The 56,542-nt window shown below is 70.4% G+C and carries 49 protein-coding genes, 1 tRNA gene and 6 pseudogenes (1 of these 56 cut by a window edge); 34 read left to right on the top strand and 22 right to left on the bottom strand.

The window, feature by feature from the left end; translation table 11 throughout:
- From OG338_RS29785 to OG338_RS29775, 3 genes are all read left to right on the top strand, one after another.
- On the top strand, window positions 1-431 hold the 3' portion of the coding sequence (locus OG338_RS29785; protein WP_331741612.1) for a hypothetical protein. 400 nt of this gene lie to the left of the window's left edge; only the last 431 of its 831 coding nucleotides appear in the window; its start codon lies off the left edge, out of view; the stop codon is at window positions 429-431.
- Between the two features lie 97 nt (window positions 432-528).
- On the top strand, window positions 529-1,986 hold the full coding sequence (locus tag OG338_RS29780; protein ID WP_331741610.1) for an MFS transporter: 1,458 nt from the start codon (window positions 529-531) through the stop codon (window positions 1,984-1,986).
- 122 nt (window positions 1,987-2,108) lie between these two features.
- The gene (locus OG338_RS29775) at window positions 2,109-2,963 is read left to right on the top strand and encodes an alpha/beta hydrolase (RefSeq protein WP_331741607.1); all 855 of its coding nucleotides are present in this window, start codon (window positions 2,109-2,111) and stop codon (window positions 2,961-2,963) included.
- A 72-nt stretch (window positions 2,964-3,035) separates the two neighbouring features.
- Here the strand turns inward: OG338_RS29775 and OG338_RS29770 are convergent, their stop codons facing one another.
- Together OG338_RS29770 and OG338_RS29765 are read right to left on the bottom strand one after the other, a co-directional pair.
- Window positions 3,036-3,485: an SgcJ/EcaC family oxidoreductase gene (locus OG338_RS29770; protein WP_331741603.1), complete on the bottom strand. Its 450-nt coding sequence runs from the start codon at window positions 3,483-3,485 to the stop codon at window positions 3,036-3,038.
- A 13-nt stretch (window positions 3,486-3,498) separates the two neighbouring features.
- Window positions 3,499-4,680 carry an acyl-CoA dehydrogenase family protein gene (locus OG338_RS29765; RefSeq protein WP_331741600.1) on the bottom strand — a complete coding sequence of 394 codons (1,182 nt, stop codon included), beginning with the start codon at window positions 4,678-4,680 and terminating at the stop codon, window positions 3,499-3,501.
- 215 nt (window positions 4,681-4,895) lie between these two features.
- Here OG338_RS29765 and OG338_RS29760 point away from each other — a divergent pair, with 215 nt between their 5' ends.
- Complete coding sequence (locus OG338_RS29760; RefSeq protein ID WP_331741597.1) at window positions 4,896-6,278, top strand: FAD-dependent monooxygenase; 1,383 nt, start codon at window positions 4,896-4,898, stop codon at window positions 6,276-6,278.
- A gap of 134 nt (window positions 6,279-6,412) precedes the next feature.
- Here the strand turns inward: OG338_RS29760 and OG338_RS29755 are convergent, their stop codons facing one another.
- Entirely contained in the window at window positions 6,413-7,009 is a 597-nt protein-coding gene (locus OG338_RS29755) for a TetR/AcrR family transcriptional regulator (protein WP_331741594.1), read from the bottom strand.
- 433 nt (window positions 7,010-7,442) lie between these two features.
- Here OG338_RS29755 and OG338_RS29750 point away from each other — a divergent pair, with 433 nt between their 5' ends.
- On the top strand, window positions 7,443-8,669 hold the full coding sequence (locus OG338_RS29750; RefSeq protein WP_331741592.1) for a transposase: 1,227 nt from the start codon (window positions 7,443-7,445) through the stop codon (window positions 8,667-8,669).
- A gap of 61 nt (window positions 8,670-8,730) precedes the next feature.
- On the opposite strand, the gene OG338_RS29745 is transcribed toward OG338_RS29750, so the two are convergent.
- Window positions 8,731-9,603, bottom strand: a complete 873-nt coding sequence (locus OG338_RS29745; RefSeq protein WP_405940571.1) for a hypothetical protein — start codon at window positions 9,601-9,603, stop codon at window positions 8,731-8,733.
- 227 nt (window positions 9,604-9,830) lie between these two features.
- Window positions 9,831-10,580 carry a 2OG-Fe dioxygenase family protein gene (locus OG338_RS29740; RefSeq protein ID WP_331741589.1) on the bottom strand — a complete coding sequence of 250 codons (750 nt, stop codon included), beginning with the start codon at window positions 10,578-10,580 and terminating at the stop codon, window positions 9,831-9,833.
- A gap of 180 nt (window positions 10,581-10,760) precedes the next feature.
- Between OG338_RS29740 and OG338_RS29735 the strand changes: the two genes are divergently transcribed.
- The 7 genes and pseudogenes from OG338_RS29735 to OG338_RS29705 all read left to right on the top strand — a co-directional run bounded on the left by OG338_RS29735 (window position 10,761) and on the right by OG338_RS29705 (window position 18,229).
- On the top strand, window positions 10,761-11,078 hold the full coding sequence (locus OG338_RS29735) for an acyl carrier protein (protein WP_393769181.1): 318 nt from the start codon (window positions 10,761-10,763) through the stop codon (window positions 11,076-11,078).
- 78 nt (window positions 11,079-11,156) lie between these two features.
- A pseudogene (locus OG338_RS29730) lies at window positions 11,157-12,887 on the top strand (beta-ketoacyl synthase N-terminal-like domain-containing protein); the annotation flags it as partial.
- Between the two features lie 63 nt (window positions 12,888-12,950).
- A pseudogene (locus OG338_RS29725) lies at window positions 12,951-14,819 on the top strand (acyltransferase domain-containing protein); the annotation flags it as partial.
- Window positions 14,820-14,909: 90 nt separating this feature from the next.
- Window positions 14,910-15,308 carry an acyl carrier protein gene (locus tag OG338_RS29720; protein ID WP_405940583.1) on the top strand — a complete coding sequence of 133 codons (399 nt, stop codon included), beginning with the start codon at window positions 14,910-14,912 and terminating at the stop codon, window positions 15,306-15,308.
- 92 nt (window positions 15,309-15,400) lie between these two features.
- The gene (locus OG338_RS29715) at window positions 15,401-16,975 is read left to right on the top strand and encodes a long-chain-fatty-acid--CoA ligase (protein ID WP_331741583.1); all 1,575 of its coding nucleotides are present in this window, start codon (window positions 15,401-15,403) and stop codon (window positions 16,973-16,975) included.
- A gap of 3 nt (window positions 16,976-16,978) precedes the next feature.
- Window positions 16,979-17,728: an alpha/beta fold hydrolase gene (locus OG338_RS29710; RefSeq protein ID WP_331741580.1), complete on the top strand. Its 750-nt coding sequence runs from the start codon at window positions 16,979-16,981 to the stop codon at window positions 17,726-17,728.
- Window positions 17,729-17,746: 18 nt separating this feature from the next.
- A complete protein-coding gene (locus OG338_RS29705) occupies window positions 17,747-18,229 on the top strand; it encodes a nuclear transport factor 2 family protein (RefSeq protein WP_331741577.1) in 483 nt (160 codons plus the stop codon).
- Between the two features lie 65 nt (window positions 18,230-18,294).
- Here OG338_RS29705 and OG338_RS29700 read toward each other — a convergent pair whose 3' ends face one another.
- On the bottom strand, window positions 18,295-18,894 hold the full coding sequence (locus OG338_RS29700) for a TetR/AcrR family transcriptional regulator (RefSeq protein WP_331741573.1): 600 nt from the start codon (window positions 18,892-18,894) through the stop codon (window positions 18,295-18,297).
- A gap of 164 nt (window positions 18,895-19,058) precedes the next feature.
- Here OG338_RS29700 and OG338_RS29695 point away from each other — a divergent pair, with 164 nt between their 5' ends.
- Together OG338_RS29695 and OG338_RS29690 are read left to right on the top strand one after the other, a co-directional pair.
- Complete coding sequence (locus OG338_RS29695; protein ID WP_331741571.1) at window positions 19,059-20,495, top strand: MFS transporter; 1,437 nt, start codon at window positions 19,059-19,061, stop codon at window positions 20,493-20,495.
- 381 nt (window positions 20,496-20,876) lie between these two features.
- Window positions 20,877-21,692, top strand: coding sequence for an AfsR/SARP family transcriptional regulator (locus OG338_RS29690; RefSeq protein ID WP_331741569.1), 816 nt, complete (start codon window positions 20,877-20,879; stop codon window positions 21,690-21,692).
- Between the two features lie 31 nt (window positions 21,693-21,723).
- Here the strand turns inward: OG338_RS29690 and cysD are convergent, their stop codons facing one another.
- Complete coding sequence (gene cysD, locus OG338_RS29685; protein ID WP_331741567.1) at window positions 21,724-22,656, bottom strand: sulfate adenylyltransferase subunit CysD; 933 nt, start codon at window positions 22,654-22,656, stop codon at window positions 21,724-21,726.
- Window positions 22,657-23,022: 366 nt separating this feature from the next.
- Here cysD and OG338_RS29680 point away from each other — a divergent pair, with 366 nt between their 5' ends.
- Together OG338_RS29680 and OG338_RS29675 are read left to right on the top strand one after the other, a co-directional pair.
- On the top strand, window positions 23,023-24,765 hold the full coding sequence (locus OG338_RS29680; RefSeq protein WP_405940570.1) for a hypothetical protein: 1,743 nt from the start codon (window positions 23,023-23,025) through the stop codon (window positions 24,763-24,765).
- Window positions 24,765-26,078, top strand: a complete 1,314-nt coding sequence (locus OG338_RS29675) for a hypothetical protein (RefSeq protein ID WP_331741563.1) — start codon at window positions 24,765-24,767, stop codon at window positions 26,076-26,078. Before OG338_RS29680 ends, OG338_RS29675 begins: the two co-directional genes overlap by 1 nt.
- Before the next feature lie 70 nt (window positions 26,079-26,148).
- Here OG338_RS29675 and OG338_RS29670 read toward each other — a convergent pair whose 3' ends face one another.
- Window positions 26,149-27,567, bottom strand: a complete 1,419-nt coding sequence (locus OG338_RS29670) for an aminotransferase class V-fold PLP-dependent enzyme (RefSeq protein ID WP_331741561.1) — start codon at window positions 27,565-27,567, stop codon at window positions 26,149-26,151.
- A 138-nt stretch (window positions 27,568-27,705) separates the two neighbouring features.
- On the opposite strand from OG338_RS29670, the gene OG338_RS29665 reads away from it, so the two are divergent.
- A complete protein-coding gene (locus OG338_RS29665; RefSeq protein ID WP_393769200.1) occupies window positions 27,706-28,065 on the top strand; it encodes a nuclear transport factor 2 family protein in 360 nt (119 codons plus the stop codon).
- A 92-nt stretch (window positions 28,066-28,157) separates the two neighbouring features.
- On the opposite strand, the gene OG338_RS29660 is transcribed toward OG338_RS29665, so the two are convergent.
- Window positions 28,158-28,538 (bottom strand): hypothetical protein, encoded by a 381-nt coding sequence (locus OG338_RS29660; RefSeq protein WP_331741557.1) that lies wholly within the window; start codon window positions 28,536-28,538, stop codon window positions 28,158-28,160.
- 176 nt (window positions 28,539-28,714) lie between these two features.
- Here OG338_RS29660 and OG338_RS29655 point away from each other — a divergent pair.
- Window positions 28,715-28,802, top strand: a tRNA-Thr gene (locus OG338_RS29655).
- A gap of 231 nt (window positions 28,803-29,033) precedes the next feature.
- The gene (locus OG338_RS29650; RefSeq protein WP_331741555.1) at window positions 29,034-30,065 is read left to right on the top strand and encodes an iron-containing redox enzyme family protein; all 1,032 of its coding nucleotides are present in this window, start codon (window positions 29,034-29,036) and stop codon (window positions 30,063-30,065) included.
- Between the two features lie 81 nt (window positions 30,066-30,146).
- Here OG338_RS29650 and OG338_RS29645 read toward each other — a convergent pair whose 3' ends face one another.
- The gene (locus OG338_RS29645; RefSeq protein ID WP_331741553.1) at window positions 30,147-30,296 is read right to left on the bottom strand and encodes a hypothetical protein; all 150 of its coding nucleotides are present in this window, start codon (window positions 30,294-30,296) and stop codon (window positions 30,147-30,149) included.
- A 55-nt stretch (window positions 30,297-30,351) separates the two neighbouring features.
- A complete protein-coding gene (locus OG338_RS29640; RefSeq protein ID WP_331741550.1) occupies window positions 30,352-31,365 on the bottom strand; it encodes a DUF2156 domain-containing protein in 1,014 nt (337 codons plus the stop codon).
- Window positions 31,366-31,631: 266 nt separating this feature from the next.
- Between OG338_RS29640 and OG338_RS29635 the strand changes: the two genes are divergently transcribed.
- The 4 genes from OG338_RS29635 to OG338_RS29620 are packed head-to-tail and all read left to right on the top strand — an operon-like array spanning window position 31,632 to window position 34,930.
- Complete coding sequence (locus OG338_RS29635; protein ID WP_331742009.1) at window positions 31,632-32,771, top strand: acyl-CoA dehydrogenase family protein; 1,140 nt, start codon at window positions 31,632-31,634, stop codon at window positions 32,769-32,771.
- A gap of 28 nt (window positions 32,772-32,799) precedes the next feature.
- Window positions 32,800-33,315: a hypothetical protein gene (locus OG338_RS29630; protein WP_331741548.1), complete on the top strand. Its 516-nt coding sequence runs from the start codon at window positions 32,800-32,802 to the stop codon at window positions 33,313-33,315.
- A gap of 17 nt (window positions 33,316-33,332) precedes the next feature.
- Window positions 33,333-33,932: a flavin reductase family protein gene (locus tag OG338_RS29625; protein ID WP_405940582.1), complete on the top strand. Its 600-nt coding sequence runs from the start codon at window positions 33,333-33,335 to the stop codon at window positions 33,930-33,932.
- A complete protein-coding gene (locus OG338_RS29620; protein ID WP_331741544.1) occupies window positions 33,929-34,930 on the top strand; it encodes a VlmB-like protein in 1,002 nt (333 codons plus the stop codon). Before OG338_RS29625 ends, OG338_RS29620 begins: the two co-directional genes overlap by 4 nt.
- A gap of 108 nt (window positions 34,931-35,038) precedes the next feature.
- Here OG338_RS29620 and OG338_RS29615 read toward each other — a convergent pair whose 3' ends face one another.
- Entirely contained in the window at window positions 35,039-35,485 is a 447-nt protein-coding gene (locus OG338_RS29615) for a MarR family transcriptional regulator (protein ID WP_331741542.1), read from the bottom strand.
- A gap of 5 nt (window positions 35,486-35,490) precedes the next feature.
- On the opposite strand from OG338_RS29615, the gene OG338_RS29610 reads away from it, so the two are divergent.
- The 5 genes from OG338_RS29610 to OG338_RS29590 all read left to right on the top strand — a co-directional run bounded on the left by OG338_RS29610 (window position 35,491) and on the right by OG338_RS29590 (window position 38,589).
- Window positions 35,491-36,177, top strand: a complete 687-nt coding sequence (locus OG338_RS29610; RefSeq protein ID WP_331741540.1) for an SgcJ/EcaC family oxidoreductase — start codon at window positions 35,491-35,493, stop codon at window positions 36,175-36,177.
- Window positions 36,178-36,215: 38 nt separating this feature from the next.
- Window positions 36,216-36,665 (top strand): SgcJ/EcaC family oxidoreductase, encoded by a 450-nt coding sequence (locus OG338_RS29605; RefSeq protein ID WP_331741537.1) that lies wholly within the window; start codon window positions 36,216-36,218, stop codon window positions 36,663-36,665.
- A 3-nt stretch (window positions 36,666-36,668) separates the two neighbouring features.
- Window positions 36,669-37,469, top strand: coding sequence for an SDR family NAD(P)-dependent oxidoreductase (locus OG338_RS29600; RefSeq protein ID WP_331741535.1), 801 nt, complete (start codon window positions 36,669-36,671; stop codon window positions 37,467-37,469).
- 109 nt (window positions 37,470-37,578) lie between these two features.
- Window positions 37,579-38,235: a MerR family transcriptional regulator gene (locus tag OG338_RS29595; protein WP_405940569.1), complete on the top strand. Its 657-nt coding sequence runs from the start codon at window positions 37,579-37,581 to the stop codon at window positions 38,233-38,235.
- A gap of 129 nt (window positions 38,236-38,364) precedes the next feature.
- The gene (locus OG338_RS29590; protein WP_331741530.1) at window positions 38,365-38,589 is read left to right on the top strand and encodes a hypothetical protein; all 225 of its coding nucleotides are present in this window, start codon (window positions 38,365-38,367) and stop codon (window positions 38,587-38,589) included.
- Here OG338_RS29590 and OG338_RS29585 read toward each other — a convergent pair.
- Both OG338_RS29585 and OG338_RS29580 read right to left on the bottom strand, forming a co-directional pair.
- Complete coding sequence (locus OG338_RS29585) at window positions 38,586-39,257, bottom strand: response regulator transcription factor (protein ID WP_331741528.1); 672 nt, start codon at window positions 39,255-39,257, stop codon at window positions 38,586-38,588. The two genes, OG338_RS29590 and OG338_RS29585, sit on opposite strands and share 4 nt — an antisense overlap.
- Window positions 39,245-40,408, bottom strand: a complete 1,164-nt coding sequence (locus tag OG338_RS29580; protein WP_331741526.1) for a sensor domain-containing protein — start codon at window positions 40,406-40,408, stop codon at window positions 39,245-39,247. Before OG338_RS29580 ends, OG338_RS29585 begins: the two co-directional genes overlap by 13 nt.
- A 169-nt stretch (window positions 40,409-40,577) precedes the next feature.
- On the opposite strand from OG338_RS29580, the gene OG338_RS29575 reads away from it, so the two are divergent.
- Window positions 40,578-41,363 carry an ABC transporter ATP-binding protein gene (locus OG338_RS29575; RefSeq protein WP_331741524.1) on the top strand — a complete coding sequence of 262 codons (786 nt, stop codon included), beginning with the start codon at window positions 40,578-40,580 and terminating at the stop codon, window positions 41,361-41,363.
- On the top strand, window positions 41,360-44,155 hold the full coding sequence (locus tag OG338_RS29570; protein WP_331741522.1) for an FtsX-like permease family protein: 2,796 nt from the start codon (window positions 41,360-41,362) through the stop codon (window positions 44,153-44,155). Before OG338_RS29575 ends, OG338_RS29570 begins: the two co-directional genes overlap by 4 nt.
- A 60-nt stretch (window positions 44,156-44,215) precedes the next feature.
- Here OG338_RS29570 and OG338_RS29565 read toward each other — a convergent pair whose 3' ends face one another.
- The 3 genes from OG338_RS29565 to OG338_RS29555 form a co-directional block, all read right to left on the bottom strand.
- Complete coding sequence (locus OG338_RS29565) at window positions 44,216-44,767, bottom strand: carboxymuconolactone decarboxylase family protein (RefSeq protein ID WP_331741520.1); 552 nt, start codon at window positions 44,765-44,767, stop codon at window positions 44,216-44,218.
- Between the two features lie 128 nt (window positions 44,768-44,895).
- On the bottom strand, window positions 44,896-46,113 hold the full coding sequence (locus OG338_RS29560) for a putative PEP-binding protein (RefSeq protein WP_331741518.1): 1,218 nt from the start codon (window positions 46,111-46,113) through the stop codon (window positions 44,896-44,898).
- Window positions 46,114-48,015 carry an FAD/NAD(P)-binding protein gene (locus tag OG338_RS29555; RefSeq protein ID WP_331741516.1) on the bottom strand — a complete coding sequence of 634 codons (1,902 nt, stop codon included), beginning with the start codon at window positions 48,013-48,015 and terminating at the stop codon, window positions 46,114-46,116.
- A gap of 265 nt (window positions 48,016-48,280) precedes the next feature.
- Here OG338_RS29555 and OG338_RS29550 point away from each other — a divergent pair, with 265 nt between their 5' ends.
- The 3 genes and pseudogenes from OG338_RS29550 to OG338_RS29540 form a co-directional block, all read left to right on the top strand.
- A complete protein-coding gene (locus OG338_RS29550; protein WP_331741514.1) occupies window positions 48,281-48,964 on the top strand; it encodes an alpha/beta hydrolase in 684 nt (227 codons plus the stop codon).
- A gap of 62 nt (window positions 48,965-49,026) precedes the next feature.
- Window positions 49,027-49,323, top strand: a pseudogene (locus tag OG338_RS29545) (DUF6879 family protein); the annotation flags it as partial.
- A 12-nt stretch (window positions 49,324-49,335) separates the two neighbouring features.
- Window positions 49,336-49,431, top strand: a pseudogene (locus OG338_RS29540) (transcriptional regulator); the annotation flags it as partial.
- Window positions 49,432-49,520: 89 nt separating this feature from the next.
- Here OG338_RS29540 and OG338_RS29535 read toward each other — a convergent pair.
- The 3 genes and pseudogenes from OG338_RS29535 to OG338_RS29525 form a co-directional block, all read right to left on the bottom strand.
- A complete protein-coding gene (locus OG338_RS29535; protein WP_331741512.1) occupies window positions 49,521-50,564 on the bottom strand; it encodes an SGNH/GDSL hydrolase family protein in 1,044 nt (347 codons plus the stop codon).
- Between the two features lie 174 nt (window positions 50,565-50,738).
- Window positions 50,739-51,264 (bottom strand): annotated as a pseudogene (locus OG338_RS29530) (Helicase associated domain protein); the annotation flags it as partial.
- A gap of 96 nt (window positions 51,265-51,360) precedes the next feature.
- Window positions 51,361-54,264 (bottom strand): NACHT domain-containing protein, encoded by a 2,904-nt coding sequence (locus OG338_RS29525; protein ID WP_331741510.1) that lies wholly within the window; start codon window positions 54,262-54,264, stop codon window positions 51,361-51,363.
- Window positions 54,265-54,387: 123 nt separating this feature from the next.
- On the opposite strand from OG338_RS29525, the gene OG338_RS29520 reads away from it, so the two are divergent.
- On the top strand, window positions 54,388-54,597 hold the full coding sequence (locus tag OG338_RS29520) for a hypothetical protein (protein ID WP_164494633.1): 210 nt from the start codon (window positions 54,388-54,390) through the stop codon (window positions 54,595-54,597).
- A 112-nt stretch (window positions 54,598-54,709) separates the two neighbouring features.
- Here the strand turns inward: OG338_RS29520 and OG338_RS29515 are convergent.
- Window positions 54,710-55,946 (bottom strand): annotated as a pseudogene (locus OG338_RS29515) (DEAD/DEAH box helicase family protein); the annotation flags it as partial.
- Window positions 55,943-56,419 (bottom strand): hypothetical protein, encoded by a 477-nt coding sequence (locus OG338_RS29510; protein ID WP_331741505.1) that lies wholly within the window; start codon window positions 56,417-56,419, stop codon window positions 55,943-55,945. The gene OG338_RS29510 and the pseudogene OG338_RS29515, both read right to left, overlap by 4 nt.
- Window positions 56,420-56,542: the final 123 nt, after the last annotated feature.

The following is a 56,542-nucleotide window of genomic DNA, read 5'->3' as shown; positions in this document are numbered from 1 at the left end:
AGTTCCAGGGGAAGCTGGGCACGGTCCGGCGGCCCGCTCCCGACCTGGACGGCGACCCGCTCGCCTGTGTCGCCGCCATGGAACAGCTCATGAGCGAGGACCTGGCGGCGGTGGCGAAGCGGCTCGGGCTCGGCAAGGCACCGCTGGCCTTCTCCGAACTGCTGGTGTCGTACCGGACCTGGCTGGCCTTTCTGCTGGCCTGCCGCAACGACCGGCCGGTGCCGGTGCCCCCCGGGGCGGTCGCGATCACGGCGCTGACCGACGAACCCGGCTTCGTACTGCCCGGGAGCGCCCCGGAACGGTGCCGGACCGTACTCGCACCGCCTGCGGACCGGCCCGACGCCGTGACCCCGGAGCTGGCCTCCGCCGTGCTTGCGGAAGTCGACAATCAGTCAGCTGAAAATCAGTCATCGGACTGGCGGGACTCGTGAACATCACCAAGTGGCGCCGAGTGCGCCGGTAGCGTTCGTCCTTGCTGTGAGCGCCCGGGACGGGCGCGCTCCTGAACGAACCGATAAGGACGTTGTCTTGACTAGTTTAAACAAGCCCGAAGCCGAGACCGCATCGATTTCCCGCCGCCGGATGTGGGCGATCCTGGCCCTGGTCATCGCCGTCGACGCGCTCGACGTGATCGACGGGACCGTCACGAACATCGCGGCGCCCACCATCGCCGCCGATCTCGACGGCGGAGTGAGCCTGATCAAGTGGCTGGGGCCGGCGTACATGCTCGCGATGGGCGTACTGCTCCTGGTCGGGGGACGGCTGGGTGACAAGTTCGGCCAGCGCAGGCTGTTCCTGATCGGCATCAGCGGGTTCACCCTGGCCTCGGCGCTGGCCGGGTTCGCCCCCGACCCGGTCCTGATCATCATCGCCCGGGTCGCCCAGGGCGCGTTCGGCGCTCTGCTCATCCCGCAGGGCATGGCGATCATGACGAAGGTGTTCAGCCCCGACATGATCGCCAAGGCGTTCGGCCTGTTCGGCCCGGTCCTCGGCGTCTCCGCCGTGCTCGGCCCGGTCCTCGCCGGAATCATTATTGACGCGAACATGTTCGATCTGGGCTGGCGCCCGATCTTCCTCCTCACGATCGTCCTCGGCCTCGCCGGGCTGATCGCGGCCATCCGGCTGCTGCCGCGCGACGACGGCGACCGGTCCACCGTCATCGACGGATGGGCCTCCGGCCTCCTCGGCTTCGCCATGCTCGGGATGATGTACGGCCTGATCGAGGGTTCGACCAACGGCTGGAAGACCGGCGCCGTGGCCTCGGTCGTCGTCGGCGTCCTGCTCTTCGCCGCATTCGCCTACCGCCAGCGCACCGCGGCCAGCCCGCTCATCGTGCCCTCGCTGCTGAAGAACCGGGGCTTCACCTCCGGGATGCTCGTGGGGCTCGTCTCGTACATCGCGGGCACCGGCCTGTTCTTCGTACTGTCGCTGTTCATGCAGGAGGGGCTGCACGCCAGCCCGCGGACGGCCGCGTTCAACATGGTGCCGCTCACCGCGGGGCTCATCATCGCCACGTTCGCCGCCATGGGCGGCCTGGTCACCAAGCTCGGCCGGGTACTGGTCTTCATCGGCCTGGGCGTCAGCATCATCGGCAGCGGCTGGCTCCTGCTCCTCGTCAACCACTCCGGTACGGACGTCAGCCTGTGGGCCCTCGCCCCGGCCTTCCTGGTCATCGGCATCGGCACCGGCCTGTGCTACACCACCATCCCGACCATCGCCCTAGGCGACGCGAAGCCGGAGGAGGCGGGGAGCGCGAGCGGTTCGCTGACCTCGATGCAGCAGCTCTCCACGGCGATCGGCTCGGCCGCCGTCTCGTCCGTCTTCTTCGGGTACGCGGCCTCCGGATACGCCCACGCGATGACGGTCACGCTGGTCGTCGTCCTGGCCGCCACCGCCCTCAGCATCCCGTTCGTCCCCCTGATGCCCCGTCAGGCACCGGCGGAGCCCTCGGAAGGGGGGCCGGCACCGGAGCCGGCGGCGGCATAGGCCGGGCGCGGTGTGCCGGCGGAGGGGAGACACTTCGCCGGCGGACCGGCTTCCCGCCCTGGAAAATCCTTACATTGATGGACAGCTGATGCCGTCGGCATCAGCTGTCCTGGAGGTTGACGATGCATTCGACAGTAGACACGTTCCAGACGCCCGACGGCGTCACGCTCGGCGTCGAGCACTTCGGTGACGAGGCGCAGCCCCTGGTACTGCTCGCGGGCGGTACCACCATGATGTCCTGGCCCGACGCCCTCTGCGAGGCGCTCGCGCTCGGCGGCCGGCATGTCGTCCGCTACGACCTGCGCGACGCGGGCGCGTCCACGACGGCCAACCCCGAGGCCCCCGCGTACAAGCTCCGGGACCTGGCCGCCGACGCGGCCGCGCTCGCCCGGGGGCTGGACGACCGCCCCGCGCATCTGGCCGGCGTCGGCGTCGGCGGGATGGTCGCCCAGGTGGCCGCCCTCGACCACCCCGAGGCGTTCTCGGCTCTGACGCTCGCCGGGACCCGGTCCGTCGCCCCCGGCCCGGTCGACGACGACCTGCCGGACCACGACCAGGCGGCGATGAAGGAACGTTTCCAGCTCCCGAAGCCCGACTGGTCCGACCGCGACTCGGTCGTGCGGTGGGCGGCCGCCGCGGCCGAGGTCTTCGGTGACGACGCCGACGAGGCGCGGACCACCGCCGGCCGGATCTTCGACCGCACCCAGGGCACGGCGCGCCCGGTCCAGATGGCCAACCAGATCGGGACCGTCTTCGCCCACCTGGACTGCAAGCCACGCTGGCGCGAGCGCCTGTCCGGACTCGCGGTGCCCACCCTCGTGGTGCACGGCCGCCGCAACCGGTTCTTCCCGGTCGGCTGCGGCGAGGCACTCGCGCGGGACATCCCGGGCGCGCGCCTGCTGGTGCTCGAAGACGCCGCGACCGCCATCCCGGCCGCGTCGGCCGACGAGATCGCCAAGGAGATGCTGAAGCTCTGATGCCGGCCGCTCCGATACCGGGGGCAGGGACCGGATCACCCGGTCCCTGCCCCCGGTTCACTGCGGAACGCGCTACGCGGCCCCGCCCGGAGCGGGCAGCTGCAACCGCGCGTGGCTGTTCTGGTACGCGGCGAGCCGCCACTCCCCGTCGCGCCTGACGACCACCCAGGACGCCCGGATCGACTGCTCGTCCGGCACCTCGGTGTGACCGGCCGGCAGCACCCCGCCCTCGGTGAGGAGGATGCCGGAGTCCGCGCCCAGCAGGCGCAGGTCGAGCGGACGCCCCGTCACCTGGGTGCCCTTGTACTGCCCGGCGAAGGACTCGGCCAGATAGGAGTGGATCGCGTCCCGGCCCTTGGCGAACATACCGGGCAGGATCATCGTGCCCTCCTCCACGAAGAGGTTCGCGAAGGACTCGGCGTCGTTGTAGGCCCAGGCGGCGATCACCTTCTGGGTCAGTGCGGCGATGGCCGCCATGTCCGCCTCGGTGGTGCCCGGCGCGGCGTTGGTGTCCGTGCTCATGTGCTCACTCCTGTCAGATGTAGGCGGTGTTCGGGTCGAGGCCGCACAGCACGCGTCCGTACAGCTCCGCGTTGGTGTTCGGGTGCATCAGCGCGTGCAGCGTGACCGCGTTCAGGTCCCTCACGTACCGCTGCATCGGCACGCTGGTGTAGATCGAGGAACCACCGCTGGCGGTACCGAGGATGTCCACCGCCTCCTTGGCCAGCCGGCCGGTCGCGCCGAGGTCGGCGCGGGCCCGCGCGCGCTCGGTGAGCTCCCAGGCCGAGCCCTCGGCGCACTTCGCGTCGAGCGTGGCCGACAGCCGGTGCGCGTGGAACTCCGCCTCATCGATCTTCATCGCCGCTTCGGCGATCTGCAGATGGGTGAGCGGTGCCTCGGACTGCTTCTCGTAACCGGTGTATGTGATCTTGCGGTCGGGCAGCCGCTTGACGAAGGCGTCCATCGCGCCGCGGGCCATCCCGACCAGCGGCCCCACCGCGGAGGCCGAGGCCACCGGGAGCAGCGGCGCCCGGTAGAGCGGCGAGTCGCCGTTCAGCTTGGACGCGGACTGGGCCTCCAGGACCGCGGGCAGCGGCAGGATGCGCTCGGCGGGGATGAACACGTCCTGCGCCACGGTGCTGACGCTGCCGGTGCCCTTCAGCCCCGAGGTGTACCAGTCGTCCACGATCAGCAGGTCGCTCATCGGGACCAGCGCGACGATCGGATAGGGCCGGCCCTCCGGCGGCACCAGGATCGCGATGATCTCCTGCCAGTGCGCGTGCTGCGAACCGCTCTGGAAGCCCCACTTCCCGTTCACCACGACGCCGCCCTTGGCGGGGGTGGCCGTCGCCGACGGGCTCAGCGTGCCGCACACCCGGGCGTCCGGGCGGGCGAACACCTCGTCCTGGACCTCGTCGGGGAACAGCCCGGCCATCCAGCCGGGAATCCAGTAGACCGAGGCCACCCAGGCCGTGGAACCGTCCGCGCGGCCCAGCTCCGTGGCGACGTCGACCATGGTCGCGCTGTCCGCCTCGAAACCGCCGTGGCGGGCCGGCATGCGCAGCTTGAAGACCCCGGCGTCGGCCAGCGCCTCGATCGACTCGTCGTGGACGCGCCGGTGTTCCTCGTTCCAGGCGGCGTGCCCGCGCAGCAGCGGCGCCAGCTCAGCCACCCGGCGAACGATTTCCTGCCGGGTCGGTACTTCGATGTCGGACACGGAACACCTCCTGGGAAGGGGGATCTGCGGGGCCGGAATCGCCCCGATGCTAGGAGCTCCGTGATCGCGGTGTCGTCTCCGAGATTGCCGGTGGCGGCCGCTGGCAACCCCGGAGATGCAGGCGCGTCCGGCACGGCGGAACGATGTGCCGGACGGCTGGCAACGTGACACATCCCCTTGGAGAATCCGTGAGTGACGCTACGAAATCCCGCGCGGTGGTACTGGGTGGCAGCATCGCGGGCCTGTTCGCGGCCAAGGTGCTCGCCGACGCCTACGACGAGGTGCAGATCGTCGACCGCGACGTGCTGCGCGATGTCGAGGAGGCGCGGCGCAGCTGCCCGCAGGGCAAGCACATCAACGGCCTGCTGGCCCGGGGCCAGCTGGTCATGGAGGAGTTCTACCCCGGGATCACCCAGGAGATCTTCGCCGACGGGGTGCCCACCGGCGACCTCTGCGGCAATGTGCGCTGGTACTTCAACGGCGTGCGCATCCAGCAGGACGAGGCGGGGCTGACCTGTGTGGCGGCCAGCCGTCCGATGCTGGAGAAGCACATCCGCCGGCGCACCGAGGCGCTGCCGAATGTGGTGTTCGTGGAGGAGCACGACATCCTCGGCCTGGCGACCACCCCGGACAAGGGCACCGTCGTCGGCGTACGCGTGCTGACACACGGTCAGGAGGACGAGCACACCATCGAGGCCGACCTGGTCGTGGACGCCACCGGCCGCGGCTCGCGCACCCCGGTGTGGCTCCAGGAGCTGGGCTACGGAACGGTCGAGGAGGAGAGCAAGAAGGTCGGCCTCGGCTACGTCACCCAGCACTACCGGCTCAAGGCAGACCCGTACGGCCAGGACCTGTCGATCAACCCGGTCGCCAACGCGAAGCTGCCGCGCGGGGCGATCTTCACCAAGACCGACGGCGGCCGCGTCGAGCTGACCGCGTACGGCATCCTCGGCGACCACCCGCCGACCGATCAGCAGGGCTTCTACGACTTCGTCAGGACGCTCGCCGCGCCGGAGATCTGGGAGACGCTTCAGCACGCCGAGCCGCTGGACGAGCCGGTCGCCTTCCGCTTCCCCACCACACTGCGCCGCCGCTACGAGAAGCTTCAGCGCTTCCCGAACGGCCTGGTCGTCGTCGGGGACGCGGTGACCTGCTTCAACCCGGTCTACGCGCAGGGCATGACGGTCGCCGCGCTGTCGGCGCTGATCCTGCGCGGCCATCTGCACACCGGGGCGGCGCCGCAGCCCCTGCTGTACTTCCAGGACCTGGCGAAGAACGTCGTGGACCAGGCGTGGGAGATGACCAACATCATGGACCTGAGCTTCCCCGGGGTAGAGGGCAGGCGTACGCCGCAGGTCAAGGCGGCGCAGAAGTTCCTTCGACTGGTGCAGATAGCCGCGACCCGCGACAAGAAGGTCGCCGCCGCGTACATGCGTACGGCGGGGCTGATCGACCGGCCCGAGTCGTTGCAGAAGCCCGCGTTCATCGCGCGGGTGCTGTGGAACGCGCTGCGGGGACCGGCCAAGAGTCCGGTGCCGCCCACCCTGGTGCCGATCAGTCCGGTGGAGACCTGGTCCACGCAGAAGGCGGCGGCCTAGACCGCCGACGCCGCGGCCTTCGCGCTGAGCGCTGTGTGTTCTCGAACCCGATTGCACTCAGCCGAAGGCCGCCTGCGCGTATGGCGGTTATCAGCCAGGGCGATCAGGTACGACGACCTGTCCGCCGGCGCCGTTCAGGCTGACCGGTCCGCTGACACGCCCGTCAGGGCCAGGTTCCAGACACGTTCGAGCTGCTTCACGATCCCTTCGTATCCATGCTCGGTCGCCGGTCTTGCGTGCAGGTGCGCCTCGGCTCCGTTGATCAGGTATTCCACCAGGGAGGAGACGTCCCCGGGCGGGGCGCTGTTGCGGAGCTGGTCGGCCGTGTGGGCCTCGGCCAGGAGGTTCTGGACGGCCGGCAGCCAGCTGCTCGGCCATGACGACGGGGTGGTCCGTTCCCGGGCGAGCCGGGCCGTGGCGCGGACCGAGGGCTCGGTCTCCAGGAGCCGGACGAGGTCGAGCGCGAGTTCGGCGACCCGGGTGAGCGGTGGCGCCGTCCGCACGATCACCTGCTCCACGACGGCCCTGATGAGATGGCCGCCCTCCTCCTGGATGGCATCCGCCATCTCTGCCTTTGTGACGAAATGAAAGCCCAGTGAACCCATGGATACGCCTGCGGTCTTGCTGATTCGAGCGAGCGAGGTACCGGCATAGCCGCTCTGGCCGAACTCGACGGCTGCGGCCCGGATGATGGCGGTGCGCGTCCGTAAAGCTCTGTCCTGTTTCACCATGGTCTCTCCAGATAGGTCCTTGTTGGTGGACGCTCAGAGGTGCTGGTTAGCGTCAACAGGTCTGCGGGCAGGCGAAGTTGCCCGCTTTTGCATCGGTACGCAGAAGTCGTGGCGTCATTACCGGATGTCCTCCAGCTCGCACACTTTTGCGAGTCACGTACTTCTGTGCGGTGCTTGGTGTGTACCGAGGTGGTGAAGTGGGAACAGTTGCCCCTGTGGAAAAAAAATGAGGGTGCCCCTCTTATTTTTACATCCCGGTAGCGGGGATCGATCAAGGCGGCATGGCGATTCGGTGTGTCGATGCTTGGTCGCGACTCGTGTTCGCCTGGTGCCCACGCATATCCCACGTGACACCGAAACTGCTGCACCCGACCACCGCAGCCGGCCTGATCCGGACCAGTAATGCTTGCTCTTGCAAGGATGGGGGAGATGCATGGAGACGCCCGCGACGACTCTCGCACAGGCATCACTGCCCGCGTTCGCCAGAGGGCTGTTCGATCACCTGCCGAGGGCCGACCAACGCCGTTGGGCGCACATTTATCTGGAGGGCCTGCTCAATACACCGGGAAAGAAGTCGGTACGGCGCATTGCCGAAACGGTCTCGGGATCTCCCACCGCCCCCCAGTCGCTCCAGCAGTTCGTCAACGCGAGCCCATGGGACTGGATGCCCGTCCGGGATCAGCTGGCCGGTTGGGTCGAACGGCGGCTGCCCCTGCGGTCGTTAGTGATCGACCAGGTCATCCTGCGCAAGCGCGGACAGCACTCCTGCGGGGTGCACCGCCGCTATCTGCCCTCCACCGGGCGCTCGGTGACCTGCCAGGTGGGGGTCGGCGCCTTTCTGGCGTCCGACGACTCCGCCGTCCCCGTGAACTGGAGCCTGCTGCTTCCCCGGGCCTGGACCGAGGACCCGATCCGGCGGGCGCGCACCCGGATACCGGACTCGGCGAGGGCCTGGCCCTTCGCGACGCATGCGCTGGAGCTCGCCGGCCAGGCCGCCACGGGCGCCCGGTCGAGGCTGCTGCCCGTGGTGGCCGACCTGGAGGGCTCGTCCGGGGCGGGCGGGCTGATCGGCCGGCTCGACGGGAGCGGGCGCGAGTTCGTCGTATCCGTCCCCGGGAAGCTCAGGATCGTCCCCGGTGGCGGTGGCCGGATGGCCCACTGCCCGGTCAACGCCTCGTTCCTCGGACCGGTCCTGCCGGCCTACAGCCTCCATGAGCGCGACCCCGGCTTCCAGGTCCGCACCGAAGAGGTGGCCCTGCCCGGCCACCTCGACGTGGGCACCGTGACCTCCTGCCTGGTGCGCGTGCCCGAACCGGGGCCCGGAGCGGCCCTGCGCACCTACCGGCTGCTCGTGGTGCGCAACAGCGCGAAGGGCCGCCCCGCACAGCTGTGGCTCACCAACATGCTGGAGACCTCCACCGAGGACGTACTCGGTCTGGCCGCGACGTTGCCCCTCGCGGCCACGGCGGTACGGGACATGGAGGAGCAGGTCGGCCTGCTCGACTTCGAGGGGCGGTCCTATCCCGGGTGGCACCACCATATGACCCTGGTGTCCGCGGCCTACGCGCACCGCCTGCTCAGCTCCGCCTCCCGGCGGCGGGGCATCCACCTGCTGCCGCGCGAGCGGATGCTCGTCGCCTACGCGGGGGCCGGCCCGTGATCGAGTACGGGGAGCGGCCCGGCCGGTGCACGCGCCGGCCGGGCCGCGTCCACGGGGCGGCTCAGGCCGCCCAGGGTGCGATCGGATACCAGATCAGGTCACGGGCCCCCAGGATTCGCAGGTCCCAGTACAGGAGCAGGAAGACGCCCGCCGTGATGAATCCCGCCGCCATGAGTGCCGCGGTCCGGTTCGGCGAAGCCGTCATCCACCGTTGCAGCCGGTCCCCGAGGAAGCCGGTCACCAGCAGGAACAGCACCGCCACGACCAGGATGTTCCCCAGGCTCTGGAAGACGAACGCCGCCGCCCCGTACAGCACGTTGTGGCTCTCGGCGGCGTCCCGGAACAACTGGCGGAAGAGCGGGAAGGGGCGTCCGACGAGAAAGGCCCCGATCAGTCCGCCCATGAACACCATGGGCGCGCCGGGATGCCGCGCCGACAGCTTCGCCAGCGGATCGCGTACGAAGCCCAGAGCGGCCAGGCCGAGATACGTCATCGTCGCACCGATGAGCCCGAAGACCACCATGGCCTGAATCAGCCGCCCGGAGAGCCCGTTGCCCTGGCTGCTCTGGTCGAACTGGGCCATGCCCGTCCCGGTGATCGCGACCACCGCACCGTACAGGGCGGACACCACGACCGCTCCGGCGGCGAGCTGCCCCAGCGGCCGGAGCCCGGCGGCCATCCGGCTGCGACGGGAGTCCGCCCGGCCCCCGGTCAGCGGGGCCAGCGCGCTGAACACCGCGATGTTGCACGCGGTGAAGGTGCCGGCGACGCCGGTGACCAGGGCGAAGAAGATGCCCGCCAGGGCGCTCGCGATCGGGGTGCCCTTGGCGGTGTGGCCCAGCAGTGTGTCCGCGACCGTGTCACCGATGGTCTGGTCGACGAACTTCGCCGACCACACCACCGTCAGACCGAAACCGAGAACGGCGCAGGCCATGGCGACCAGCGTCCGTCGGCGGGGCGCGTGACCGTTGTAGAAGAAGGACGGGGCGGGGTGTCCGGTGGACGCGGGTCTGTTTCGTTCGGAATCGACTGTGGCGGGTATCTGAGCCAAGGCGTGCCGCCTTCCCTGGGAAGAGTGGGGGATACGCGGCGAATGCTAAGGGCGCCTGGGCCGTGTGGCGGGCGGCGCCGGCGATTCAGCACGCAGGAAGAAGAGCGCCGTCAGATCTGTTCGATGCGCTGGAGTTCGGGGGAGTGCTTGTAGCCCATGATCAGTACGTCACGGGTGGCGGGCCGGCTGCCGTCCTCCGCCCGGGTGGGCCGTACGGCGTGGAGTATCTGCTCGTCCGACCAGAACATGGTGTCCATCTGCTCGGCGAGCGTGAACTCGGTGACCAGGTCCTTGCGCGGGGTGTAGACCTGCGACTCGCCGCCCCGGGTGTTGGCCCGTCCCATCAGGTGGATCACGCCGTAGTCGACCTCGTCGCGGTGCGGCCCCTCGGGCGTCGGCTCACCGATCTCGCCGGAGGAGCTGATGATGCGGAACTGGTGGCACTGCACATCCCAGGGCTCGTCCAGCCGGGCGTCGTCCTCGGCCAGCGGGAAGTGCGCGAAGTCGTCCCGCATCAGCCGGGTGAGCAGGGGGTTGGCGAGGGTGGCGGAGCTCAGCGGGGCCACCTCGCGCTGGATGCCGCCCGCGTAGTCGTTGGCGACCGGGGACTGGTAGTAGGGGCGGTGCGGGCGCAGCCGGATCTCGCCGGTACGGGGCAGGAAGTAGAAGCGGTCGTAGCGGCGCTCGCGGAAGCGCGCCCCGTTCATCAGGTACTGATCGCCCTCCAGCCGCTCCCACTCGTCGGCCAGGTCCTTCACCAGTGGCTGCAATTCCGAGGCGAGGACGAATTGTCCGGCCGGCACCAATGAGTAGCCGTTGGTGCGCAGTTCCTCCCGCGTGGTCCGCGTGATGCTGCCCATGTCGTCACCCTCCGATGCGGATCTTGAACGCACTCCTGTGCATGAGGTTCCCACGCCTGTCCTGACACTGAACTGACAGCTTCCTGAACAGGCCCGAACCCGGATTCGGTCAGGACCGTGTCAGCAGGTCGTCAAGTTCCCTATGTTCTAATCGCATTCAATGACAGAAAGGTGATTCTTGTGGCCCCGATCGCCGAACAGCTGAAGACGATTTCCCGTGCGGAGCGCTGGTCGGCCCTGGAGGCCGTCGTCACTTCGGAATTCCGAACTGTTCTCCTCATGGAGGAGGACGAGGAATTCCCGCTCGATGAAACCTTCTTCGAGCTGGGCATGACCTCGCTGATGCTCACCATCGTCAAGCAGCGCCTGGAGGACCTGCTGGGGGTGGGGATCAGCAGCACCGCGCTGTTCAACCGGCCAACCGTCGAGCAGCTGCTCCAGTACCTGGCCGCCGAGGTGCTGACCGGCCTCTTCGACGCACAGGACCTGGACCGCTGACCGAAATCCCAGAAAGCCCTGATCGGCAGAAAGGCGCGGGTTGTCGTCGTGTCGGAAGGACCCGGAGTGGACCAGGAAATGCGTCGGCAGTTCGAGGCGGCTCAGGAGACGCTGCGCCAGCAGCACAGAATTCTGGGACAGCTCCTTCTGGAGAAGCACGAACCGGTCGCGGTGGTCGGAGTCGGAATGCGGCTGCCCGGTGGCAACGGCTCGATCGATGAACTCGACGCCTTCCTGCGGGAAGGGCGTTCCGGGATTGGCCCATTGCCGGTCGACCGGTGGGCCGGAGACGTCGACGAATCCCTGATCACCGCGACCGCCGGCGGGTTTCTGGATTCGGTCGACAGATTCGACGCCCAGTTCTTCAACATACCGCCCAAGCAGGCCCCGTATATAGATCCCGCACAGCGGCTGTTGCTGGAGACCTCCTGGGAAGCCCTGGAGAACGCCGGCATCGACCCGGCCGTCCTGCGGCACGGCGACGGCGGTGTCTACGTGGGCGCGTCCCCGCTCGACTTCGCCCTGGAGCTGGAACAGCTCGCCGACGAGCAGCTCGACGGCACCCTCACCACCGGGGCCGGCGGCTACTCGATGTCGGGCCGGCTCTCCTACTTCCTGGGCTGGCGCGGCCCCAGCCTGACCACGGACACCGCCTGCGCCTCGTCCCTCACCGCTCTGCACCTCGCGGTCGAGGGCCTGCGCCGCCGTGAGTGCTCGATCGCGCTGTGCGCCGCCACGAACGCGCTGCACAACCCCCGGTCGTTCGTCATCCTCTCCCACGGGCAGTTCCTCGCCCCGGACGGCCACTGCAAGACCTTCGACGACAGCGCCGACGGCTACGCCCGCGCCGAGGGCTGCGGCGCCCTCGTGCTCAAGCGGCTCTCCGACGCGCTCATGGACGGGGACACCGTCCTGGCCCTGGTCCGCGGCACCGCGATCGGGCAGGACGGGGAGAGCGCCGGGCTGAGCGCGCCCAACGGCACCGCCCAGGAGTCGGTCATGCGCGCCGCCCTGGCCAACGCCCGCCTGGAGCCGGGCGACATCCAGTACGTGGAGGCGCACGGCACGGGCACCCCGCTGGGCGACCCCATCGAGATCGGCTCGATCAACGGGGTCTTCGGCGCCTCCCACACGCCCGAGGCCCCCCTGACCGTCGGGTCCCTTAAGGCCAACATCGGCCACATGGAACCCGCCGCTGGGCTGGGCGCCGTCATCAAGGTGATCGCCCAGATGCGGGCGGGCGTGTTCTACCCGCACCGCTGGCGTGACCTCTCCGGGCGCATCCCCTGGGACAGCTACCCGCTGGCCGTCCCGGACACGGTCCGGCCCTGGCAGGCACCCGTCCGCCGCGCCGCGGTCAACGGCTTCGGCGTCGCCGGCGCCATCGCGGTCGCCGTACTGGAGGAACCGCCCACCTCCCTGCCCGTGGAACTGACCGGACAGGACACGATCGACCAGGGCAGGACCGACCAGGGCAGGACCGACCAGGGCAGGACCGACCGGGACACGACCGGGCACGACACGACCGGGCACGACACGACCGCACAGGCCGACCGGGCGGCCGACGCCCGGAACGACGACCGCGCCGGGCACGTCTTCACGCTCTCCGCCAAGACGCCTCCGGCACTCCGCCTCCAGGCCGAACGCCACCTCCGCTTCCTCGCCGACCACCCGGACACCCGTCTCGCGGACCTGTGCCGCACCCGGGCCACCGGCCGCTCGCACTTCCGGCACCGGCACGCCGCCGCCGTGACCGGCACCGACCAGCTCGCCGACCGGCTGCGGGCCTGGGCCGAGCCGCAGGACCCCGGCGACGAGACCGGCACTCCGGCAGCCGGCGCCTACCGCAAGGTCGCCCTCCTCTTCACCGGCTCCGGCGCCCAGTACACCGGGATGGGCCGCTCCCTCTACGCCTCGTCCCCGCTGTTCCGACGCCATGTCGACGCGTGCGACGAGCTGTTCACCGCCCGGCTGGGCCGGTCCGTGGCCGCGATCATGTTCGGCGAGGCGCCCGACGCCGCCGAGATGCTCGCCCGTACCGCCTACACCCACGCCGCGCTGTTCACCCTGGAGTACTCCCTCGCCCAGCTGTGGCTGTCCTGGGGAGTCAGGCCCAGCGTGCTGATCGGGCACAGCGTCGGCGAGATCGTCGCCGCCACCGTGGCCGGGCTGTTCACCCTCGACGACGGCATCGCCTTCGTCACCGCCCGCGCCGCCCTCATCGAGTCGGTGCCCCGCCCCGGCGGCATGGCCGCGGTGTCGGCGCCCGCCCAGGAGGTCGCACCGCTGCTCGCGGCCTGGCCCGATCTGGCGGTCGCCGCCGACAACGCCCCCCAGCAGTGCGTGGTCTCCGGCGCCGCCGGCTCCCTCGACGCGGCCGTGACCGCACTGCGCGAGCGCGGCTGGAACGTCACCCCGCTGCGGGTCGCCGCCGCCTTCCACTCGCCCCTCATGGCCGAGGTCTCCGACGAGCTCGGCAAGACGCTGGCGGCCGTCGAATTCCACGAACCCCGGCTGCCGATCGTCTCCAACCTCACCGGCAGGATCGCCACCTACGCCGAACTCGCCACCCCCGACTACTGGATCCGGCACGTCAACGAGACCGTCGCGTTCGCCGAAGGGGTACGCACCATCGACGCCCGGGGCCGCCACGTCTTCCTGGAGGTCGGCCCCTCCAGCGCCCTCACCTCACTGGCCCGCCAGTGCGTGGATCCGGCCCGGCACCGCTGGCTGAGCTGCCTGAGCCCCAAGGACGAGACCGGCATCCGGCTCACCAACGCGCTGGCCGGGGCATACACGGCAGGACTCAACATCGCCTGGTCCCAGGTGTACGAGGGCCGCCCCGGCCGACGCATCGAGCTGCCCCCCTACGCCTTCGACAGTCGCCCCTACCGCCTGCCGGTCCGGCCCGGCAGGACCACCGCCGACGGCACCCACTCCCTGCTCGGCCGCCCCACCGCCGCCCCCGACGAGGCACCGGCCGGCGTGCGGACCTTCACCGCCCGCATCAGCGCCGGCCACCCCGGCTACCTCGCCGACCACACCGCCGCCGGCCGGGCCTTCCTCCCCGCCGCGGCCTACCTGGAACTGCTGCTGGCCCTCCAGGACGAACTCACCGGCGAGACCCGGCGCGCCCTGGAGGACATCCGCTTCCACGAGGCGCTTTTCCTCACCGACCGGCCCACCCTGCTGCTCACCCGGGCCACCGCGGCGGCGGACGGCTCCTTCACCGTCGAAGTCCGCAGCCGGCCGGCCGACGACACCGCGCCCCCGACGCTGCACGCGAGCGCCGTGATCGCCGCCCCCGCCACCACACCGGCCGCCGGCACCCTCACCGGGCCCGGACGCGAACTGCTGGACCGCCTCGCGCGGACCGGCACCGCAGGCCCGGCACCACGCAAGATCCTCACCGGCGAGGACGTACACGCCGCCTACGCCCGGGCGGGACTGGACTACGGGCCGCAGTTCAGCCGGGTGACCGAAGTCCGCGCCCACGGCGAGGACTTCGCCGTCACCACCCTCTCCAACTCCGGCACCTCCCGCGCCGAACACCTGCCCCCGCCCGTCCTCGACGCCGCCACCCACGGCCTGGCCGCGTTCGCCGACGACGGCCGGCCGTACATCGCCACCCGCATCGCCCGGCTGCGCGCCTTCAAGAAGCCCCGCGGCGAGCACCTGCGCTCACTCCTGCGCGTCCACCGGGACGACACCCGGCCCACGGCCTTCGACCTGGACGTCGTCCTCCTCGACGGCACCCCGGAGCACCGATCCGGCACCCCGGAGCATCACCCCGGCACCACCGACGGCCCGCACCCGGACGGCGAGCCCGTCATGGAACTCACCGGGATGACCTTCACCCTGCTCCCGTCCCGCCCCGCCCCGCCGGCCGGCCGCACCGGCGGAGCCCCCGTCCGCCCGGCGCCCGTCTCCGTAGACATCCGCGCCCTGGTGCACGCGGCTCCCGGCGAACGGCACACGGCACTCGTCGAGCTGCTGCGCACCCTCACCGCCGACGCGCTGTCGATCACCGACCGGCGCGAGGTGGACGCCTCCGCCACCTTCCTGGAACTGGGCGTCGACTCGCTGACGGCGATCGCGCTCAAGAACCGGCTCCAGGACCAGCTGGGCCTGGCACTGGACGCCACCGTCGTCTTCGACCACCCCTCGGTGAGCGAACTCGCCCGCCACCTCGCGGCCCTGCTGACCGCCGCCCGTCCCACCCCCGCCTGACCGGCGGGCCCACCGGCGGCCGTGCCCGCCGGCCGGCACCCGTACAGCGCATCTCCGCACCGCACCCGTATCCCACCGGACGAGGGGACCCGATGGACCTCAGCACCACGCCGACGCTCGCCGCGCGTGCCGCGCTGCACGCCCACTCCCGCCCCGACCAGCCCGCGGTCATCTGCGAGGACCGCACCCTCACCTACGCGCAGCTGCACCGCGAGAGCAACCGCACCGCCCACGCCCTGCTCGCCGCCGGCCTGGGCCCCGGCTCCCGGATCGGCTATCTGGGCCAGGAGTCCGAGCACTACTACGACCTCGCGCTCGGCTGCGCCAAGAGCGGCGCGGTCCTGGTCCCCATCAACTGGCGGCTCACCCCCACCGAGGTCGAACACGTCCTGCGCGACTCGCAGGCCGAACTGCTCTTCGTGGAAAGGGAGTTCAGGCCCACCGTCGACAAGGTGAGCCATGCCCTGCCGCAGCTGCGGCAGCTGGTCGACCTGGACAGCGACACCCATGTCGCGGGCGGCCTGCTCGCCTGGAAACAGGGCCTGCCCGACACCGACCTGCCGCCCGCCACCGGCTTCGACGACCCGGTCGCCCAGCTCTACACCAGCGGCACCACCGGCCTGCCCAAGGGCGTGGTCCTCGCGCAGCGCACGTTCTTCACCCTCATCGCCGACACCCGCCGCGCCGGCGTCGACTGGATCGACTGGCGCACCACCGACCGCGGCCTGAGCTGCTTCCCCGGCCTGCACACCGCGGGCTTCGGCTGGTTCATGCACTCCTTCAACGCCGGCGCGACCACCGTCATCATGCGCCGCTTCATCGCCGACGAGGCCGCACGCCTCATCGAGCGCCACGCCATCACCACCCTGTGGGCCGCGCCCGCGATGCTGCGCATGATGCTCGCCGAGCACGCCACCACCAAGGACACCTTCCGCACCCTGCGCAAAGTGGTGTACAGCGGCTCGCCCATCGACCGCGAGCTTCTGCTGACCTGCATCGACATCCTCGGATGCGAGCTGGCCCAGGGCTATTCGTCGGCCGAGGCCGGAAGCTTCCTGACCTGCCTGGCGCCCCAGGACCACACCCCCGGCAGCACCGTGCTGGCCTCCGCCGGCCGGGCGCTGCCCGGCAACGAGATCCGCATCCTGGACGACCGGGGGAACGTGCTGCCCCCCGGCAGCACCGGCCGCGTCACCGCCCGCACCCCGGCCCGGTTCCTGGGCTACTGGCAGCTGCCCGACGCCACCGCACAGGCCGTCACCGGCGACTGGCTCGCCATGGGCGACATGGGATACCTCGACGAGGACGGCTACCTCTACCTGGTCGACCGGGTCAACGACACCATCATCGTCGCGGGCCAGAACATCTACCCCACCGAGGTGGAGAACGCGCTGCGGGCGCACCCGGCCATCGAGGACGTGGCGGTGTACGGGGTCCCCGACCCGGACTGGGGCGAGGCGGTCAGGGCCGCGGTGGTGCTGCGGTCCGGCGCGACGGCCGTGCCCCGGGACTTCCTGCGGTTCCTGAACGGCCGCATCGCCGGCTTCAAGGTCCCCACCGGATACGAGACGGTCACCGAACTGCCCCGTAACCCCACCGGCAAGGTGCTGCGCCGGGTGCTGCGCGAACGCCACGCCGCCGGCGTACAGCCGCAGGCGGCGGGCTAGAGCGTGCACCGCTGGCTGCACCCGTCCGAGGCCGGGCCGGACGCGGACATCCGGCTGTTCCTGCTGCATCACAGCGGCGGCGCGGCCACCGCCTACCGCGACTGGCCCGCCCTGTTCCCCGGCTCGGTCACCTGCCAGGCCGTGCAGCTGCCGGGGCGCCAGGACCGCCGCGGCGAGGAGCCGTACACCCGGCTCGCGCCGCTCGTGGGGGACCTGGCCGGGGTGCTGGCCGCCGATCTGGACGAGCGCCCGTACGCGCTGTTCGGGCACTCCATGGGCGCGCTGCTCGCCTACCGGGTCACGGTCGAACTGGCCAGGACCGGCGTCCCCGCGCCGGCCCTGCTCGCCGTCTCCGGCTGGTCCCCGCAGGGCTTCCACGCCGGCGACCCGCAGACCGGTGACCCGTACCCCTTCGACCCGCTCGCCCTCACCACCCGGCTGAACTCACTCCCCGCCGGAGTCGCGGCCGATCCCCGGCTGCTGGACGAGGCCGTCCGCACCCTGCGCGCGGACGGGGCGGTGTGCGCCGACCACACCGACGACCACGCAACCGTCCCCTGCCCGCTGGTCGCCTACACCGGCCGCGACGACCCGCTGCTCGCCCCCGAGGCACTGCACGCCTGGGCCGGCCGCACCCCCGACTACCTGGGCTGCCGTACGTATCCCGGCGGCCACTTCTATCTGCACACCCACACCGGGGCCGTCACCGCCGACCTGGGGCAGCTGCTGCTGCGCCACGCGGAGCCCCGCTGACCCAGGGAGGACCGACCGATGCCACCCACACCCGCAGCCGTACCGGTGTCCACGCCCAACGCGCTGCTCGACGCCTATGTGGCGCTGTGGAACGAGACCGACCCCGAGCGCCGCCGCGCCGGGGTGGAGCGGCTCTACGAGCCCGACGCCACCTACCTCTTCTACCGCAAGGACCCGATCCGCGGCCATCAGGCGATCATCGACCAGCTCGCCTACACCCAGGAGATCTACGGCCCGATGGGCTACACCTTCCGCTCCTCGCACAACGCGGTCGGGCACCACAACGTGGTCCGCCTCAACTGGGTGATGGTCGCGGGCGCGACCGGGGAGATGGAGATGGCGGGCCAGGACGTCATCGTCCTCGGTGAGGACGGGCGGATCCGCTACGACTACCAGTTTCACGACCGGATGCCGACGTCGTTCGTCTACAACGACGGTTACGAGGAACACGGCGTCGCTGTCCGCGACGCACGCCCCGAGCGGGTGACCCAGGCGCGGTGACGGGCCCGAGTGCTCCGGTCCCGCGGCGTCCCAGCGCCGCGGGGCCGGTCTGCTGACGGGGTACGTCAGGCGGACACCGCGCCCACCGGGGCGGGGCAGTACTGACGAAGCACCAGTTCCGCGGTGGGCATCGCCATCCGGGCCGGGCCGTCGGCCCCCAGCACCTCGCCGTTGTTGAGCAGTCCGCCGATGACGAGCATCAGCGCGTCGGCCATGTCCTCGGCGTCACTCGCTCCCGCGAGGATGCCCAGGTCGCGCAGCCAGTCGCGCAGCCGGCGCAGGTGGCGCACCGACTCCACCCGCCCCGGGTACTGCGGATCGCGGAACTCCGAGGAGGTGTTGTAGTAGATGCAGCCGTAGTACTCCGGTGACTGGACGCTCTCGTAGAAGAAGCCCAGCAGTGCCAGGATCTGGCCGGCCGGGTCGCCCTGATGGGGGCTGGTCACCTCTGCGGCGGCCTTCCACCACTCCTCGTCGCTGTCCCGGATCCAGGCAGCGACCAGTTCGTCCTTGCTGGCGAATTCGCGGTACAGCAGGCTCTTGCCGACCCCGGTCTCGTCGATGAGCTGCTGCATGCCCACCGCCCGCACCCCCTGCCGGCTGAACAGTCTGGACGCGGCGGTGAGGATTCTGCGCCTCGTCCCCGGTGCCGGTTTTCGCGCCATCGTTGCGTTCTCCTTCCCCTAGCCCGCATCCCTACCAGCATACGTTTGACAGGGGATCTCAGGGGCGCTAAAAATGGACCGATCAGTCCGGGACTGGTCGGTCCATTACTCATGCCGCTCCCGAAGCCGTCCCCTCGACGCCGTTCCGATCGGAGTCTGTGATCATGACCGAGACCTCCACTTCCGCTTCACCACCCGTGCCGGGGGAGGGCGAGGCGGCCGCGGCCGCACCGGCGGTCAAGAGCCTTCCGCTGCTCCTTCTCGTCGTGTGCGCGGTCCAGTTCCTCGACGCGATGGACATCGCGAGCATGGGGCCGGCGCTGCCGCTGGTCCAGGACGACCTGGGGATGTCGGCGTCCTCCCTGCAATGGGTCGTCTCCGCCTACGCCCTGGGCTTCGGCGGCTTCCTGCTGCTGGGCGGCCGGCTGGCCGACCTCTTCAACCGCAAGAAGCTGCTGATCGGCTGGCTGATGGTGTTCGTCGTCGCCAGCTGCCTGGGCGGCCTGGCCGAGAACGGCCCCGTGCTCGTCATCGCGCGCCTGCTCAAGGGAGTCAGCGCCGGTATCACCGCACCGGCCGCCATGGCCATCCTGCTCAACGCCTTCCGCGACGAGCAGGCCCGTAACCGCGCGCTCGGCACCTTCCTCGCCGTGGCCTCCGCCGGTTACTCCCTCGGCCTGCTGCTGGGCGGCCTCATGGCGGGCGTCGACTGGCGCCTCATCCTCTTCCTGCCCGCCGCGGTCGGCCTGCTGGTCGCCCTGCTCGCCTGGTCCGTCGTGCCCGGACAGCAGGCCGGCGGACGCCGCGGCAAGCTCGATGTCTTCGGCTCGGTCACCGTCACCGCGGGCGCCGTCGCCCTCGTCTACGGGCTGAGCCGGGCCGCGAGCCACGGCTGGGGCGACGCCCTGACGATCGGCGCGCTGGTCGCGGCCGCCATCCTGTTCCCGCTGTTCCTGGTCATCGAGCGCAGCCACCCCGAGCCGCTGGTCCCGCTGGCCATCTTCACCCGCCCGCAGCTCTCCCGCGCCAACCTGTGCATGCTCTTCTTCGGCGCCTACGTCTCCTTCCAGTTCGTCCTGACGCTCTACTACCAGGACGAGCTCGGCTGGTCGCCGCTGGAGGCCGGTCTCGCCTTCCTCCTCGGCGGTGTGCTCACGGCCGGCACCGCCCGCTACGGCGCCGCCCTGGTCACCAAGTACGGTGCCTGGCCGGTGGCCACCGGCGGCCTGATCATGCTGAGCATCGGCTACCTGGGCTGGTCGCTGCTGATCGGCAACGTCGACCCGCTGGTCACGCTCATCGCCCAGCAGCTGCTCGGCGGCCTCGGCTTCGCCGCCGTCTACCCGGCGCTGAACATCGCCGCGGTCGGCAGTGCCGGACCGGATGAGCAGGGCCTGGCCTCGGGTCTGTTCAACGCCGGCGCGCAGATCGGCAACGGCGTGGTCATCGCCATCACCGCCACCGTGTTCTCGCTGGCCTCCAGCACCGGGCTCGCGCCTTACCGGGCCGGCCTGTGGACGGTCACCGCGATCACCCTGGTGGTCACGCTCGTCGCCCTCCTGGGCGCCGCGCGCTACCGGCAGAAGACAGCCGCCGCGTAGAAAACCGGCCGGGGCCTCGTGCCCCGGCCCCCCTGTACGGCTGCGCAGTACACGGCGGCGAACTATTTGCTCCCCCGCATCCGCCATCCGTGTACTGTGCAGCCTTTGGGCTGGGCATGGTACCCGCCGAATTTGCAGGTGTCTGGATTTTCTTCTTTTTTGACTTGAGATTTGATGTATTTCACGCTTGAGGTTTCATTGACAGACCGAAAACAGTCGAAGTAAGATCCAGACTGATCGGTCCAGATGTTATCAGTGTCTGATAGTTTACTATCCGACATTTCAAGGGGAAGCGCAGGTGCGACCCGCGCACGGTGCCCCTTGATGCGCCAGAAGCCAGCACGACGACACGTACCTTTCCATTTACGGGGGAGAAGCTCTGTGTTGCTGTTTTCGGTACTGGGTTGCGTCGAAATCAAGAAGAACCGCTCCGCCGTGCGGCTGGGCGGCGCCATGCAGCAGACCTTGCTGGCCACCCTCCTGGTCTCCGGCGGAGACCTGGTGACCGTCGACTCCCTTATCGCCGAACTCTGGGGCACCACCCCGCCGGCCAAGGTGGAGAACGCACTCCAGGCGCAGGTCAGCAGGATCCGGCGCACTCTCGCCGCCCTCGAACCCGGCCGCGACACCTCTCGCGTGGTGACCAGCACCTCGGGCTATCTGTTCACCGTCGGCCGCTGGGAGCTCGACGCGACGTTATTCCTCGACGCCGTCGAAGCCATCCACGCCCGAGCGGGCCACGGGACCCACGCCTACCGGGAAAAGGACATCACCGAACTCCGTGACGCCCTTTCGCATTGGCGTGGACCAATGTTCGGCGGCCTGGCCGGCGGGCTCATCTGCCAGACCGCCGCCGCGCGCTACCTCGAAGCGCGTACGTCCGCACTGACCCTGCTGTACGACCTCGAACTCCGCGCCGGTGGGCACGAGCGAATTCTCCCGGAATTGGCGGAGCTGTACTTCCGCAACCCCGTGCACGAACAGTTCTGCATGCTCCTCATGCGCGCGCTGTACCGCTGCGGCCGCCAGCTCGACGCCCTCGGCGTCTACCGCCAGTGCCGCCGCAACCTCATCGAGTCGCAGGGCGTCGAACCCTCCCCGGCCCTCAGCCAGTACGAGCAGGCCATCCTCACCCACGACTCCCGGCTCCTCCAGGACGAGCCCTACTGGCCGGTCCCGGACCTGGTCGCCCCTTAGGGACAGCTGAGGCCGGGCGGCGCGGGCGTGGTCAGAAGTACCCTTCGCGCTTGCGGTCTTCCATCGCGGCCTCGGACATCTTGTCGTCGGCGCGGGTCGCGCCTCGTTCGGTGAGGCGGGAGGCGGCGATCTCGGTGATCACGGCGTCGAGTGTGGTGGCGTCGGAGTCGACGGCGCCGGTGCAGGACATGTCGCCGACGGTGCGGTAGCGGACCTGGCGGGTCTCGGTGGCCTCGTGTTCCCCGGGCCCGCCCCAGTCGCCCGCGGTGAGCCACATGCCGTTGCGGTTGAAGACCTCGCGTTCGTGGGCGAAGTAGATCTCGGGGAGGTCGATGCCCTCGTGCTGGATGTACTGCCAGACGTCGAGTTCGGTCCAGTTGGAGATGGGGAAGACGCGGACGTGTTCGCCGGGGGCGTGGCGGCCGTTGTAGAGCTGCCAGAGTTCGGGGCGCTGGCGGCGGGGGTCCCATTGGGAGAACTCGTCGCGCAGGGAGAAGACGCGTTCCTTGGCGCGGGCCTTCTCCTCGTCGCGGCGGCCGCCGCCGAAGACGGCGTCGAAGCGGTGCTGCTGGATGGCTTCGGTCAGGGGCACGGTCTGGAGGGGGTTGCGGGTGCCGTCGGGGCGTTCGCGGAGCTTGCCGGCGTCGATGTAGTCCTGGACGGAGGCGATGTGGAGCCGCAGTCCGTGTTCGGCGACCACGCGGTCGCGGTAGGCGAGGACCTCGGGGAAGTTGTGGCCGGTGTCCACGTGCAGCAGGGTGAAGGGCACCGGTGCGGGTGCGAACGCCTTGAGCGCCAGGTGCAGCATCAGGATCGAGTCCTTGCCGCCCGAGAACAGGATCACCGGCCGCTCGAACTCACCCGCCACCTCACGGAAGATGTGCACCGCCTCGGACTCCAACGAGTCCAAGTGGCTCAGCACGCGCGAGCGCGCGGTGTTCCGCACCCTGGCGAAGACCGTCATGCGGCCCCTTTTCGGTGAGCGGCGCGTACGGCACCGCGACGGATTCCGGCAGGCTCTGCCGGCAGAAATGCAGAAGAAAGCGAAGTGAATTTCTGCGACACCTGTCAGAAAGAATACGGAAGGTGCGCCTATGCGGTGCTGACAGGTGGCTGATGGGCGGCCGGTGAGGGTCCGAAGACCGGCCCTGAGCTGCGTAATCAGACCCTTTGTCGGGGTTCCGGCCGGCCGTCAGGACCCGGTAAGAGGCGTGTCAGCGGAGAGTCAGCCGGGTGATGCGATAGTGCGGCGGGGATATTTGCCCGCCATCGGCAGCAGGCAATTCCCCTCCCTTTCCATTCCGTTCCTTTTCGAGGGGCTTGAGCAGAGATGATCCTTCAAGGACTCCGGCGGAGCAGGCCGGTCCGGCGCATGATGCCGTTCCTGCTGACGGTGGGCATGGCCACCGCTCTGCTGAACGGCACCGGCGCCGCCGCGTACAGCCCCGTCGAAAAAACCTCGGCGGTCCAGGGCAGCGACGGCGTCACCTACACGGCCACCAACCACCTGGCGAAGGCGGCGAGGGGCAAGGGCCGCGAGTGGCTGATCGCCTGGGCCGGACCGGCCCAGCAGCCCGCCCCCGACTTCCTGACCGTCATCGACGCCACCCCCGGCTCGTCGACGTACGGGAAGGTGGCCAACACCGTCACCGTCGGCCCGAACAAGGCCAACGAGCCGCACCACGTGCAGTACGTCTGGCACAAGGGCGACCGCATCTACGTCGGCGGCATCATGGCCGACACCACCTTCGTCTTCGACGCCAAGGCCCTGCCCGAGCTGAAGATCGTCGGCGTCAACACGGCCGCCGACACGCCCTGCGGCACCCTTCCCGACGCCTACCAGGTGCTCAGCGACGGCACCGCGTACGCCAGCTACATGGGCGGCCCGAACGTCACCGGGCCCTGTACCTACACCAACGGTGAGGTACGCGTCGGCAACGGCGCCGGCGGTTCCCCGGGCGAGATCGTCCGCATCGGCAAGGACGGCAAGACCCTCGCCGAGATCCCGGCCGCCACCGAGCACGGCGAGAACCCGCAGCAGTGCGGCAACGTCCCCGCGCTCCCCAAGGCCAGCTGCGCCAACCCGCACGGCATCGCCGTCCGCGAGGACCTGAACGTCATGGTGGCCAGCGACTTCGCCGAGGCCCGCAACTTCATGACGCCCGACTCCCCGCTGGTGGAGAACCTGGCCCGGCAGACGGTCCGCGTCTTCGACATCTCCGACCGCAACAACCCGAAGCTGACCTCGGTCAGCAAGGTCGCCGACGGCCCGCGCGGAGCCCTGGAATCGCGTCCCTTCTTCCGCGAGTCCCGCGTGGTGATGGAGACCGCCCTGACGAACCGGCCCGGCCACAAGGGCGCCTTCGTCTCCTCCATGGCCGGTGGCGCGGTCTTCTACACGCCCGACATCACCGCCCCCGCCCCCAAGTGGCGGGAGGTCTTCGACGACACCGCCGCCTACCGGGCCATGAACCCCGGCTCCAAGGTCAACGGCGGCGGGGACAACTCCAGCTGGCTGGCCGTCAGCCCCGACGACCGGTTCCTCTTCCACACCGTCATGGGCCAGTCCACGCCGTACGGAAAGCCGCTCGACAAGGCCACCACGGGCATGATGTACGTCCTCGACATCCAGAAGCTGCTGGCCGCCGGACCCGGTACGAAGTGCTCCGTCGACCGGCTCGCCGAGGCGTACCGCGGCGCGTTCGAGCGGGACTGCCCGAGCCTGGTGGACACCATCCCGATCCGTGACACCACCGACGGCGGCCCGCACTGGGGCGCCATGGACAACTTCAAGCGGACCGCGAACGGTACGTACCGCGAGACCACCGACGTACGCCGCATCGCCACCGCCAACTACTTCGTCGCCGGCTCCTTCGGCGGCGGCGGCGACCACCGGGTGTGCATGTTCAACCTGGACCGCCGCGGCCGGGTGAGCCTGGACCGGTCCTTCCGCGACGAGCGCACCCACCAGCCGTGCGTCAGCTTCAACCGCACCTCCTGGCCGCACGGCGACTACGGCAACAGCCAGCCGCACGGCGTGCTGTTCGTCGTCAGTGACGACGTCCTGCGGTGATGTACGCGATTCTCCCGGCGGCGGCCGTCCTGGCCGCCGCCCTCGCGCTCGGCACCCTGCTGCTGTGGCGCCGGCTGCTGCGCGGCCGGACCGCCATGGCGGCGTACTTCGGCGCGACGGTGGCCGTCACCGTCCTGGCCGCTACCGCCGCGGCCACCCAGCCCCAGCAGACCGGCCGGGACATCCCGGCCGGCACCCCGGTGCTGACCTCACTGAGCGTCGGCCAGAAACAGGTGCCCGTCCTCGTGGTCCCGGGCCGCCCGGGCGCCAACCTCGTCGCGATGAGCGCCGAGGACGGCGCCGCCGGGCCCGCCGCCGACCGGCTCACCCCCGGCCGCTCACGCCCCGGCTCCACCCTGACCTGGACCGTGGTCGACCTGCCGGCCGGCCGCAGCACCCTGTGGGTCTCCACCGGCGGGGCCACCGCGGGCCTCCCGGTCGACACCGGCAAGGCGGCGGCACGCGCCGAATCCGGCCCGACGGCCACGGTGAGCGGACCCGACGGTCCCGAGTGCGCGCACTACGCACTCGGCCGCGCCCTCGCCGCCGACACGGGGGCGGCCGAGCGGACCGGCACCGGAACGGCCGAGCGGACCGGCACCCCGGCGGCCGGGCAGACCGGTACCGACCACTCCGGCACACACCCCGCCTCCACCCTGGGCAAGGACGCGGCCCTGCCCACCGTGCCCCTCACCAGCTGCCCCTCCGACACCCTCACCAAGGCCGACGCGGCCGCGCTCCGCGCCACCGTCGACTACCTGGCCGGCCGCGGCCACCACGCGCTGGCCCTGACCGCCGACTCCTCCCCACGCGGCCGGGCCGCCGCAGCGGAGGTCCGCGCGGCCGCCGCCCGGGCCGGACTGACCGTGGCCGGACCGGACACCCGGAACCTGCCGCTCGTCGTCGTCGCCGGCTGGAAGGGCGCCGACTCCGCCGTACGAGCCGTCGCCTCCGGCAAGACCCGCGCCGAAGGCACGTACCTCGCCCCCTGGCTGCTCAATGCCCCGCTGCTCCAGCCCAGCGCCGGCCAGCTCCTGCCGCTGAGCTACGTCCCCCGGTCCCCGGAGGCCGAGGACTACCTGGCCGCCCTGGGCACCTGGCTGCCCGGGGAGACCCCCAGCGGCACGAGCTACACGGCCTGGCGGGCCGCCCGCGGCACGCCCGTCTCCGCTCTCCGGCTGTACGCGGCCGCCACCGTGTTCGTCCCCGGCTCCGGCGGTGCCGGCGGAGCCCATCACGGCGGCACCGGCCCCGACTGGCTGCCCAGCGGGATGATCGTCCCGGCCACCGGCCCGCTCGGCCCGACCCGCTGAACCCACCGCACGAGCCCCCCTCCCCGGCACATCGGGGAGGGGGGCTCGTGCGGTGGCGTGCCCGCCCGGGTCAGGCGGCGGACACGGCCGCGCGCTCCTCGGCGACCTCGGACAGCGCCGCGCGGATCACCGCCACGCTGCGGTCCACGTCCTCCTCGCCCGTGCGCCAGTTGACCACCGACACCCGCATCGCGGCACGGCCCTGCCACACCGTCCCGCCGAACCAGCAGACCCCGCTCGACTGAATCCGCGCGATCACCGCCCGCGTCACCTCGTCGTCGTCACCGAAGCGCACCAGCAACTGGTTGAGCACCACGTCGTTCAGCAGCTCGACCCCGTCCAGGCCCGCCAGCTGCCCGGCGAACCGGTGGGTCAGCGCACAGCAGCGCTCCACCATCCCGGCGACGCCCGAACGCCCCAGCGTCCGCAGCGCCGCCCAGACGGGCAGGCTGCGGGCGCGCCGGGAGAAGTCCGGCACCCACTCGATCGCGTCCCGCTCGCCCTCGGTGGCCGGAGGCAGGTAGCCCGCCCGCTCGTTGAGCATGGCGGCGCGGTGTGCCTCGGGGTGGGCGATGACGACGATGCCGCAGTCGTACGGCACGTTCAGCCACTTGTGGGCGTCCAGGGCCCAGGAGTCGGCGCGCTCCACGCCCGCCACCAGGGGCCGCAGCGCCGGGCTGGCCGCCGACCACAGCCCGAAGGCGCCGTCCACGTGCACCCAGGCGCCGTGGCGGTGCGCGATGTCGCACACCTCGCCGACCGGGTCGATCGCGCCGGTGTTGACGTCGCCGACCTGCGCGCAGACGATGACCGGCCCGTCCAGCCCCGCCAGGACGCGCTCCAGTTCGGCGGCGATCATCCGGCCCTTGTCGTCCACCGGCACATTGCGGATCCGCCCGGTGCCGAACCCGAGATACCGGGCGGCCAGGTCGATCGTCATGTGGTGCTGCGCGCCGGCCACGATGTGCACCTGCGGCGCCCCCGTCAGGCCGTCGCGCTCCACGTCCCAGCCGGCGTCCGCCAGCAGCTTGTGGCGGGCGGCGGCGAGCGAGGTCAGATGGGCCATCGTGCAGCCCGTCGGGAAACCGACCGAGGCGTCCTGGGGCAGGCCCAGCAGGTCCAGTACCCAGGTCGCCGCCACATGTTCGGCCACCATCACGGCGGGGGAGAGGTTGTAGAGGCTGGCCGTCTGGTCCCAGGCCGCGACCAGCCAGTCGGCGGCGATCGCCACGGGCAGGGTGCCGCCGGTGACATATCCGAAGTAGCGGGGGCCCGAGGCGGTGGGGATTCCGCCCTCGGCCGCGGCCCTTCCCAGCAGTTCGACGGTCTCGGTCGCGGAAACGGGTCCCGGGGGCAGCGGTCCGCCGAATGTCTTCAGCAGTTGTTCGGTGCCCGCCGTGGCTCCCACCGGACGTTCTGCGAGGCCCGTCAGATATTCGATGGCCTGTCGGTAGGCCAGGTCGAGAGGTGCCTTGTCCGCATCGGTCATGCCCCAACGGTAGGGAGACTCCGCTGACTTACTACTGACGGGACGCCGTGTCCGCTTGGACGCGCACACGGTCCTACCGATATGACTTTCCCCGGGGAATCGTTCACCCCGTACCGATACGACGAGATGAGGAAGAAAATGACGACCGACGAGCAGACTCGCAAAGTTATCGAACAGTTCAACGAGTCCTTCCAGAAGCACGACCCCGCGCTGCTGAAGGACCTGATCGCCCCCGACTGCCGGCTGGAGAACTCCGGCCCGGCCCCCGACGGCTCCAAGCACAACGGTTACGACGAGTGCCTGGCCTTCTGGTCGGGGATCGCCTCCAACGGCGACGCCGACTTCACCGTTGAGGAGACCTGGGTGGCCGGCGAGCGCTCGGTCGTGCGCTGGACCCTGCGCTGGGGCTCCGGACCTGCCGACTTCATCCGTGGCGTCAACGTGCACCGGCTCTCCAACGGTCAGATCGTCGAGAGCTTCGGATACGTCAAGGGCTGACCGCGACACGCCGAAGGGGCGCGGGCCGACGGGCCCGCGCCCCTTTCGCATGCGTACGGCCGCGGCCGGGGGAGGGCGCCGCGTCGGATCCCCTAGTCGAGCTGCGTCACGAGCATGACGCAGTCCTCCAGGGCCTTCGTGGCGTGGCCCTTGCCCTCGGTGTCCTCCACCAGCTGGCTGTTGCCCGGCGAGAAGGTGCGCCAGGCACCGTCGCTCACACCGCACTCCAGCAATCCACTGAGCAGCGTCATGATCTGACGGCGCGGCGCCGGGTGGAAGTCGCCCACCCAGCCCTTCGGGATGAACAGGTAGACGGCCTGTTTGGCCGGCACGCCCTCGGAGACGTGGAGCGACGGAGCCGGCGGCGCGAAGTTCATCGCCGTCACCTCCAGCATCTCGTCGACGAAGTGCGATTCCCCGCTCTCGTCGTTGTAGAGCCTCGACACGGGAATTTTCACGGACTCGGCGGTCAACGAATTCTCCTTGCTAGGACGCTGGGAAACCGGCCGCGCGTCTATTCCCGAGCACGCCGGCTGCGTACGCCACTATCCCCGCAGCCTTCTGACACGCTCCTGACGCTGCCCGTGCTCAGGGTCCGATCAGGGGCGTGTCAGCACATTCGTGCGAAGCTGAAGTCACCGAAAGGCCGGGAGAGGTTCCCAAAGCGGCCGAATGGGGTCCGGCACTTGTTGTCGGACGGGTTAACGCCCACGCAGGTTCGAATCCTGCCCTCTCCGCCGATGCTCATCCCAAGGCACGCGTATCCGAATCTCCCGAGCCGGATGCGCGTGTCTTTGGCATGACGGCCGATCCGTAATCAGGGGATCCATTCCTCCGCACGCCCGAGAGCGGCGGGATCACGTGGACACGACGCGCATCGACGCCGGTTCCCGACAGACATTGGAGAAGCAGTGTTCAGCAATGACAGTGCCGCCACGGCGACAGCCACAGGCGCTCCGACCGACCCCATGGCGATCGTCGACGAGCTCACGTCCTGGCTGGCGGCCCCCGCAGAAGAGCTCGACCGAACCCTGGGGGGTGACCGCGAGCGCATCGTCGCGGAAATCTCCGCCGTCAACGAGGCCGCCGCAGGGGCCCCCGGCCCCGCCGTCCGGGCCCGGTACGCGCAGCAACTGCTGCTCTCCCGCATCTACCAGACGGTGATGCAGATCTCCGACCACCCCACCGCGGAGGGCTCCGCCCTGCTCCACGAGGTCACCCGCATGCTGGAGCGGGCCACCATCGCCACCGAGGACGCCCACCTGGAGGACGGCGTCCTCGACCGGGCCCCGGGGGACCCCAAGCAGTTCCTGTCCTGGCTCAAGGGCATAGTCCGCGGCCACCGCGCCTACAAGCACCCGTACTACACCGAGTTCATCAACCGCGACGCCCAGCGCGATGACCTGCGCACCTACGTCATCCAGGAATCGCTGATCGACGGCCGGTTCGACGACTTCCTGGCCATGATGCAGATCGGCACCGCCGGCGCCAGCAAGATGGAGATCGCCAACAACTACTGGGACGAGATGGGCAACGGCGACCCCGAGGCCGTCCACACCCACCTCTTCAACAAGATCTACGACGTGTTCGACGTCCGGCCCGAGGAGCTGGAGGCGGCGATGACCACCACCGACCTCCACTCCGGCAACCTCGCGGTGCTGCTGTGCCGCTACCGCCACCTCTACCCCGAGGCCGTCGGCTTCCTCGGCATGACGGAATGGCTCGCCCCGGACCGCTTCCGCAACGTCGTCAGCGCCTGGGAGCGCCTGGGCCTGCCCGAGGTCGGCATCACCTACCACCGGCTGCACATCACCATCGACTCCCAGCACGCCGCGGGCTGGTTCCACAACGTGGTCATCCCCAGCGCGGGCTCGGACTACATGCGGCGCGGCATCGCGCGCGGCTCCCTGTGGCGCGTCAACTCCTCCGCCCGCCACCTCGACGAGCGGCTGGAACTGGCGCTGTCCGCCGAGCGCCGTACGCCCGTCACCACGGGCTGAGCCGGCGGTCCTCCGGCACCGACGCCGCGGCCCCTCACCCGCATCCGGGTGAGGGGCCGCGGCTCTGACCGGCCGGCCGCCCTACGACGCCTCGCCGAGCAGCGCGTCCAGCGCGGCCAGACTCTCGTCCGCCCGCTCCGCGGCCGCCGGGTCGTCCGGGGCGGCCGCGCACGCCTGGAACAGTTCCACGACCCGCTGCCCCTGCGCCTCGATCTCCGCAGACTCCGCCATCGCGCTCACCTCCCTCCCGCGCTCGTCACCGCACGCACCCCGCACCGGGGCCGGCTCACACCGCGTTGCACGCCCTGAACACGTGCACCAGAGCCGGCAGACTCGCCGGGCCGTGGAACGCGACGTACTCCGGCAGCACCACCTGCGGCGCCCACTTCAGCTTGTAGTCCAGCTGCGTCCGCGCCGGGTAGATGTGCGCGCCGTGCTCCCACAGGTACTTCATGAACCAGTGGAACGCCTTGCTGTACCCCGGGAACTGCGGCGCCGTCAGCGAGGTGAACGGAGTGAACCCGAAGTGCAGCCAGCCCACCTTTTCCTGCCGGAACACATCGATCGCCCCCTTGTTCACCGCCTCCATCACCCCGGGCGGAGCCTCCGGCAGCCGCCGGCTCAGATCGTGCATCCAGCCGGCGCGCGACCCGTACACCGGCGCGTACGACACGTACCCGACCAGTTCGTCGTCCCGCCGCGCCACGAACAGCCGGCGCAGCTCCTGATGGCGCCCGCCGGTCTGGCCGACCAGGAACTCCAGCGGCTTCACGCCCTCGCCCTTGGTGGTCAGCCACGCGGCGTCCAGCTTCTCGACCCGCTCCGCCCACTCGTCGTACGGCACCTCCTCGACCACCAGGCCGGCGCGCAGCGCCCGCTTGATCTTGTTGCGGAGCTGCATGAACCGGGTACCGGCCAGGGTGAACTCCGCCAGATCGACCGCGTACGAGGAACCCATCTGGTTCACCGTGAAGCCGTGGTCCACGAACAGCTGGGCGTCGCCGGACTGCACCTGGACGGAGACGATCCGCCGGCCCTGGCTCTCGGCGAACGCCACGAAACCGCGCAGCAGCCGCTCCCGCGCCCCGTCCGGCCCGGCGGGCCCGAACGGCGCGAACGGGCCGCCGAACTGCACCAGATATCCGCCCACCTGCCGGTACACGATCAACCCCGGCACGTCCGGCAGCCGGAAATAACTGTTGCCGTCATTGAAAGCGAAATAAGCGCTCGGATTGTCGGCATCCGCATACCGGCGGACGGCATCCAGTGCAATGTCCGTCTCCAGGATTGCCCCGGTCATGTGAGGTCCATTCTCCAGCCGACAGTTCCATCACTTATCCCACGCGCCCGAAGTGGCCCGCAAGCATCCACCCCGCCCCGTCAGCGGCCGGTCAGCCAGTGGTCAGGGGCAGTTCCCCAAGCAGGCCCCGCGACTCGGGGCAATCCATGGTCAGAGTCGTGTCAGGGCAGGGTCAGACATCGGATGCCACACTTCTGGACGAATATTCCACACGTCATTCCTCGCCTTTCGAGGAGAACTCCCAGTTGGTTCGAGGAGAACACGGCATGCGCTCCCTGGCGACGGCGCGGGATGTCTGCGAGAAATTCCACAAAGGACTTCTCGAAGCGATCGAGGAAATCCCCCTCATGGAACGGGAGGGCGCCGACAGTCCGGTGCTGGAGCTCTACCGCACCTGCAACGGCCCTTCCCTGCTCGTCCCCACCTCGTACGGAGGCCAGGCCGCCGGTCCGCTGGAAGCCGTACGGGTCCAGCGCGCGATCGCCGCGGCCTCCCCGTCCCTCGGCGTGGCCACCGTGATGCACCACTTCACCATCGCGATGCTCTTCCGCCTCGCCGGCATCACCGCCCGCCTCACCCCGGCCCAGCTGGAACTGCTGTCCGCGATCGCCCCGAAGAACCTGCTGCTCGCCTCCGGATGGGCCGAGGGCCGCACGGACCAGAACATCCTGGCCCCCTCCATCACCGCCGAACGCACGCCCGGCGGCTACCGCGTGAACGGCTCGAAGAAGCCGTGCAGCCTCTCGCACTCCATGGACGTGCTCACCGCCAGCGTCATGCTGACCCAGCCGGACGGCACGTCCCGTCTGGCACTGATGCTGATCCCCGCCACCTCGCCCGGCATCACCACCACCCCCTTCTGGTCCACCCCCATCCTGGCGGCCTCCCAGAGCGACGAGGTGCACCTGACCGACGTCGAGGTGCCCGAAGACCTCACCATCATCAGCACCCCCGAGGACCACGGCCGCCTCGACGATCTCCAGACCGGCGGATTCACCTGGTTCGAGCTGCTCACCACCGCCGCGTACACGGGCGCCGCCTCCACCCTCGTCGACCGGGTCATCACCGCGGGCCGGGGCTCGGCCGCCGACCGGGCCGCCCTCGGCACCCGCCTGGACGCCGCCGTCGGACTGGTCGAGGGCGCCGCCCGCGCCCTGGAGGACGGCGTGGACGGGGACGAGGCCGTCGCCGCCGTCCTCACCGCCCGCTACGCCTCGCAGGACCTCCTGGCCGCCACCGTCGACCAGGCCGTGGAAATACTCGGCGGCATGTCCTACATCCGCTCGGCGGAGGTCTCCTATCTCGCCTCCGCCGTACGGGCACTGGCCTTCCACCCGCCCTCCCGCGCCAGCGTGGCGGCCGAGATGGCCGACTACTTCGCCGGCGGCCCGCTGCGCCTGTCCTGACCCGACCCCGCCCGACGGAAGGCCACCCATGGACATCAAGAACCCGGTCGAGTCCCGCGTCACCTTCACCCTCCACCGCGCGGAGTATCTGGTCGCCTTTGTGGTGACGATCGCCCTGATCCTCCTGCACTTCACCGAGATCCGGTGGGGCTACGCCATCGCCCTGTTCCTGTACATCGATCTCATCGGCTACATCCCGGGCGCCATCGCGTTCCGGCGCAGCGCGAACGGCCGCATCCCCAAGGCGTACTACGTCCTGTACAACACGATGCACAGCCTGATCACCGTCGGCGCGGTGGCCGCCCTGTGGATGTGGCTCATCGGTCCCGAATGGGCCCTGCTGGCCCTCGCGTTCCACGTGTTCGGCGACCGGGGGGTCTTCGGCAACTTCTACAAGCCGTTCGGGCTGCCCTTCGAACCCGTCGCCACACCCCAGGTCGATGAGGTCACCGCCTTCCTGAAGCGGCGTGCGGCCACCGACGGGCCCGTTCCGCTGCCCCTGCCGGACGACCAGGGCACCACCGTCGTCGGAGCCGGCCGATGACCGGCAACCCCACCGGGCTGACCGATCCGCCCCGCCACCCGGCAGCGGAGGCCACCGGTCCGGGCCCGGCCCGCACCACCGACTTCGCCCATCCCGACCAGGCGCGCCAGGCCATGCGCCGCCTCACCTCAGGCGTCACCGTCCTGACCGTCAACCAGGACGGCATCCGGCACGGCACCACGGCCAGCGCCGTGTTCACCCTGTCGCGCGACCCGCTCATCCTCGGCGTGGGACTGCGCCCCACCTCGACGTTCGCCACCCTGGTCCGCCGGACCGGCCGCTTCTCGGTCAACGTCCTGTCCGCCGCGCAGAACGGGACCGCCCACAACTTCGCGGACCCGCACCGGCCGCTGGGCGACGCCCAGTTCGCACCGTACGAGTGGACCGCGGACCCTCTCAGCGGCGCGCCCCTGCTGGAGGGCTGTCTCTCTCACATGTCCTGCCGGGTATGGGGCTGGCACCAGGTCGGTGACCACGATCTGCTGCTCGCCGAGGTCACCGGCGGTTCCCATCGCCCGGACGTTCCCCTGCTCAGCTTCGCCGGCGGCGTGCACACGGGCGTCCTGACCCCCGCCCCCGCACCCCGGGCCACCCCTTCTCACAGCGAGGTGTCATGACCACCCACACGCCGTCCAACCCCGACCAGGTCCCCGTCGAAGCCGACTGGGAGCTGGCCCCCAACCTCCTGGACGGGGCGCAGGAACTCACCCTCACCGCCGAGCAGTGCGACCTCGGCTACTGGCTCTCCGCGGTCGCCCAGGGCACCCTGCGCGACGGCCGCGCCGAACGCGGCCACACCGCGGTCACCCCCGACTACATGCGCGCCGACGGCCCCCTGCGCGAGGCGCTCGTCCTGGAGCTGGGCAACCGCTCCCTCGCCGAGTCCCGCGCGGTCAACGTCCTGTCGAACTACGTCATCGGCGCTCCGGGCGTGGTCGAGCAGGAGTTCTTCGTCACCCAGGTCGTCGACGAGGCCCGGCACGCGATGATCTTCCGCAAGCACCTGGTCGACCTCGGCATCCCGGAACAGGACCTCCTCGGCTTCATCAGCGGCCAGGGCGAGGACTACACCAAGCGTGTCCTCAACCCGATCGCCGAATTCGCCACCACGGTCGTCCGCGACGAGGGCGACTTCATCGGCGCGGTCGCCGTCTTCACCATCGTCATCGAGGGCGTCCTCGCCCCCGCCGCCGAACTCAGCGAACGCAAGTGGACCCTGCTCGACCCGGCCGCCTCCGAGATCGCCCGGGGCGCCTCCATCGACGAGATCCGCCACCTGACCGTCGGCAGCTCCATCGTCCGCGACCACCTCCGGCGCAACCCCTCGTACCGTCCCCGTCTGATCGAGCTGATCCGCCGCGGCCGTGCGCTGTGGGACGAGCTTCCCTCGGAGGAATTCGTCCTCGAACGCGAGGAGCTGTTCCAGGAAGGCATGTTCCAGCACACTGCCCTCCTCGACGGCTACCAGGTCTTCCCCGGCTGCAAACTGCTGGAGACCACCCCCAAGCAGCGCTACGACCTGGCCGAACGCTGGACCGACGACATGGCCGAGATCCGGCTGCCCTACATGGGCATCCCGGAGGCGGTCGACATCATCCGTACCCACCCGAGGTGACCGCGCCTGGGTCCGCCACACCCTCGTCACCACCAGGAGTCCGGCGGTAGCCGCCCCACCGCCGCCCAGGGACCGGATCGGCCGGCATCAGCCGCTCGATCCGGTCCCTCACGCGTCCGTACCGCCGCGCAGCTGCTCGGCGGCGGCCTGGTACGCCTCCGAGGCGCGGGCGAAGTAGTCGAACAGGACGGCGAGCTGGTCGGGCGTGTAGCCGGCGAAGAGCTCGCCGATGCGCTTACGGGCGGGGCCCATCGCCTCGTCCAGGCCGGCCGGTTTGCCGACGGGCTCCACGATCACCTTGCGCCGGTCGTCGGGGGACGGCGCGCGCCGCACATACCCCGCCGCCTCCAGCCGGTCGATCAGACGGGTGGTGGGGCCGGTGGTCAGCCCCGTACGCGCGCCGAGCTCGCCGGGGGTCAACGGGCCGGTGAGTCCGAGGATGTTGAGCGCGTAAAGGTCGGTGGCGCCCAGTTCGCACGCCTTGGCGCTGGCGTGGCCGTGCAGCATGACGGCGCTCAGATACCGGCGGTAGGTCTCACTGGCCCCGGACGGCATGGCTGGTGTTGACAACCGTCACCGAGACCCCGGACACCACCGCACCCGAGCAGACCGCCCCCAAGCCGCGCTCCCGCCGCCGCACCGTCAAGCGGGTCCTCCTCGGAGGCGCCCTGGTCACCGTCCTCGCGGCCGCCGGCGGCTACTTCTGGCTCGACGCCACCTCCGACCCCAAGGTCCTCGGACAGGCCGAGTGCACCGCCGTCACCCCCACCCGTATCGCCACCCCGTCCGGCACGGCGGTGGCCGCCGACCAGCGCGCCGTCTGCGACACCCTGAGCGACCTCACCGACGCCTGGGGCCGCGCCGACGCCACCGGATACGGCGAGCAGTTCACCGCCGACGCCACCTACACCACCTACGTCGGCACCCACTACCAGGGCCGCGAGGACATCGCCGACGCCCACCGCGCCCTGTTCGACGGATTCGTCAAGGGCACCGGCCTCGCCGACTTGTTCCTCGGCATCCGGTTCTACGGCCCCGACACCGCCGTCGTCACCAGCCGGGGCGACACCTACAAGGGGGACGCACCGGACGCCGCGGACCTGACCAAGACCCAGACGTACACGCTCGTCCGCGAGGGCGACGGCCACTGGCGCATCGCCGCCTTCCACAACACGCAGCGTCAGAACGTCATGGAGCGCCTCTCCTTCCTCTGGGACCCGGCCACCGCCCCGAAGGCCGAGAAGTGACCCCGCCGCCCGCCCGCCACCCCCGGAAGGACACCGCCATGACCACCACCGAGGACACCACCGCCGTCCACACCCTGCTGCACCGCAGCGCCGCAGCCTGGGCCGCCGGAGACGGAGCCGCGTACGGCGCCTGCTTCACCGAGGACGCCACCGACGTCACGTACGTGGGCACCGTCTACCAGGGCGGCACCGAGATCGGACGCGCCCATCAGGCCCTGTTCGACAGCTTCCTCAAGAGGACCCGGCTCGACCTCGACGTGATCAGCGTGCGGTTCCACGGCCCGGACACCGCCGTGGCCGTCACCCGGGGAACCGTCCGCAAGCACGGCGCCAAGGAGGGGCGGGCCGACAAGATCGCCACGTACACCCTGGTGCGCCGGGGCGACGGCACCTGGGGGATCGCGGCGGTGCAGAAGACCGCGCGCCGCCGCCTGATGGAGGCGTTCTCCTTCCGCGCCCAGCCCGCGACCCGCCCCTCGGCGGGGTGACCCGTGCCGACGCGGACCGACGACCGCCCGACCGCCCTGATCACCGGAGCCGGCGCCGGAATCGGCCGGGCCTTCGCCCACCGCCTGGCCGCCGAAGGCCACCGGGTCATCGCCGTCGCCCGCGACGCCGAACGCCTGCGGGCCCTCACCGCCGGACTGGGCCCCGGCCATGAATGGCTGGCCGCCGACCTCACCACCGAGGACGGGGTCCGCCGCACCGGCGAGCTGATCGCCCGCACCCGCGTCCGGCTGCTGGTCAACAACGCCGGAACCGCCACCACGGGCCCCTTCACCGAGACCCCGCTGTCCCGGGCCGAGGACATGCTGAACCTCAACTGCCGCGCCGTGACCGCACTCTCGTACGCCTTCCTGAGCCACGCCCGCCCCGGCGACGCCCTGCTCAACGTCTCCTCGACCCTCGGCTGGACCCCCAAGCCGGACCTCGCCGTGTACAGCGCCACCAAGGCGTACACCACCGCCCTCACCGAAGCGCTCTGGACGGCCCACCGCGACACCGGCATCCGCGTGCTGGCGCTCTGCCCCGGCATGACGGCGACCGAGTCCCAGCGCCACGAGGACGCGCCCGCCGCCCTGGTCGGGACGCCCGAACAGGTCGTCGCCGCGGCCCTGCGCGCCCTGCGCGAGGACGACGGGCCGACCACGGTCCCGGGCAGGGCCAACCGCCTGCTCACCCTCCTGACCACCCGCTTCCTGCCCCGCCGCAGAACCCTCGCCCTGCTCGCCGGGCCCGGCGGCGCACCCACACCGCAGCCGGTCGAGGTGCGCCGGGCGACGAACGACTGAGCGCCGCCTTCCGAAGGCCCGGCCCATCCGGCAGCGGATGGGCACGCTGGAAGTGGCGCCGCCGCGCCCCCGCTCGTTAGCGTCTGCGCACCGGCGAGAGCCCGCCTTCGTGCTGCCGATCCAGGAAGGACACCCGCTGGTGCGCATGGCCGAGCTGTGCCGCAGGTCCGGAGTGCCCGTGGCGACGATCAAGTTCTACATCCGCCTGGGCCTGCTGCCCGCGGGCCGGCTCACCAGCCCCACACGGGCCAGTTACGACAGCGCCCACGAACACCGGCTGCGCCTGGTCCGGGCCCTGCTGGACGTCGGCAAACTCTCCCTGGCGGCCATCGGCGACGTGCTACGGGCCGTGGACGACCCGGACCGCCCACTGGACGACGTGCTCCGCACCGCCACGGACCGCCTGACCCCGCCCCGCGAGACCGGGCCCGGACCGGAGCTGGACGAGGCCCGCGCCGAGGTCGCCCGGCTGATGCGGCGCCTGGGCTGGCGGGCGGCGGCGGACGGACCGGCCGGCGAGGCGCTGGCCGACGTGCTCGTGGCCCTGCGCGCGGCGGGCCACGGGGACTTCACCGTACTTCTGGACGACTACGCGGCGGCGGCCGAGCAGATCGCCCGCGCCGACCTCCGCCACCTCGGGCACCCTGCCGGGCGCGAGGACCTGGTGGAGCGCGTGGTCGTGGGCACGGTGCTGGGCGACGCGATGTTCAGCGCCCTGCGCCGCCTCGCCCACGCGGACGCCTCGGCACGTACACCCCGAGGCTGACCACCGGTGGTGCAGGCTCCACCCCGATCCGGGTGCACGATGCACTGCCCCGCCCCGCCGGGCCGGGGGAGCATGGGGGTGACGACGCGGGGCACCGCGTGAAGAGCACACAGCGAAGCAGGAGTTCTCATGGCACGCTCGGCCGACTACGACGAGGACCGCACCGCCCGGAAGCCCAGGAGCGCGTGGTACGTACCGCCCCTGCTGGTCTTCCTCATGGGCGCCATGCTCACCTCCGTGGTCTCGCACGCCGTGGACGACGGCGCCTACACCGCCGTGATGAGCGCGGGCTTCACCCTCGACGCGATCGCGGTGCTCTGGGCGATCATCCGCCGACGCCGGTCCGCGGGCTAACGCCCCGCCCCGCCCGTGATGTCGTTGCCCAGATACGCGAGAACCGCCAGGACACGGCGGTGGACACTGGTGACCTCCGCCGGCAGGTTCAGCTTGTCGAAGATCCCCCGGATGTGCTTGCTGACGGCCCGCTCCGTGACGAACAGCCGTTCGGCGATGGCCGCGTTGGCCAGCCCCTGGGCCATCAGCTCCAGCACCTCGCGCTCACGCGCCGTCAGCCCGTCCAGCGACCGCGTCGACGCCCGCTGCCGGATGATCTCGTTGACCACCTCCGGGTCCAGCGCCGTACCGCCCTCGCTGATCCGCTCCAGAGCCTCCAGGAACTGCTCGACCCGCCCCACCCGGTCCTTGAGCAGATAGCCGATCCCGCGCGCACCGAGGGCCAGCAGCTCTGCCGCGTAAGCCTGTTCGACGTACTGCGACAGTACGAGAAGAGGCAGATCCGGGAACTCCCGCCGGGCCGCGACCGCCGCACGCAGACCCTCGTCGCGGAAGCTCGGCGGCAGCCGCATGTCCAGGACCGCCGCGTCCGGCCGGGTGCGCCGCAGCATCGGCATGATCTCCGGCCCCGCCACACACGCCGCCACCACCTCATGGCCGTTGTGCGTCAGCAGCAGCGTCAGCCCCTCCCGGAGCAGCGCGTTGTCCTCCGCGATCAGGATCCGCATGGCAGCTCCACCTTCATCCTCGTCGGCCCCCCGGAAGGGCTGCTGATCTCGGTCGTGCCGTCGAGCGCCGCGACCCGGCGGCGTATGCCGAGCAGCCCGCTCCCCCCGTGCTCCCCGGCACCGCCGCGCCCGTCGTCCGTGACGACGACCCGAAGCGACCCGCCGGCCCTGGTGAAGCGTACTGAGGCATGGGTCGCCCCACTGTGCTTGCGTACGTTCGTCAGACACTCCGCGATCACGAAATACACCGCGGCCTCCACCGCCGCAGGCAACCGGTGACCGTCCTCCACGGCCGCCAGATTCATCTCCACCGGAATCCCCGCCGAGACCCCGAGCGTGCGCACCGCCCCGGCCAGCCCGCGGTCCGTGAGCACCGGAGGATGCACCGTACGGACGATGCCCCGCAGCGCCGCGAGCGTGGCGTCGATCTCCTCCTGCGCCTCGTCCAGCCACCGCGTCGCGGCGTCCGGGTCACTCCTGACCTGCTGCCGCGCCAGCCCCACCCGCATGGACAGCGCCACGAGCTGGGCCTGCACCCCGTCGTGCAGGTCCCGTTCGATACGGCGGAGCTCCGCGCTGTGCGACTCCATGGCCCCGGCCCGGGACTCGGAGAGCTCCGCCACACGCCGGCCGAGTTTCGCCGAAGCCGACGGCCTCAACAGCACGACCGTCCACCGGGCCTGCGCATCCGCCAGACTCTCGAACACCGGCAGCACACGCGCGGACCGGCGCCCGCACACGGCCGCCGCACCGTCGACGACCAGCGCCACCGGCCACAGCACCAGCACCAGCACGCTGAAACCGAGGATGCTGAGAGTCGCGTACGGCAGCCAGAGCGCGTCCCGCCATGTGCCGGGATCGGTGAGCGCCAGACGCACCCGGTCGCCCGGCGAGCCGTCCAACGGCAGATACACCTCCGGAACCGGCTCGCCCAGCCACCCGCCGGCCCGCCCCCGCTCGTACCCGGCGAACCGACGCAGCACACGCACGATCTCAGGCCAGGCCGGAGCACCGACGAGGACCAGCGTGAAGAACACCCCGGCCGGTACCGCGAAACAGCCCAGAAAAGCGGCCATGGCCACCGGCACCCCGAAGAACAACTGACAGGACGCCTGCCAGGACCGCTGGAACCGGGAGGAGGAAAGCACCATGAAAACACCGTAGTTGGCGGGCGCACCCCCGGTCGGTGTCCCCACCAGCCCGAACCCGGGTGGTGCCGGCTGAACCCGCACCGGGGTGCGAGCGTCCTCGTATCGCCCCTGGCCGCGGCCCTACCGTCGCCACGGAGACGAAGCAGGAGCACGACCGGAAGGCGAACCAATGCCCCTACGCACAAGGAGAAGGCCACCGCCCGGCCCCACGACGGGCACCGACGCGCTCACCCTCGAATCCGTCACCCGCCGCTACCGGCGCGGCGGGCGGGACTTCCACGCACTGGAGAACGTGAGCATGACCGTGCCCCCGGGCCGCTTCCTGGCCGTCATGGGCCGCTCCGGCTCCGGCAAGACCACCTTCCTCCAGTGCGCCGCCGGACTCGACCGGCCCACCTCCGGCACGGTACGGATCGGCGGCACCGACCTCTCCCGGCTCTCCGAGCCGGCGCTCACCCGGCTGCGCAGGGACCGGATCGGCTTCGTCTTCCAGTCCCTCAACCTCGTACCGTCACTCACCGCCGGCGAGAACACCGCCCTCCCCCTGCTGCTGCGCGGCATGAACCCCCACGACCCCGCCGTGCGCGAACGCGCCCTCAGGACGCTGGCGGCCGTCGGCCTGCGCGACCGCGCGGACGACTCCCCGCTCCGCCTCTCGGGCGGCCAGCAGCAGCGCGTGGCCATCGCCCGCGCCCTGGTCACCGACCCCGCCGTGATCTTCGCCGACGAACCGACCGGCGCACTCGACCCGGTCACCGCCCACGAGGTGCTGCGACTGCTGCGCGAGGCCGTGGACGCGTCCGGCCACACCGTGGTGATGGTGACCCACGACCCACAGGCCGCCGCCTGGACCGACGAGGCGATCTTCATCGAATCGGGACGCATCGTCGCCCACGAGAACCACCCCACCCCGCAAACGGTGACCCGCCGCCTCGCTGGACCAGGGGAACGATGAGCGTGACCGTCGACCGGATACCGCGGGCCGGGCGAGGCCGCCGCACCGCCCGCTTCCTCGCCCGCCGCTCCAGACGGCTGCACCGCAAAGAATGGGCCGCCGTCTTCGCGGCCCTCGTGCTCACCGCGCTGCTCCTCGGCAGCTTCGCCCTGGCCACCCTGTCGGCGTTCGTGGGCCACGCCCGCGTCGAGCGGTACGCGGCGACCACCGCCGTCGTCGTCGCCGACCAGACCACCCGCTACCGGGCCAAGCCCTGGGGCGACCCGATGACCACGGTCACCCGGTCACTCACCGAACGCGTCCGAGTCCCGGCCGCCGTCGCGGACCGGCTCGCCAAGGTGCCCGGCGTGCGCGCCGCCATCCCGGACAGCAGCTTCCCGGTCGCGCTCGCCGCCCCCGACAGCCGGGGCGTGCGCGCTCCGTCCAGCACCTCCGGGCCCGGACCGGCGCTCGGCGGCGGCGGTGCACCGGCGCACCTCCCCCCGCCCACCGTGCCCGGACCACCCAGCGCCTCCGCCCCCACCCCCGTCTACGGCCACGGCTGGCCGGCGGCGGCCCTCGCCCCGTTCACCCTGCGCGCCGGCAAGCCGCCCGCAGGGCCCCGCCAGGTGGCGGTCGACGGCGACCTGGCCGCACGCGCAGGCGTACGCCCCGGCGACCGGCTCCGCCTCCAGACGCTCGGCGCACCCGCCGATTACGTGGTCTCCGGCATCGTCGCCCCCAAGGGCGAGCCGGACGACACCGGGCTCGACCGCCAGGGCGCGGCCTTCTTCACCGAGGGCGAGGCCGCCCGGCTGTCCGGCCACCCCGGCACCGTCGACGCCATCGGAGTGCTCGCCGACGACGGCGTGGACGCGCAGGAGCTGCGCCCCGCCCTGCGCAAGGCCCTGGCCGGCGAGAAACCGGCCCGGGACGCCGTCGCCGGCAGCCGGGACCCGCAGGACAGCTCGGCGCTGCGGGTCCTGACCGGCAACGGCCGCGGCCAGGCGGAGTTCCTGGACGCGGCACCGAGCCGGTCCGGCCTGCTCAACCTGCTGGCCACGCTGTGCGCGACGGTTGTCATGACCGCCGTGCTCGTGGTGGCCGGCACGGTCACCCAGGCGGTCCACCAGCGGGCCCGCGAGCTGGCGCTGCTGCGGGCGGTCGGGGCGACCCCCGGGCAGCTGCGGGCGACGGTCGCCCGGGAGGTGACCGGCGTCGCCACCAAGGCGGCCGCGGCCGGCGCGGTGGGCGCGGTCCCGGTCTTCCTGATGCTCCTGCGGATGCTGCGCGACCGCGGCGCCGTCCCCGTCGGGCTCGACCTCCCGGTCCTGCCCTGGATGTTCGCGACCCCGGTCCTGACGGCCGTTCTGACCCTGGCCGTGGCCCGGGTCGCGGCCGCCCTGGCCTGCGGCCGCATCGCCGGGGTCCGTCCCGCCCAGGCGCTCGGCGAGGCCCGGAGCGAACCGGGCGGGCCCGCCCGGGCCCGCACCGTGACCGGCCTGACCGTGCTGCTCGCCGGCCTCAGCTCCGCGGGCACCGCGGCGTTGCAGCCGGGCGAACAGGCGGCCATGGCGGCGGGCAGCGCGGCCCTGGCCCTGGTGATCGCCTGCGCGCTCCTCGGCCCCTGGATCGCCCGGGCCGCCACGCGCCTGCTCGCACCGCCCGCCCGGAAACTCGGCGGCGCCGGCGGCTACCTCGCCGCCGCGTCGACCACCGCGCACGCGCGGAGGCTGGGGGCGGCCATCACCCCGGTCGCCCTGGTCGTCGCCTTCGTGGGCGTCCAGCTCGCGGCGGGCGCCACCATGGACCACGAGGGCGGCGCCCAGGCCCGGCAGGCGATGCGCGCCGACCTCGTCGTGACGACCGAGGCCGCCGGACTGCCCGCGGGGGCCGCCCGCCGGGTGGCCGCCGTGCCGGGCGTCGCGGCCGCCACGGGCACCCTGCACAGCACCGTCGTCCTGGCCAGGAAGGAGGCCGGCGACCCTGTCCTCGAACGGCTCCCGGTCATGGGCGTAACCCCCGGCGCCCTGCCCGCCACGCTCGACCCCGACGTCACCTCCGGCTCCCTGCGGGACCTGCGCGAGGGCACCGTCGCGCTCGGCGCGGCCCGGGCCGACGCGCTGGACGCCGGACTCGGCTCCACGGTGCGACTGCGTTACGGGGACGGGGTCACCGCCACCCTGCGAGTGGTCGCGGTCTACGAACGGTCCCTCGCGCTCGGCGACTTCCTGTTCACCCGCGAGGCCCTGGCACACCACGTGACCGCCCCGCTGGACACCCGCATCCTCGCCCGGACCGCCCCGGACGCCGACCGGGAGGCCGTGCGGGAGGCGGTGGACAGGGCGCTCACCGGTGCCGTGCTCGGCGCACGGGTCACCGCGCACCCGAGCCCGGAACACCTCCGGTCCGAGGACCGGGGCGTGAGCCAGGTCCTCACCGCCGTGGCCGCCGGCGTCGTCGGCGGCTTCACCGTCATCGCCGTCCTCAGCACCCTGGCGCTGATCGTCATCGGACGCCGGCAGGAACTGGTCCTGCTCCGCCTGGTGGGCGCGGGCCGCGCCCAGGTCCGGCGCATGCTGCGGGTCGAGGCGGCGATCGTGATCGTCACCGGACTGGTGACCGGCGCACTGGCCGCCCTGATCCCCCTCACCGCGTTCAGCCTGTCCGCCACCGGATCGCTGCCCTGCCTGCCACCGGTCCAGGCGGCGGCCATCGCCCTGACCGTCGTCGTGACCGTGGCCGCAGGCATCCTCCTGCCGGCCCGCCCGGCGCTGCGCCGGCGCAGTCCGGCGGCCATGGAACGTACCTGACCCACCATCCCCCGGGGCGTTGCAAGCCGACCCGTCCCGCCGGAATGGGAAGTCCTGCCGTCAGGCCGGCACGTTCACAGCCCGCCCGTAGCCCACGGTCGTGATCCGGTGCGCGGACTTGACGTAGTAGTCGTCGGACGCCGGAAGCGCGGTGTCCAGGCAGCTGACGTACCGGTTGAACATGCAGAAGGACGCCGCGATCAGCACGGTGTCGTGCAGGTCCGCGTCGCTCGCCCCCGCCTGCCGCGCCTCGGCCACCGCCTCGGCGGAGACGGGCCGGGCCGCCGCCTGCACCTCGGCCGCCACGGCGAGCAGCGCACGCAGCTTGGCGCCGATCGGGGCGGTCGCCGGGTCGGCGAGGACCGCGTCGACCAGCTCCTGACCGTCCGCCAGCTGGGCGGCGGCGAAGGCGGCGTGGGACCCGGCGCAGAACGGGGTCCGGTTGAGCTGGGAGACGTACGCGGCGATCAGCTCCCGCTCGCCCTGGGGCAGCGAGGCGGGCGCCCGCAGCAGGGTCTCGGCGAGATCGTTCAGCGGGCCGGCGGTGTCCGGCCGGTTGATCATCAGCCCGCTGATGCCGGGGAGGTCGTTGTTGAGCGGGATGTGCGTCATGGGATGCCCTTTCACACAGAGGTCGGCTTGCTACGTCACCGAGGGGCCGGCGCGTGAGGCGGATGCGCGCGCAGGCACGCGCTGACGGTCTCTCAGGAAGAGGAGAGGGTCAAGAGCGCCCCGGGCCGTCAGGACGAGGCGAGAAGCAGCTGCCGGAGTTCCGCCGTGCACATCATGTAGCCGTCGGGCGTCGGCAGATGTTCGAGATAGTGCTCAAGGTCCGAAGCCAGCGAGAAGACCCGTACCGGAGTGCCCACGGCGCGGGCGGCCTCCACGACACTGCGCACACCGTCCAGGACCGCGGGATGCCGGGTGCGGTAGGAATCGGCGACCAAATGGTTGCCCCGGTCGGCCGCCAGATAGAACTGCACCAGATCCTTGAGCCCGACGAACAGTTCACTGGCCCCGGCGGCACACATCGCGGCGGTGGCGTGGACGGCGGAAGGCGTCTCGACGAACGCGGACACGGGCGTGCCGTCGGGCAGCGCCAGGTGCTCCCTGAGCTGTGCGAACTCCGTCTCGTCGCTGACGAACGGCACCGACAGCCCTACGCGCCCCGCCTCGTCCCCGAGACGTTTGCGCAAGGTCGCCAGCACCGTGTGGAGCGCCTCACGGTAGCCGGTGGAGCCGCGGAGCCAACGCGCACCGTGCATACCCATCTCCGGGTTGGGCTCGACCGCGACCGGGGCGGTCTCGGTGACGTCGGCCGCGTGGTCGGAACGCAGGTCGAGCATCCGCAGGACGAGTCGCTGACCGGGCAGAAGCGCTGTCACGAACTCGCAGAGACGCTCTCCGATGGCCTGCCCGTACGCGGTGATGGCCGCGGCGTCGCCCGCCATGGCGTCAAGAGGGCGCAGCCCCAGCGCGAGGCAGAGAAACTCTTCCCGGATGAAGAAGGACTCCACGCGCGCGGCATTGGGGCCGCAGGAATTGATGGCCGTGATGTCCTGTAAGTCCGCGATGACGGCACACGCCGAACCGATGGCGTCCAGAGTGGAGCCGCCGCTCTCGGGCAACGGCGCCGTTCGCGGCGCGACGACGATCGACGCGCTCTCCAGATAGAGCGTCACCTCACCGATCAGATCGGCGAGGTCCGCCTCGTCCACGCGGAGGACGGGAATTCCCCTGCCACGGCACAGGGACTGCATATGACCGGTGAGCCCGCCGGACCCGCACACCACGGCCCGCGCGGCCACAATCGCGTCGTAAAGTCCCGCTTCCAGGGAAGACGCGACGAGAATGGCCCCCTCCTGCGCGCTTCTCGATCTGTTGCAGGTGCCGCGGAGAACATTCTCGGTACCGCCGGCCAGCAGAGTCCCCAGAATCCGTCGCCCGTTCCCGTTCAACTATTCCTCCGGAAGTTCGGCATTCTCCAGTCCCAATTGCCGACGTAGCTGCCGTGGCGTCACAGAAACGTTGTTGAGCCTTTCCACGGCCACCCGGTTGACGACCGCCCTGATCAGGCGCTCATCGCGGGGGACGCCAGTCGGAAGCACGGGAAGACCGCCCATGGAGCGAATGCGGGCGTGCAGACGGGATTCCAGCGCTTCCCTCCTTTTGCGCTCGCGGCTGGCAAGCCTCCGCACTTCCAGTTCCACAGACTCCTCCAGTGCTCCCCGGACCGCTTCCTCCGGATTGCTGACATAGCTCCGGTATTGGGGATGCCGTGCGGCGAGCTGGTGAAATCCGTCCCGCAGCAGTTCAAGCTGTTCCACGACATGGGCGGCGACGGCGACGGAGTGGTTCTTGATGGCCGCGAGGTTGAACGCGAAGGCACCGGTCCGCCCGTGCCTGACGATCTCGTCCCCCTCCCGCGGCACACCCACGGCCGAGATCGGCCCGGCCGGACCGGCGCCGGAGTCCAGCAGAGTCCCGCACTCGTCGACCTCCACACCCCGTCCGGTACGCGCATGAGGGGTCGCGAGGCCGTTCCGGACAAGGCTGCGCCAGAGCGGATGCCCGACCTTGGCGTAGTCGGACTCCCTGCCGAAGTTCGACACCACGAGGTCCGCCTCGAAGCTGTGCCGCTCGTGCTCGGAGACCACGGAGACGGTCAGCCGCCCGGACGGCGCGGGAGCGATCTCCGCCACCCGGCCGACGACCAGTTCCACCCGCCCGTCCTCAGGACGCATCGCCCGCTCGATGATCTCCATGGTGTACTCCACGGCCCCGACCCGCAGAGCGGCGATGCCGGTCGAATACCCGTCCAGCAGCCCGCGCAGCTCCTCGCTCGGAACACGCTCGATGGCCTCGGGAAGGTACGGCTCCCAAGCCTTCGCGACCCGCTCGGAGATGACTACGGAGTCCATCTCGGGGTACCGCTCCCTGACGGACGAACACGCTTCCTGCCAAGCGGCCCTGACACGGGCGAGGAATTCCTCGCGCCCGCGATAGGGCTCCATCAGGATGTCGGGACGCGGCAGCCGTACGACCCCGTGCTCATGCCCGCCCGGGTAGGTGCGGAACAGCGTCCCGGACCGGGAGATCAGCCGCACGGGGCCGGTATGCCCGTTGCGCAGCAGCAGCCCCGCCGTGTCGTACGCGCTCAGCACGGACCCCACGATGGCCACCGAGGCATCGGCCGGGAGCCGGGTGAGTTCACGGATGGCGGCAGCGGAGTACGGGTTACGGATGAAGGAGGGGTGATCCTCGACGCCGGCCGCGAAGGCCGGCTCCCTGAGTTCGAGCCCGGTGGCGAGCACGACATGGTCGGCTTCGAGCAGCAAGGTGTCCGCGAGAGGACCCGGCCGCAGCCCCCCGGCCGCATTCGGGCTGAGACCTCTGACGGCCACCTCGAAACCGCGGTCACAGCGGCGCGCATCGAGCGCTTCGCCATCCGCTTCGACGAGGACGACCCCGGAACACGCCTCCCGGACTGCCTCCGCCAGCCGGTCGTCGAGGTAGTCCTGGAAGATACGGCGGGGAGCGGGGCCCTGCTCGGTGAACGTCCAGGAGGCCCAGCGCCGGGGCCAATTCCGGCGGTCGGCCTCGTGGTTGGCCCAGGTGATGAAATCAAGCACATCCTCGCGGAACACCGACATCCGGCCCGCCTGGATATTGAAGACGTAGTCCCAGGGATTGCCGTCACGGTGGTAGGCCACTCCTGCCGAGCGGTAGTCCGCCCGCCGCTCCAGCAGAACGATCTCCAGCGGCCTTCTCGCGAAATGGAGCAGCCTGATCGCCGTGGCCGTACCGGCCAGGCCCGCCCCCACCACAAGCACCCTGGGGCGCGCCCCCGTCCCGCTCATGAAGCCTCCCGAGGCCCCAGGGGCGCCCGCGCGCTCCCGGTCACTGTCAACGTCGACTGGAAGTCCCCTGTGTGGGCGTCAACTACCTTGAGATATACAGGTGTTGTACGTGCTGCTGACGCCGGAACAGGGCCGTGCACGATCGTGGCGCCGACGATACCGGAAGACACCGCACCCCGGGCGGCCGTCTCCGCGAGTCCTTGGATCTCACCATGCGGGATAACGTGCCGATGGTCAGACCCGACGCCTCTCCGGGAGAACAAGCATGGACATCCTGCTCATCGCCGGCCTGTGGCTCGACGGATCCGCATGGGACGACGTCGTACCCGAGCTCACCTCGCTCGGTCACCGTCCCGTGCCGCTCACCCTCCCAGGACAGGGCGATGGCGCCGCCTCCGCGACGCTTGAGGACCAGCTGGCAACGGTGCTCGCCGCCGTTGACGCGGCATCCGGGAAGCCCCTGGTGGTGGGGCACTCCGCCGCGTCGAGCCTGGCCTGGCTGGCCGCCGACGCACGACCGGAGAAGGTGGCCAAGGCCGTACTGATCGGCGGTTTCCCCGCGGCCGACGGACAGCCCTACGCCGATCACTTCGCGATCGAGGACGGCGTCATGCCCTTCCCGGGCTGGGCCCCCTTCGAGGGACCGGACTCCGCAGACCTGGACCAGGAGACCCGCGACCGCTTCGCGTCCGCCGCCATCCCCGTCCCCGAGGGTGTCGCCCGGGGAATCGTCCACCTGACCGACGAGCGCCGCTTCGACGTCCCCGTAGTGATCGTCTGCCCCGAGTTCACCCCCACCCAGGCCAAGAAGTGGATCGCCACCGGCGAAAGCCCCGACCTGGCCCGAGCCACCCACCTTGAATACGCAAACCTGGACTCAGGCCACTGGCCAATGACCACCCACCCCCAGGCCCTCGCCCACACCCTCGCCCAGACCACAAACCCGTAGCCCCGTTCAGGGTGACTAATCCTTCACCTCGGGGAAATACAGGTGAGGGCAACTCGGCGCCGTCAGGCCCGGTCACCGGCTACATCCGGCGGGAGCGCGCGGTGACCGAGCTGAACGTGGGCGCCGGTGAGCAGATTCGCTGGCTGCCCCGCCGCAACGCCTCCGACATCGCCCTGCCCGGCGACGACTTCTGGCTGATCGACGACCGCCTGGTGATGTTCCACTTCTTCAGCGGCGACGGCGACTGGGTCGCCCCGGGCTGCGAACTCACCGAGGAACCGGCCGCGGTGAGTTTGTGCGCGTCCGCGTTCGAGACGGTCCGGGAGCGAGGCATCCCGCACGAGAAGTACACCGTCTAGGCGACCGGCACCGTGACCGTATCCCCGTCGTCCAGCGCACAGGCAGCCCGCGAGGCGCTCGCCGTGCGGCTCACGCACCTGCGCAAGGACGCCGGTCGCCGCGGACGGGGGCCTCAGGTTTGTGGCCCGGGGTCCCCGCCGGCTCCGGGCGAGTCACCCTTGCGGGGTGTGCACGTCCGGGACAAGGTGTGGTTCGGTCAGCGGTTGAGGACTTCTTCGATTTTGGCGGCTGTGCGCTGGGCCTGGATGTCGCGGCCCTTTTCGTTGGGGTGTGCGTACCACGGGAGTGCCTGGGGCCCGAATTCGACCTTGGAGTCTTCGAGGAGGCCGCCGATGCCGCGGTTGACGCCGTCGCACGCGGTGTTGCCGGCGGTGTGGTCGTAGAGGTCGACGAAGTCGGCACCGGTGTCTGCGGCGGCCTTCTTCATGACGTCGTCCAGGCGCTTTTGGGCCTGGTCCAGGACGGGCAGCGCGTCCTGGGGGATGTCGGCGAACGGCAGTTCACTCTGGCCGGGGGCGGGGGTGGAGCACTTGGCGGTGTCCTGGGGCACGAGCCGGGGGTAGCCGACCAGGACCCGGTCGGCGTCCCAGGACAGGCTGCTCATGCCGTCGAGCATGTCCGTCAGCTCGTACTCGACCTGCTCGGCCTTGTAGTCGAGCCAGGCTTTTCCGTCACCCGTCGTGAAGAACGCCGCGCACTCGCCCGCCGGGCTGTCCTCGTCCACCGCCTGCCCGGGCAGGACCGCTCCCTCGCCGCCCCGGAGCTTGGCGGAGCACTGCTTGAGGATGCTGGTGAAGCCCAGTGTGTTACCGCCCAGGCTGCCCACGGCCAGCCGCGTGTCCTCCTTGAACGCCTCCCGCTGCGCCGGCACCGTCCCGGCACCGAACGGCAGCTGCTGCGCGCGCCAGAAGTTCTCGATGAGGGCGCCGCCGCAGGAGACGTCGGCCTGGACGTTGAGCGTGATGTTCTTGTCCGCCAGGCGCCGGACGGCGACGGCGGGATAGTTCTCTGTGGCCTGGAAGCACCAGCCCTTGGGCTGGTCGGGGTTGTTGACGGGGGCGATGCCGTAGTTGGCGGTGTAGGAGTCGCCGAAGAAGACGGTCGGTACCGGGTCGGTGGGTGCGGCGTCGGCGGTTGAGGCTGGGGCGGCGAGGGCCAGGCAGCTGCCCAGCGCGGCTGCCGCGGCGGCCAGCCGCCGGACGCGGGGGATGATGGTCGTCTGGCGCATGGCTGCAGGCATGCCTGTGCCCTTTCGGTGGGGTCGACGGGAGAGACACGGAAGGTCACATTCCGCATGCATAAACATACACACGGTGACAATTGTAGTGGTGGCCCGTACCAAGGCGTTTTCGGACAATCCACTCACCCGGCCTGACACGTCGCTCGATGCGCTCTAGTTCTCCAGCACGATCGTTTCCTTGTCGATCGCGGCGAGCTGTGCGGCCCGGGGGGCGGCCCGGTCCGGGTCCTTGCCGAGGCCGTTCTTCGCTCCCTTGCGGCGGAGGTTGGCCATGTACTGCCCGATGGGCACGGGGCCTGAGCCGGTCGGGTCGTCCCATACCGAGCCCTGCCGGGGCGCGAGATGCCCCACGGCCCGCCGGTAGGACCGTAGCGCGGCGAGCTTGTTCTCCCACGCCTCCTCGCCTGGCTCCCAGACCATCCCGGCCTCCGGCGCGTCGAGGAGCTCTTCGCGGTGAGGGCCGAGCTCCCCTGCCCGCCGGGAGAATCGCTACAAGGGGTCGGAAGCTGGCGGAGGCGACCATGTTGGTGGGGTCCTCGCCCGGTTCCAGGAAGGTCGGCACGATGATCCGGGCGACCTTCGTGGAACCGTCCTTGTTGGGGCGCAGCGCCCGGCCGATGTTCTGGACGATCTCGACCCGCGACCCGCGGGTGTCGGCGAAGCAGACGGCCTCGACACCACGCTCGCCGGTGATGTCGATTATCTAGATGTAGTGGAGTGCAAGGGACGTTTGTTCTGGCCGCGGCGGCATGGGCGTTGAGGTCGGATCCGGGGCGGGACATAGGCTGAGTACCGCTCAGGTGCTCGCTGTCCGTGGGCGCGGGTACAGCCGGACTGCCTCTGGGGTGAATCGTTCGAGGCCGGTGACGCTACTTGCGTAGCTGACGGAGATCTGAAGGCCCTTGATCTGGCTCAGAGGGGTGATGTCAGTGGTGCCTGGCTGCACTGCTTGGCAGTTGATGAAGAAGCGTTGGAGGTTGGGGAATAGGTTCGGAACCAAGTCTAGTTGTGGGTCTGACGGGGATATAAGTCGGAGATAGGTAACGCTTGGTAGGGATACGGCGTGTTTAAGATCGTAGCGAGAAATGAGCAGCTCCGTCAGGTGGGGGAGCGTCGCAATTTCATGCCATGCTGCGTTATCCAGTCCATCAGCTATTGTGAGTTCTTGCAGTTGTTGCCACCTTGAGATGCCACTCAGAGAAGCGTCAGTCCAGCCCAGATGCAAGGAGGTCAGGCATTCCGGTGCAGGCACGTCCGCAAGGCTCTCTGACGGTAGGTGTGTATAGAAAGAGAGACTAGTGAGCTCCGGCAAGGAATCCAGTGCGTCGAAGGATAATTCGCGTGGTTGGTTAGTGAGGCTCAAGCTGGTGAGAGGAGTACCTGCGAGATCTTCAAGATGCGCTAGTTGGGCACACTCGGATAGTTCGAGTGTTTTCAAGGCGGGGAGCTTGCGAATGAATTTCAGATCCCTGAGCAAATGGCCTGAGGAGATGCGCAGTGTGCGGGTGTGCTCGGGTGAGAGGTGCTCGAAGACTTGATCTTCTGTAAATTCTCCTTGAAAGTGGATGTCGGTGATGGGTGTGAGGAGTCGCAGCGCGTTGCGCTGATCGTGGGTGTGTACTTCCACATATAGACGGTCTTTCCCTCGGCAGGGGAGCAGGATGTCGCGGGCGTATTGATCAGCTTCGAAGTGCTCCCAGCCCTCAGATAGTTCGTGGGGTGTTGAGTCAGGAGGCAGGGACTGCGCGAAGCGGCGGAGGAAGCCGTATGCCTGGTCGCCGCCGATGGCAGTGGCAGTTTTGACGACTGGACCCACTTCGTCGTCTTCCAGGGCTTGGGGCCCTGGTAGAAGATCCAGGATGCCCGGTCCCAACGCGGCAAGCTCCTCCGCTTCCTCAGAAGAGCGGGGAGGCATCAGGAGGCGTGCTCGCTGTTCGACCAGTCTGCGGGCGTCGGGCTCGATTTCGGTGGCGTACTGCAGGCTGGCGGCCGCTAGGAGGTGGAGTCTGTTCCTGTACTCGTCCTCGGCGTCACCGCGTGCGACGAGTCGGCGCAGCAGATCAGCGCTTTCAGCTGGCCGGGCGTGTGCGACGGCCATGCGTGTGACATCTTCCCACTGGTCGTCGTGGGCGTTGTTGACCAGCAGGGGGAAGTCGTGGGTTTCGATGGCGGCTTTGGCCCCGAGGTAGTCCTGGAAAGTGCGGTGGACGAAGTCGATGGTGTCCGCGGTGGGCTGGCGTAGGAGTCCGCTGCGGCCGACCAGGTGCGCCAGGACCTGGTCGGCAGTGCCCTGCTCGGCCACGGCCTGCATAGCCGGTAGTGCGTCGCCGACTAGGGCCAGCGCGGTAGCTCGGTCCATCTCGGTCTGGCGGTTACGAATGAGCCAGTAGGCCAGACGCTGCAGCAGCTGGACGCTCTGGTGTTCGGTGAGCTGAATGCCTTCCGGGACATCGATGCTGCGCTCGAGATCACGGCGCACGAGCAGCATCGACAGAGCGGCCTCGTAAAGCTCCATGCGGCTGTGAGGCAGATGACCGCGGCGGTCCCGGTGCAGCGCGCAGATGAGTGCACACATCAGGGGTGTGCTGGACAACTGCGCCAGGTCACGCTGTGCACGCACGGTGACCAGGAGCGCTGCTTCGAGATCACGCAGCTGTGACCGTTCGGCCTCGGTTGCCGAACCGTGCCGGGCGGCGGTATGCCACCGGCCAACGAACACCCCGGTGTCGACAGCGTTCATGGGGCGTACCGACAGTTCGGTGAAGCGAGACGAAGCCAGCCAGCCTTCCGGCACAGCGGACGGGCGCGTGGTGACCACGAAGCGTGCGTCCCTGTAGGCAGCCAAGAGCCGCTCGAGCCAGTCCCGCGTGGCGCCCCGGTGTTCTTGAGGAACCTCGTCGATGCCGTCGACTAGGACGAGTGCTTCGCCCCTGGCGAGTGCAGCATCGGCCCAGCCTTCAGGTTGTGAGGCGGCCAGGGGGGTGCCGACCGAGGACAGAAAGTCATGTGGCTCTGGAAGGGGCCCGCGCCGCACCAGCGTGCGCAGTGGCAGGACGAACGGAATCTGCCCTCGCCAGTCCGCCAGTTCCTCCGGTAGTTCATCGCGTGCCGTGGCGACGGCCAGCCACTGCAGCAGTGTTGTCTTTCCGCTGCCGGCGAGCCCTCGCAGAAGAACCCGTCGGCAGTTGGCCAACGCGTGTTCGGCACGCTTCACCACGACGGATGGCCGGTCCGCTTCCTCACCGCCTGCAGGCCAGCCTTCCGGCCGCTCCGCCAACTCCAGGCTCAAGTAGGCGGCGTCGAGTGGCCAACGCGCGCGTTCCGGTCGGCTCAGGTCCAGTCCTACGACGGTCAGTTGGGAATGGCGCTCTGCCACGTAGTTGAGATACCGCTCCTCAAAGGACGGCTCCACCTTCGGTCGTATCGGCCTACGCACCACTCTTACCGGTGAGACATCCGGCTGGCGCACGGCGGCTTCGCGCAGGGCCAGCAATGGCTCCACATCCGTACCCAGGGCCTTCGCTAGGGCCACCAGCGTGGCCTCAGTGGGTACCACTTGGCCGTTGAGTGCCTGGCTGACCGTTGTTCGCCCCAGCCCGGTCCGCTGCTGCAACCCACCCATCTGCAGACCCCGCTGCGCCCTGAGGGTACGCAGCCGTAGCGCGAGTTCCGTCAGCGGATTCTCGTGCACGTCCCCCATGTCCTGCTTCTCCGTCTCCCAGGCGACCGTCTTCGTTCATCTTCGTTCGCCCTGAACCCCGGTGAACACCAGAACCGCGAAATTCGCTGAAGTCCCCGTCGTCGGTTGTCCTGGGAAGAAGGCATGAACACCTCATCCATTCACCTGATCCTGCTGGCCCTGCTTCTGGCCGTCGTCGGTCTCTTTTGCACGCTGGTAGGAGCAGCGGCCGGTCTGCTCGCTCGTATCGACGGAGCCACCTATGCCACCGCCCTGCTGCGCGGTGCCGTGGCCTTCGCGGGCAGTGCCACCCTGTCCCTGGCACTGCTGACCTTCGTCCTCGCGGTGCTGTGAACTGAGGATGCCCTTGTCCTACTACCTGCAGGCGAGAGCATGGCGCCCGCCCGTGGCGGGCGCTGTTACTCCCGGCGCTGGGGCCCGGCCAGTGTCAGGACGTCGACTGCAGGACAGGGACGCCTTCTCCGAGGACGTGGCAGCTGGCGAGGAAGGCTCGGTGTACGCGGTGTCCGGTGGCGTCGATGCCGTTGGCGAACTGGCGCAGGACCTCGCGTCGCTCGGTGACGGTGGTCGCCGCACAACCAGGCCGACCACACCCGGTTCGGCGGGATGTGGCGGCCGGACTCCAGCTCGTAGAACGCCGCGTCGATCGAGGATGCGGGGAGCTTGTCGGTGGCGGCCAGATCGGCGTCGGTGGCGTACAGCTCGGCTGCGGTCGCCGGGAGCTTGTCCGCGAACGCGCGCGCCTCTTCGACCTTCTGGTGGAAGGTCATGACGGCACGCAGGTTGTACGCCGCCGCGTGCTCCAGGAGGGCGGTCTGTAGGAGCGCCAGGCGCCGGCCGCGCCGGGCCTCTTCGGACTCGCCGAGGACGGGGGAGGGGTCGCGGATCTCCAGCACGTCGATCTCGAACCCGGCGAGGATCTCCCGCTCGATGGCCTCGCTCAGCCCGAGCTCCGCGAGCCACGCGCCGTACGTGCCCTCAGGGTCGTCGGCCATGCTCGCGATCTCTGCCTCCTGGCCGCCCTCGTTCTTCCGGGGCCGGGGTGCGGCGAGGATGCGCGGGGTCGCGGTGAGGTAGAGCCGGAAGTCCGCCGGGATGCGGGTGTTGTCGTGGATCGCCGCCCACGGGCGCCCGAGATCCCCTGCGGTTGAGTGGGCCTCGTCCACGATCGCGAGCGAAAAACCGTCCATGCGCTGCCCGTAGAGACGTTCCCCGCCTGTCAGTGCGGCCTCCAGCGGTCCGCGGACCTTGCGCTGGCCCTCGGGTGCGTCGATGTCCTCGCGGTCCACGAGGGAGGCGTACGTGGCGAACACGATGACCGGTCCGTGCCCGGCCCACAGGGCGAGCTGGACCGGGTTTGTGGTCGTCCGCACCCCGAGCGAGCCCAGGACCGGGTCATTCTCCAGCGAGCACACCGCGACCATCGGCGCCCGGTGACCCACCGCCCGCCACGCCTGGGCGGTCTGGACGAGCAGGTCCAGGGTCGGCACAGTCACGAGGATCCGTCCGTCCGCGAAGCTCTCCAGTGCGCACACGGCGGCTGTGATCGTCTTCCCGGACCCGGTCGCGGACACGATCATGCCACGCGCGCCCTGCGGAGGAACGGATGATCTTGCAGGAAATCCCACCCACCGTCGAAACGCGGATCGCTGGTCTACCTGGTGTTCCCGGAGGCTGATCACAGTTTTTTTCTTTTCCTTCCGGAGGGCGACAGGTTTTTCCACCACGATTTCACTGAGGATCCGTCATGGGCCGGGACGGGAAGGGGATATCTGTCCATGCCGCCGCGTGCGGGGAGTTCGTCCTCGAAATCGCAGGCAGCTATGGCCTTGAAGCCCTCGTGCCACAGGGTTTCGAGCAGAGACGTGACGGCCTTCACCACTTCGGCCGGCGCCCCGGCAGTGGCCGCGCATTCAAGGACGGTTGGCCATTCCATGAAGTCGAAAGGGTGTGCGCGCCTGTCTGTGGCGTAGTCATTGGGCTCGCCGTGCACGCGCACCGGCCCGATGGCCAATCCCTCGCGGTGGTCCTTGAGGCTGAGAGCATCTTGGAGTCGGCCCAGGATCCGAGGGGCGGCGACGGCGTCTACGTAGATCGAGGCGTGATCATAGGCTGAGTCCGGGCCGTGAGGCGAAGGACCCTGATTGCTGGTCACATGAACTCCCTGAGCTTCGAGCGGCGCGAGGGGCGGAAGCCCGGTACGAGACAGATCCCATTGAATTCTTTATGGCCGGTCATCTACAGTCGTTCCTCTCGGAATCCTGGTGTCGCGGGTCGG

Source organism: Streptomyces sp. NBC_00726, from assembly GCF_045161735.1.
Classification (GTDB): Bacteria; Actinomycetota; Actinomycetes; order Streptomycetales; family Streptomycetaceae; genus Streptomyces.
This window is presented reverse-complemented; position numbering and strand designations above follow the sequence as displayed.

Excerpts from the sequence above, each read along its gene's own strand:
- OG338_RS29705 (WP_331741577.1), top strand. The coding sequence starts at position 17,747 with ATGCCACCCACACCCGCAGCCGTACCGGTGTCCACGCCCAACGCGCTG.
- OG338_RS29670 (WP_331741561.1), bottom strand. The coding sequence starts at position 27,567 with ATGACCGATGCGGACAAGGCACCTCTCGACCTGGCCTACCGACAGGCC.
- OG338_RS29665 (WP_393769200.1), top strand. The coding sequence starts at position 27,706 with ATGACGACCGACGAGCAGACTCGCAAAGTTATCGAACAGTTCAACGAG.
- OG338_RS29720 (WP_405940583.1), top strand. The coding sequence starts at position 14,910 with ATGGAACTCACCGGGATGACCTTCACCCTGCTCCCGTCCCGCCCCGCC.
- OG338_RS29570 (WP_331741522.1), top strand. The coding sequence starts at position 41,360 with ATGAGCGTGACCGTCGACCGGATACCGCGGGCCGGGCGAGGCCGCCGC.
- OG338_RS29715 (WP_331741583.1), top strand. The coding sequence starts at position 15,401 with ATGGACCTCAGCACCACGCCGACGCTCGCCGCGCGTGCCGCGCTGCAC.
- OG338_RS29605 (WP_331741537.1), top strand. The coding sequence starts at position 36,216 with ATGACCACCACCGAGGACACCACCGCCGTCCACACCCTGCTGCACCGC.
- OG338_RS29535 (WP_331741512.1), bottom strand. The coding sequence starts at position 50,564 with ATGCCTGCAGCCATGCGCCAGACGACCATCATCCCCCGCGTCCGGCGG.
- OG338_RS29650 (WP_331741555.1), top strand. The coding sequence starts at position 29,034 with ATGGCGATCGTCGACGAGCTCACGTCCTGGCTGGCGGCCCCCGCAGAA.
- OG338_RS29750 (WP_331741592.1), top strand. The coding sequence starts at position 7,443 with ATGGAGACGCCCGCGACGACTCTCGCACAGGCATCACTGCCCGCGTTC.
- OG338_RS29620 (WP_331741544.1), top strand. The coding sequence starts at position 33,929 with ATGACCACCCACACGCCGTCCAACCCCGACCAGGTCCCCGTCGAAGCC.
- OG338_RS29770 (WP_331741603.1), bottom strand. The coding sequence starts at position 3,485 with ATGAGCACGGACACCAACGCCGCGCCGGGCACCACCGAGGCGGACATG.
- OG338_RS29580 (WP_331741526.1), bottom strand. The coding sequence starts at position 40,408 with ATGGTGCTTTCCTCCTCCCGGTTCCAGCGGTCCTGGCAGGCGTCCTGT.
- OG338_RS29630 (WP_331741548.1), top strand. The coding sequence starts at position 32,800 with ATGGACATCAAGAACCCGGTCGAGTCCCGCGTCACCTTCACCCTCCAC.
- OG338_RS29700 (WP_331741573.1), bottom strand. The coding sequence starts at position 18,894 with ATGGCGCGAAAACCGGCACCGGGGACGAGGCGCAGAATCCTCACCGCC.
- OG338_RS29775 (WP_331741607.1), top strand. The coding sequence starts at position 2,109 with ATGCATTCGACAGTAGACACGTTCCAGACGCCCGACGGCGTCACGCTC.
- OG338_RS29555 (WP_331741516.1), bottom strand. The coding sequence starts at position 48,015 with ATGAGCGGGACGGGGGCGCGCCCCAGGGTGCTTGTGGTGGGGGCGGGC.
- OG338_RS29675 (WP_331741563.1), top strand. The coding sequence starts at position 24,765 with ATGTACGCGATTCTCCCGGCGGCGGCCGTCCTGGCCGCCGCCCTCGCG.
- OG338_RS29635 (WP_331742009.1), top strand. The coding sequence starts at position 31,632 with ATGCGCTCCCTGGCGACGGCGCGGGATGTCTGCGAGAAATTCCACAAA.
- OG338_RS29680 (WP_405940570.1), top strand. The coding sequence starts at position 23,023 with ATGATCCTTCAAGGACTCCGGCGGAGCAGGCCGGTCCGGCGCATGATG.
- OG338_RS29590 (WP_331741530.1), top strand. The coding sequence starts at position 38,365 with ATGGCACGCTCGGCCGACTACGACGAGGACCGCACCGCCCGGAAGCCC.
- cysD (WP_331741567.1), bottom strand. The coding sequence starts at position 22,656 with ATGACGGTCTTCGCCAGGGTGCGGAACACCGCGCGCTCGCGCGTGCTG.
- OG338_RS29640 (WP_331741550.1), bottom strand. The coding sequence starts at position 31,365 with ATGACCGGGGCAATCCTGGAGACGGACATTGCACTGGATGCCGTCCGC.
- OG338_RS29745 (WP_405940571.1), bottom strand. The coding sequence starts at position 9,603 with ATGGCCTGCGCCGTTCTCGGTTTCGGTCTGACGGTGGTGTGGTCGGCG.
- OG338_RS29575 (WP_331741524.1), top strand. The coding sequence starts at position 40,578 with ATGCCCCTACGCACAAGGAGAAGGCCACCGCCCGGCCCCACGACGGGC.
- OG338_RS29615 (WP_331741542.1), bottom strand. The coding sequence starts at position 35,485 with ATGCCGTCCGGGGCCAGTGAGACCTACCGCCGGTATCTGAGCGCCGTC.
- OG338_RS29740 (WP_331741589.1), bottom strand. The coding sequence starts at position 10,580 with ATGGGCAGCATCACGCGGACCACGCGGGAGGAACTGCGCACCAACGGC.
- OG338_RS29585 (WP_331741528.1), bottom strand. The coding sequence starts at position 39,257 with ATGCGGATCCTGATCGCGGAGGACAACGCGCTGCTCCGGGAGGGGCTG.
- OG338_RS29645 (WP_331741553.1), bottom strand. The coding sequence starts at position 30,296 with ATGGCGGAGTCTGCGGAGATCGAGGCGCAGGGGCAGCGGGTCGTGGAA.
- OG338_RS29550 (WP_331741514.1), top strand. The coding sequence starts at position 48,281 with ATGGACATCCTGCTCATCGCCGGCCTGTGGCTCGACGGATCCGCATGG.
- OG338_RS29525 (WP_331741510.1), bottom strand. The coding sequence starts at position 54,264 with ATGGGGGACGTGCACGAGAATCCGCTGACGGAACTCGCGCTACGGCTG.
- OG338_RS29520 (WP_164494633.1), top strand. The coding sequence starts at position 54,388 with ATGAACACCTCATCCATTCACCTGATCCTGCTGGCCCTGCTTCTGGCC.
- OG338_RS29565 (WP_331741520.1), bottom strand. The coding sequence starts at position 44,767 with ATGACGCACATCCCGCTCAACAACGACCTCCCCGGCATCAGCGGGCTG.
- OG338_RS29695 (WP_331741571.1), top strand. The coding sequence starts at position 19,059 with ATGACCGAGACCTCCACTTCCGCTTCACCACCCGTGCCGGGGGAGGGC.
- OG338_RS29755 (WP_331741594.1), bottom strand. The coding sequence starts at position 7,009 with ATGGTGAAACAGGACAGAGCTTTACGGACGCGCACCGCCATCATCCGG.